Origin of the sequence: Knoellia remsis (assembly GCF_003002895.1) — a bacterium.
GTDB lineage: Bacteria > Actinomycetota > Actinomycetes > Actinomycetales > Dermatophilaceae > Knoellia > Knoellia remsis.
On record NZ_PVTI01000005.1, the window covers coordinates 114,274 to 164,595 of the forward strand.

The window sequence follows — 50,322 nt, forward strand, 5'->3', positions numbered from 1 at the left end:
AGCGCAAGTCCGCCTGACGGCATACCGCAACGAGGTCGGTATGCCGCAGCCGACCGGCATACCGACCTCGCACGGGCTCGAGCGAGCCATCGATTTCCGACCGATGCACCCATGCGTGGCTCGCTCGAGCATCGATGCATCGGTCGCCGTGGCCCTGGGCCTCAGTCTTCGCCGAGGTAGGCCTTACGGACGTCGTCGCTCTCGAGCAGCTCACGCCCCGAGCCGGACAGGACGATCTGCCCGACCTCGAGGACGTAGCCCTTCGTTGCCCGCTTGAGCGCGGCCTGGGCGTTCTGCTCGACGAGCAGGATCGTCGTGCCCTGCTCCTGCAGCGTCGTCACCGTCGACATGACCGTCTTCATCATGAGCGGCGACAGGCCCATCGACGGCTCGTCGAGCATGAGCAGCTTCGGGCGGCTCATCATGGCGCGGCCCATCGCGAGCATCTGCTGCTCACCACCGGAGAACGTGCCGGCCGCCTGCGACTTGCGCTCCCCGAGGATCGGGAAGAGGTCGTAGGCCGCCTGCAGGTCCGTGCGGACGTCGTTGTCCCGGCGCGCGAACGCGCCGAGGAGCAGGTTCTGCTCGACGGTGAGGCGCGGGAAGATCCGTCGACCCTCGGGGGAGTGCGCCAGCCCGAGGGTGACGATCTCGTGCGCGGCGACCGAGTCGATCCGCTTGCCCTGGAAGCGGATCGAACCGCTCGTCGGGCGCAGCAGGCCGGAGATCGTCCGCAGCGTCGTGGTCTTGCCCGCACCGTTCGTGCCGATGAGGCTGACGACCTCGCCCTCGTCGACGCTGAAGCTGATGCCCTTGACGGCCTTGATCTTGCCGTAGGACACGACGAGGTCCCGGACCTCGAGCATGGGGCTCACGGCTGCTCCTCCGTGGTCATGGGGGCGTTCGGTATGCCGTCCGCTCCCGTCGTCGGGTCGTCGTCGCGCGGCGGCGCGTCGTCGTCATCGTCGCCGCCACCGATGTAGGCCTCGATGACGCGCGGGTCGGACTGCACCTCCCCGGGGGTGCCCTCGACGAGGACCTCACCGCGGACGAGGCAGAGCACGCGGTCGCAGAGGTTGAAGATGAACCTCATGTCGTGCTCGATGACGACGACCGCGAGGCCGCTGTCCCGGATCCGGAAGATCAGGTCACTGGCCTGGCGGGTCTCCTGGGGGTTCATGCCGGCCGTGGGCTCGTCGAGCAGGATGAGCTTCGGGTCGGTCGCGAGGGCCCGCGCGATCTCGAGGCGGCGCTGGTCGCCATAGGGCATGTTGCGGGCCAGGTGCTCGGCCGAGCCGCCGAGACCGACGAAGTCGAGGAGCTCCTGGGCGCGCGCCCGGGTCGCCTCCTCCTCCCGCCGGAACTTCGGTCCGCGCAGGATCGAGGTGAGCGCCATGGACGAGGTGCGGCAGTAACGCCCCACCATGACGTTCTCGAGGGCCGTCATGTTGCCGAAGAGCCGGATGTTCTGGAACGTCCGGGCCATGCCGGCGACGACGACCGCTCGCGGCTTCGGCGGCAGCACCTCGCCGTTGAGCGTCACCTGCCCCTCGGTGGGCTTGTAGAGACCGGTGAGGCAGTTGAAGAACGTCGTCTTGCCGGCACCGTTCGGGCCGATGAGCCCGACGATCTCGCCCTCGTTCACGGTCATGTCGACGTCCTTGACGGCCGTGAGGCCGCCGAAGCGCATCGTCACACCGCGAGCCTCGAGGACCGGGGCGCCGCCGGGGACGGCGGGGGTGGGGGAGCCCGGGGTGGGCTGGGCAGGAGTCTCGTCGGTGACGGTCATGCCTTGGCCTCCTCTTCCTCGAGATGGACCTCTTCGATGCGTTCGGCCAGGTCCTCGTCGTCCTCGTGGAACTCGAGCTTGCGCCGCTGGCTCGCGACGAGGCCCTCCGGACGGAACCGCATCATGAGCACGAGCACGAGCCCGAAGATCATGAGCCGGTAGTCGTTGATGAACCGCAGCTTCTCCGGGAGGAGCTTGAGGATCGTCGCGCCGATGAGGACGCCGGCGACCGTGCCCATACCGCCGAGCACGACCGCGGCGAGCAGGAACGCCGACTCGAGGAAGATGTACTGGTCCGGCGACACCGAGACGTCGTGGTGAGCCTTGACGGTGCCGGCCATGCCAGCAAGGAACGCGCCGCCGGCGAACGCGAACAGCTTGAGCCCGAAGACGTTGACGCCCATGGCCTCGGCCGCCTTCTCGTCCTCACGGATGGCGACCCAGCCGCGTCCGATCCGGCTGTTGTTGAGCCGGGTGAAGACGAGGATGATGATCGCCGCGATGACGAGCAGCAGGAAGTAGTAGTTCGCGAACCGGCCGATGGTGATGCCGAGGATCTCGTGCGGTTGCCCGAAGTCGAACCCGAAGAAGTTGAGCTCCGGGATGGCCGGGATGCCGTTGGGGCCGTTGGTGAGGTCCGGCCCGTTGGTGCCGTCGAGGTTGCCCATCGTGAACCGGAAGATCTCACCGAACGCCAGCGTGACGATGGCGAGGTAGTCACCGGACACGCGCAGGGTCGGCGAGCCGATGATGAGGCCGAGCACCGCCGAGAAGCACGCGCCGATGAGGACGACCACGAGGAACGGGGGCTTCCACCCGATCGTCGCGAACGCCGAGTTCGACATCGTCGCGCCGACGTAGGCGCCCGCGCCGAGGAAGGCGATGTAGCCGAGGTCGAGCAGGCCGGCGAGGCCGACGACGATGTTGAGGCCGAGCGCGGTCGCCGCGAAGATCAGCACCTGGGTCGCGATGGACATGTTCTCGTCCGACCCGCCCTGGGTGAACGGGAAGAGGAACGCCACCGCGAACGCACCGAGCATGAGGACCTGACGGTTCTTCTGCGCGATGAGCCCGACCCACGTGAAGAAGCCGGCCTTGGCCAGCCCCCACGCCAGGGCGAACGCGAACACGAGGAAGAGCGAGAAGGCCCCACCCGTGCTCGTCCCGAGCGCGTACGTCGCACCGAAGAGCACCGCCGCGAGCAGCACGACGATGGTGATGATCTCGACCCACGACGAGGTCTGCGCGAAGAGCGGGTCCTTGCTCTGGTGCGAGACGAGCATGAGCCCCGAGAGCGCGATGAGCAGCGCGCCCACCGTCGAGACCCAGCCGCCGGGGTTGACGTTGATGAGACCGCCGGAGCGGACCGCGATGATCCCGAGCGTGATGACCATGTAGGCCAGCGCGCCGAGACCGAGGATCCGGACCGCGGCAGCGGTGTCGAGCCAGTCGCCGAGCCGGTGCAGCGGCCCCTGGTGCGCGAGCAGCATGACGAGCGCCACGAGCCCGAGGATGATCATGCAGATCTGCACGCCGTTGGGGTAGAAGTCGACGGACAGGTCGCCGAGGACGTTGCTCGTGTAGCTCCACGAGAGGAACGTGCCGCCGACGAGCAAGGCCACACCGAGGAGCCCGAGGGGCCAGGCCGCGGCGCTGCCGCGTCCGGGGAAGCGTTCGAGCAGCGGGGTGCGCTCGTGGTCGTCGTCGTATGCCGGCCGGTCCGTCTCGCGGACCGGTGCGGGCGCGTCGACGCCGGGAAGGTCGTTCGTGGGGGTGAGGTCGTCGTGGGTGCTCATGCCCGGTCCACCACCCTCGCGCCGAGGAGGCCCTGCGGTCGGAAGACGAGGACGAGGATGAGGAGCGCGAAGGCCCACACGTCCTTCCACGCCGAGCCGCCGAACTGGCCGGGGATGAACTGCGTCGCCATCGACTCGGCGATGCCGAGGGTGAGGCCGCCGACGACCGCGCCCTGGATGTTGCCGATGCCACCGAGGACGGCCGCGGTGAAGGCCTTGAGGCCGGCGAGGAAGCCCATCCGGAAGTCGATGTTGCTGTTGAGCAGGCCCTGCGCGACTCCGGCGACGGCGGCGAGCGCGGCACCGAGGGCGAAGGCGATGACGATGATCCGGTTGACGTTGATGCCCATGAGCTGGGCCGTGTCCGGGTCCTGCGAGACGGCCTGCATGCCCTGGCCGAGGCGGGTGCGGTTGACGAAGAACCACAGCAGGGCCGCGGAGAGCGCGAGGGCGCCGATGGTGAAGAGCGCGGCCCGCTGGACCGTCACGCCGCCGACCTGGATGGCGGAGCCGGTGACGACGTCGATCTCGGGGAAGGTCAGCTTGCTCTTCGCGCCGGGGTAGAACAGCCGCACGGCCTCCTGGAGGAAGACCGAGATGCCGATGGCGGTGATGAGGGGAGCGAGGCGCGGGGCCCCGCGCAGTGGCCGGTACGCGATGCGCTCCATGATCACCGCGGTCAGCACCGAGACGATCACCGCGCCGAGGATCATGATCGGGAGGACCCAGAGGCCGGTCTGCCCCTTGAAGAGGACGGTCCATGTGGCCAGCGCGCCGAACGCGCCGATCATGAAGACCTCACCGTGGGCGAAGTTGATGAGCTGGACGATGCCGTAGACCACGGTGTAGCCGACCGCGATCAACGCATACAGCGACCCGAGGGTCAGCCCGTCCATGATGGCTTGCAGGAACGCGGTCATCGTCGGCGCGAGTCCTTTCGGGAGTGGGTGGCGGACACCGGAGCAGGGGCGGACTCTCGCCCGCCCCTGCCCGGTTGCACGACGTCTGAACTACGACGTCAGAGCTGAAGCTCGAGACAGGTCACTCGACGCTGCCGGACTTCACGGAGACCCACTTGCCACCCTCGACCTTGTAGCCGGTGATGACCTTGACGGAGGTGTCGCCGAACTCGTCGAAGCTCACCTTGCCGGTGACGCCGTCGAACGAGACCTTGCCGACCGCGTCGACCGTGGCCTGACGCGCGTCCTTGGCGCTGTCCGCGTCCTTGAGCGAGACCTTGAGGGCCTCGATGATCGCGTTCGCCGCGTCGTACGAGTAGCCGCCGTAGGCCGCCGAGGGCTCGGGGTAGTTCTGCGCCTTGTAGTCGGCGAGGAACTTCTTGCCGGCCTCGGTGTTCTCGGTCGGCTCACCGACGGACGTGGCGAGGTCACCGTTGGACGTCGACCCGGCGAGCTCGATGAACTTCGGGTCGTAGATGCCGTCACCGCCCATGAGCGGGACGTTGAGGCCGGCGGCCTTCATCTGCTTGGACAGCGGACCGGCCTGCGGGTACTCACCGCCGTAGTAGACCGCGCCCGGCTTCTTCGGGGCGACCGCGGAGACGACGGGGGCGTAGTTCGACTCGTCCGGGTTGATCGTCTCGGCCGCGACGACCTGCCCACCGAGCTTCTTGTACGCCTCGGTGAAGTACTGGACGAGACCTTGGCCGTACGTCTTCTTGTCGTGGATCGTCGCGACGGTCTTGATGCCCTGGTCGATGAGGAACTGGGCCGCGAAGCCACCCTGCGCGATGTCAGTGGTGCAGGTGCGGAAGTACGTCTTGTACGGCCGGGTGTTGCCGTCGGCGCCACGGGTCAGCGACGGGCCGGTGTTCGCCGGCGAGATCTGGGTGATGTTCGCGGCCGCGAAGACCGGCTGGGTCTGCTGCGACACGCTCGAGTTGAGGTTGCCGACGACACCGACGACCTCGTCGTCACCGGCGAGCTTGGTCGCGCCGTTCTTGCCGACCTCGGCCTTGCCCTCGTCGTCCACCGGCTCGACCTCGAGCTTCCAGCCGGGGATGGCGTCGGAGTCGTTGGCCTGCTTGACGGCGAGCTCGACGGAGTGCTGGATGCCGAGGCCGAGGGCGGACAGGTCACCAGAGAGCGGGGCGATGACGCCGATCTTGGCGACCTTGTCGCCGCCACCACCTTCGCCGCCGGAGCCGCCGCTGTCACCGGACTCACCGCGGGAGCCACATCCGGCGAGGGCGAGCGAGGCCACCAACAGGGAAGCGCCGACGGTCTTGACGGAACGCTGAGCCACGTTTCCTCCTGAAGTTCTTCTCCCGCGGCACCATCGCCGAGGAGCTCGCAACGGGTGAGCGAGCATCCGAACAATAGCCACGGGAACGCCGCTCGCTCAGCGTCTTGGCGCATTTCTGTGCCGAGTCGTTACACACGCTGACCGCACACAACGCTCTGCGAAAGTCCACAGGCGCGCCTCAGCGCGCGACGGCATACTGACCGCCATGGACACCTCAACCCCTGCCACCGAGTCCCCCTCGACCGACCAGACGGCGGCAACCTGCTGCGGCCGTCGAGAGGCACTGCGCGCCGCGGGTGTCGTCGCCGTCGCGGGCGCCGGCCTCACCGCCTGCGGAACCGACGCCGAGCAGGCGGCGAACGACGCGGCCTCCAAGGCCGGGGATGCCGCCTCCGATGCCGCATCGAGCGCTGCCGGCGCGGCCAAGGACCTCGTCAAGCAGGCCGACATCCCCGTCGGCGGCGGCCAGGTCATCGACTCCGCCAAGGTCGTCATCACCCAGCCGACCGAAGGAGACTTCAAGGCCTTCTCCGCGGTCTGCACCCACCAGGGCTGCACCGTCTCGGGTGTCAAGGACAACACGATCAGCTGCGCGTGCCACGGCAGCGAGTTCGACGCCGCCACCGGCGAGGTGAAGAAGGGCCCGGCCACGAAGCCGCTCCCCACGAAGACCGTGTCCGTCGGCGCCGACGGCATCAGCGTGAGCTGACCGCGCTGGGTCCGGCGACTGCGCACGCAGGCGCGCGGCCGGCATACGCGCGCTTTCTCGTATGCCGTCCGCGCACCGTCGTGGGCGGCGCACCCGGGCGTCGGTGCCACGAAATAGGGTTGGGGGGTGGCTGACCCGTCGACCTACCGCCCGCGGCCGGGGGAGATCCCGACCGACCCGGGGGTCTACCGGTTCCGCGACAAGGACGGCCGCGTCATCTACGTCGGCAAGGCCAAGTCGCTCCGGTCGCGGCTGTCGTCGTACTTCCAGGACGTCGGCGCGCTGCACCCGCGCACCGCGACGATGGTGCGCACCGGCGCGAGCGTCGAGTGGACCGTCGTCACGACCGAGGTCGAGGCGCTGCAGCTCGAGTACTCGTGGATCAAGGAGTTCGACCCGCGGTTCAACGTCAAGTACCGCGACGACAAGTCCTACCCCTACCTCGCGGTGACGATGGGGGAGGAGTTCCCGCGCGCGCAGGTCATGCGCGGCGCCAAGCGCAAGGGGACCCGCTACTTCGGGCCGTACGCCCATGCGTGGGCCATCCGCGAGACCCTCGACCAGGCCCTGCGGGTCTTCCCGATGCGGACCTGCTCGGCCGGAGTCTTCAAGCGGGCGTCGCAGGTGGGCCGGCCCTGCCTGCTCGGGTACATCGACAAGTGCTCGGCGCCGTGCGTCGGCCGGGTCGACGCGCAGACGCACCGGCAGATCGCGGAGGACTTCTGCGACTTCATGGCCGGGCAGAGCTCACGGTTCGTCAAGGACCTCGAGCGTCGGATGCTCGCGGCCTCGGACGAGCTCGACTTCGAGCAGGCGGCCCGGCTGCGTGACGACATCGGGGCGCTCCAGCGGGTCCTCGAGAAGTCCGCCGTCGTCTTCCACGACGCGACCGACGCCGACGTGTTCGCGCTCGCCGACGACGAGCTCGAGGTCGCGGTGCAGGTGTTCCACGTCCGGGGCGGGCGCATCCGGGGACAGCGCGGCTGGGTCGCCGAGAAGGAGTCCGAGTCGGTCCCCGAGGTGGTCGGGCACCTGCTCCAGCAGCTCTATGGGGGCGGCGACGGAGAGGACGTGCCGCGCGAGGTCCTCGTGCCGGTCCTGCCCGACGACGTCGACACCCTGCGCCAGTGGCTCAGCGGGCGGCGGGGGAGTCGCGTCGACCTGCGGGTGCCACAGCGCGGGGACAAGCGGACCCTCATGGAGACCGTCGAGCGCAACGCCACCCAGAGCCTGGCCCGGCACAAGGTCGCCCGCGCCGGCGACCTCACCGCGCGCTCGCGCGCACTGCAGGAGCTGCAGGAGGCGCTCGAGCTCGACGAGTCGCCCCTGCGGATCGAGTGCTACGACATCAGCCATGTCCAGGGGACGCAGGTCGTCGGGTCGATGGTCGTCTTCGAGGACGGGCTGCCGCGCAAGGGCGAGTACCGCCGGTTCATCGTCCGTGGTGACCGGGATGGCGCAGAGGACGGCACCGGCGACGGTGCGGTCCCGGCGACGATCGACGACACGGCCGCGATGCACGAGGTGCTGACTCGGCGCTTCCGCCGCTACCTCAAGGACCGCGACGAGCCGCGCGGCGTCGACGAGGAGACGGGGCGGCCGACTCGGTTCGCGTACCCGCCGCAGCTCGTCGTCGTCGACGGTGGCCTGCCACAGGTCAACGCCGCGGCCCGCGCCATCGAGGACCTCGGCATCGTCGACGTCGCCGTGGTCGGTCTCGCCAAGCGGCTCGAGGAGGTGTGGCTGCCGGGGCAGGACTTCCCGGTCGTCCTTCCGCGCACGAGCGAGGGCCTCTACCTGCTGCAGCGGCTGCGCGACGAGGCGCACCGGTTCGCCATCACCTTCCACCGCCAGCGTCGCAGCAAGGCGATGACGAACTCCGCTCTGGACGGCATACCCGGCCTCGGGGAGGCAAAGCGCAAGGCGCTGCTCAAGCACTTCGGGTCCGTGAAGCGGATCCGCGCCGCGAGCGCGGCCGAGCTCACCGAGGTGCGCGGCATCGGGACGGTGCTCGCCGAGACGATCGAGCGCGAGCTGTCGGGAGCTTCGAGCGAACCCGCCGTGAACCTCATGACGGGTGAGATCGTGGAGGAGAGCGCCCCTGCCACCGACGAGGAGAGTCATGACTGACGCGGCCGGACACCCCGGCGAGGCCACTGTGTCCGAGGACCAGGTCGAGGCGGCCGAACCCGCCGAGCCGGTGGCGCCGGACTTCGTCATCGTCACCGGCATGAGCGGCGCAGGTCGCTCGACGACGGCGAACGTCATGGAGGACCAGGGCTGGTACGTCGTCGACAACCTGCCGCCGCAGCTGCTCGACGACATGGCCGAGCTCGGCAAGCAGGCCCGCTCCGAGGGGCGCGAGCTGCGCATCGCCGCCGTCGTCGACGTGCGCAGCCAGCACTTCTTCGACCAGTTCGACGAGGCGGTGCAGCACCTGCGCGCCATCGGGTGGACGCCCCAGCTCGTCTTCCTCGACGCGACCGACGAGGCGCTGGTGCGGCGGTTCGAGTCCGTCCGGCGGCCGCACCCGCTGCAGGGCGACGGCCGGCTGCTCGACGGCATCCAGCGGGAGCGCGAGGTCCTGCGCGACCTGCGCTCGCGCGCGCAGATCGTCGTCGACACCTCCGGGCTGAACGTCCACCAGCTGGCCCGCAAGGTCGCGCCGCTCTTCGGCACCGATCGCGGCCCGGCGCTGCGGCTCGCGTTGCTGTCCTTCGGGTTCAAGTACGGCGTGCCGCTCGACGCCGACTTCGTCTTCGACATGCGCTTCCTGCCGAACCCGTTCTGGGTGCCGGAGCTGCGCCCCCTCGACGGACGGGACCCGGAGGTCTCGGCCCACGTCCTCGGCCAGCCCGATGCGAGTGCCTTCCTCGACCGCGTCGCCGCCCTGATGGAGCCGGTGACGCACGGATACCTCGCCGAGGGGCGGCGCTACGCGACGATCGCCGTCGGCTGCACGGGCGGCAAGCACCGCTCCGTCGCGATGGCCGAGGCGCTCGCCGGACGGCTGCGCACCGAGGGCATCGACACCTTCCTCGTCCACCGCGACCTGGGGCGCGAGTGAGCGGCCCGGTCGTCGCGGCTCTCGGTGGCGGGCACGGTCTCGCCGCGTCCCTCGCCGCGCTGCGCTTCGTCACCGACGAGATCTCCGCCATCGTCACCGTCGCCGACAACGGCGGGTCGTCCGGTCGGCTGCGCGACGAGTTCGGGGTGCTCCCACCGGGGGACCTCCGGATGGCGCTCGCGGCGCTCTGCGAGGAGACCGAGTGGGGGCACACCTGGCGCGACGTCCTCCAGCACCGCTTCGCCGGTGACGGACCCCTCGGCGGTCACGCCCTCGGCAACCTCCTCATCGTCGCGCTCTGGGAGCTGCACGACGACCCCGTCGCCGGGCTCGAGCTCGTCGGCCGGCTCCTCAACGCTCGCGGCCGCGTCCTGCCCATGGCCGCGGTGCCGCTCGACATCGAGGCCGACGTCGTCGACCCGCAGCGACCCGGGGAGATCGAGCTCGTCCGCGGTCAGGCCCAGGTCGCCAAGGCGAGGGGGGACGTGCGCGAGGTGCGGCTCGTGCCCGCCGACCCACCGGCATACCCCGAGTCCGTCGCGGCGATCCGCGCGGCGGACTGGGTGCTGCTCGGCCCCGGGTCGTGGTTCACCTCCGTCATGCCGCACCTGCTCGTCCCCGACATCGCCGAGGCCTTGGCGGTGACGCGGGCGCGGCGGCTGCTCGTGCTCAACCTCGAGATGGTGACGACCGAGACGGCCGGCTTCACGGCCACCGACTACCTGCAGTCCTTCGCCGAGTGCGCGCCCGGGACGCGACTTGACGCGGTCCTTGCCGACCCGTCCGTCGTCGACGACGAGGCGGCTCTCGTCGAGGCCTGCCGGGACCTCGGCGCCGAGCTGCACGTGCACCGGGTCGCCCGCGTCGGCCAGCCCGGCCAGCACGACCGGCTCCGGCTCGCAGCCGCACTGCAGGACGTCCTGGGCTCGGAGCGCCGCCCCTGATGGCGCGTGGCAGGATGGCCGACATGGCTATGACGGCGAAGGTGAAGGACGAGCTCAGCCGCCACGTCGTGACCAAGCCCTGCTGCCGCAAGTCGGAGGTCGCCGCCACGCTGCGCTTCGCCGGGGGGCTGCACATCATCGGTGGGCGGATCGTCGTCGAGGCCGAGCTCGACACGGCGAACGCGGCGCGACGGCTGCGTCGTGAGATCAACGAGCTCTACGGTCAGACGCCGGAGGTGCTCGTCCTGGCGGCCGGCGGGTTGCGCAAGGGCAGCCGCTACGTCGTGCGCGTCGTCCAGGACGGCGAGGCGCTGGCCCGCCAGACCGGCCTCATCGACGGTCGCGGCCGGCCGGTGCGCGGCCTGCCGCCCAAGGTCGTGTCCGGCTCGATCTGTGACGCCGAGGCCGCGTGGCGTGGGGCGTTCCTCGCCCACGGTTCGCTCACCGAGCCCGGCCGGTCGTCGGCGCTCGAGCTGACCTGTCCCGGACCGGAGGCGGCGCTGGCCCTCGTCGGTGCGGCCCGCCGGCTCGGCATCCAGGCCAAGGCGCGCGAGGTGCGCGGGGTCGACCGGGTCGTCATCCGCGACGGCGACGCCATCGGGGCCATGCTCACCCGTCTCGGCGCCCACGACGCCGTGCTCGCGTGGGAGGAGCGCCGGATGCGCCGCGAGGTGCGGGCGACGGCCAACCGGCTCGCGAACTTCGACGACGCCAACCTGCGCCGGTCCGCCCGGGCGGCCGTGGCGGCCGGCTCACGGGTGGGCAGGGCGCTCGAGATCCTCGGCGACGACATCCCCGACCACCTGCGCGAGGCCGGCCAGCTGCGGCTCGAGCACAAGCAGGCGTCTCTCGAGGAGCTCGGCCAGCTCGCGCAGCCGGCGATGACCAAGGACGCGGTGGCCGGACGGATCCGGCGGCTGCTCGCGATGGCCGACAAGCGCGCCGAGGAGCTGGGCATCCCCGGCACCGACGCCAACCTCACCCCGGACATGCTCGAGGGCTGACCGGCGGGACGGCGCCCACTCGCGCCCCGCCTCTCCTGTCCCGTGGGCCCCAGCATTATCGGGTCACCCGATACGGTCCCGCTCGACGTGACCAGCCTTCTCGGGTCGAGCGAGAGGTTCCATTCGCACACCCCCAGTGCGGCGGCCACCCCGAGCCCACGGGACGGGCCCCGCGGCGTTCTCGGCTGCTTCAGTGCTGAAGCGTTGTCCACAGGGGCCGCGGGTTCGCGTCGTCGTCCACAGGCGCCCCAGCCGGTCGTGGCAATCTCCGCCTCGAACAGTTCACGCTCGGGCCATGGACGAACTACTTCCCTTGGGACAGAGCGAGTTTCAGCTCTTCACCACGTCCGAGGCCAGAGCGATGGGCCTCGGACGCAATGACCTCACCCGCCTGCGGGCCCGCGGTGACATTGATTCCGTATGCCGTGGTGTCTGGGCGCGCGGTCACCGTGAGGTATCCGAGGAGCGCAGGCACCGGCGACTCACCGTGGCGGGTCGGCTGCTGTACCCGGACGCCGTCGCCAGCCATGCCTCGGCGTTGGCCCTGCGGGACATCCCGGTCTGGCCCGAGCTTCCGTCACGCGTCGACCTGATGCTCCCGAGCCTGGACAAGGAGGTGCTGACCCAGTCCTTCCGGATGCGGCCCCTGAGGGGGACAGTCACGACGGTGCAGGACCTCAGATCGTGCGATGTCGCGAGCAGCCTCGTGCACTTCACCCTCGATGCCGGAGCCCCGGCCGGGACGCACAGCAGTCGTTGCCGCACCATGAACGCGATGGTGGACGGACGCCGTGAGTCGGTCGGAGAGACGCGCGTCGGCATCCTTGCGTTCACGGCCGGCATACGCCTCGTTCCACAGGTGACCATCCTCGACGAGCACGGGGACTTCGTCGCGCGGGTGGACTTCGTCGTCGAGGGGACCAAGGTCATCGTCGAGTTCGACGGCAAGGGCAAGTATGCCGAGGGCGGGGCGGACGTGCTGTTCGCCGAGAAGCGTCGTGAGGATCGGCTGCGTCGACTGGGCTGGACGGTGGTTCGGGTGACCTGGGCCGACCTCTACCGGCCCGAGAAGGTCGTCGCGTGGATTCGCGCCGCCGTGGCAGCGGCCTGAGCCTGTCTGCGACGTGGCAGGAGAGGGAGCTCTCGCTCCACCCGACAAGCCTGCTCGGGTGGAGCGGGACCGTATCGGGTCACCCGATAATGCTGAGGTGAGGGCTGCGAAAACGGTTACCCGACCGTACGGCGGACCTCGGGCTGGACGGTGTGACGCGCCGCACTAGGGTTGTGGCACGTACCGCGACGCCGCCTGCCGAGCCCTCGCCCGGCATACGGCCTTCGCACTCTCCACAGACGGAAGGCATTCGCTCGTGACTGTCCGCGTAGGCATCAATGGCTTTGGCCGCATCGGCCGCAACTTCTACCGCGCCGCCGTCGCTTCCGGCGCCGACATCGAGATCGTCGCCGTCAACGACCTCACCGACAACGCCACGCTGGCCCACCTGCTCAAGTACGACTCGATCCTCGGCCGCTTCCCCGGCGAGGTCACCTCGACCGACGAGGACATCACCGCCGACGGCAAGACCTTCAAGGCCTTCGCCGAGCGCGACCCGAACAACCTCAAGTGGGGCGACCTCGGCGTCGACGTCGTCGTGGAGTCCACCGGCATCTTCACCGACGCCGAGAAGGCCAAGGTCCACATCGACAACGGCGCCAAGAAGGTCATCATCTCCGCGCCCGCGAAGAACGAGGACATCACCATCGTCATGGGCGTCAACGACGGCGACTACGACGGTGCGAAGCACACGATCATCTCCAACGCGTCGTGCACGACGAACTGCCTCGGCCCGATGGCCAAGGTGCTCAACGACGAGTTCGGCATCGTCAAGGGCCTCATGACGACCATCCACGCCTACACCCAGGACCAGAACCTCCAGGACGGCCCGCACAAGGACCTGCGCCGCGCCCGCGCCGCGGCCCTCAACATCGTGCCGACCTCGACCGGCGCCGCCAAGGCGATCGGCCTCGTCCTGCCCGAGCTCAAGGGCAAGCTCGACGGCTACGCCCTGCGCGTCCCGACCCCGACCGGCTCGGCCACCGACCTCACGGTCGAGGTCGGCCGCGACACGACGGTCGAGGAGGTCAACGCGGCGATGAAGAAGGCGGCCGAGGGCCCGCTCAAGGGCATCCTCGTCTACACCGAGGACGACATCGTCTCCAAGGACATCGAGACCGACCCGGCCTCGTGCATCTTCGACGCCGGCCTCACCAAGGTCATCGGCAACCAGGTCAAGGTCGTCGGCTGGTACGACAACGAGTGGGGCTACTCCAACCGCCTCGTCGACCTCACCGCCCGCGTCGGCGAGTCCCTCTGAGCCGCCGCAGCATGAAGTCGATCTCCGACCTCGGCGACCTGCGCGGCAAGCGGGTCCTCGTTCGGTCCGACCTCAACGTGCCGCTCGAGTACGCCGAGGACGGCACCGCGACGATCACCGACGACGGCCGCATCCGCGCGTCCGTCCCGACGATCAAGGCCCTGTCCGAGGCGGGCGCTCGCGTCATCGTGAGCGCCCACCTCGGGCGGCCCAAGGGCTCGCCGGAAGCGAAGTACTCGCTCGCGCCCGTCGCGACGCGGCTCGGCGAGCTGCTCGGCACGGACGTCACCTTCGCCACCGACACGGTGGGGGAGAGCGCCCGGGCTGCCGTCGACGCCGCGCAGGACGGCGACGTCGTCCTTCTCGAGAACCTCCGGTTCAACGCCGGCGAGACGGCGAAGTCCGCCGATGAGCGCGCCGAGTTCGCGGAGGCTCTCGCCGGCCTCGCCGACGTCTTCGTCTCCGACGGGTTCGGCGTCGTGCACCGCGAGCAGGCATCGGTCTTCGACGTGGCCCGGCTGCTGCCGGCCGCCGTCGGCGGTCTCGTCGAGACCGAGGTCGGCGTCCTGCGTCGGCTCACCGAGAACCCCGAGCGTCCGTATGCCGTGGTCCTCGGGGGTGCGAAGGTCTCCGACAAGCTCGCGGTGATCGACAACCTCATCCAGACGGCCGACCGGCTCCTCATCGGTGGCGGCATGGTCTTCACCTTCCTCGCCGCCCAGGGCTTCGAGGTCGGGAAGTCACTGCTCGAGAAGGACCAGATCGACACGGTCCGCGGCTACCTCGACCAAGCGAAGGATCGCGGCGTCGAGATCGTCCTGCCCGTCGACGTCGTCGCGGCCACCGAGTTCTCGGCCGACGCCGACCACGAGGTCGTGCCCGCCGGCGCGATCCCCGCAGACCGGATGGGTCTCGACATCGGCCCCGACTCCGCGAAGCTCTTCGCGGACAAGCTCGCCGACTGCCGCACCGTCTTCTGGAACGGGCCCATGGGTGCGTTCGAGATGGAGCCGTATGCCGCGGGCACCGCTGCCGTGGCCAAGGCCCTCGTGGAGCTCACCGAGCGAGGCGCCCTCACCGTCGTCGGTGGCGGTGACTCGGCTGCGGCCGTCCGCCAGCTCGGCTTCGCGGATGACCAGTTCGGTCACATCTCGACCGGTGGTGGCGCGAGCCTCGAGTACCTCGAGGGCAAGGCCCTGCCCGGCCTGACGGTGCTCGACGAGACGAGCTGAACCACGTATGCCGGTGGGTCGGGTCACGGACCCGGCCCACCGGCATACTCGGCCGGGGAACCGGCAACCTCACGCAGAGCCGCTGCACGACACATACCGGCTGACCGGCATACGACAAGGACTGACATGGCGACCACGACGACCGGCCGCACGCCGCTCATGGCGGGCAACTGGAAGATGAACCTCGACCACCTGCAGGCAACCCACCTCGTGCAGAAGCTCGACTGGACCCTCCAGGACGGCAAGCACGACTTCAGCGCCGTCGAGGTCGCGGTGCTGCCGCCGTTCACCGACCTGCGCAGCGTGCAGACTCTCGTCGACGGGGACCGGCTCCAGCTGCGGTACGGCGCGCAGGACCTGAGCCAGCACAAGAGCGGCGCCTACACCGGCGACATCAGCGGTGCGTTCCTCGCCAAGCTGGGCTGCACGTACGTCGTCGTCGGCCACAGCGAGCGGCGCGAGTACCACCACGAAACCGACGAGATCGTGCGCGCCAAGGTCGCGGCGGCCTACGAGTTCGGCCTCACCCCGATCCTCTGTGTCGGCGAGGGGCTGGACGTCCGTCAGGCCGGCGGGCAGGTCGAGCACGTCCTGACCCAGGTCCGCGCCGCGCTCGAGGGGCTGCCGGCCGACAAGGCGAGCAGCATCGTCATCGCCTACGAACCGGTGTGGGCCATCGGCACCGGCGAGGTCGCGACGCCCGAGGACGCGCAGGAGGTGTGCGGCGCCATCCGCACCGCCCTCGCCGAGCTCTACTCGGGCGACCTCGCCGACGGGGTGCGGGTCCTCTACGGCGGCTCGGTGAAGTCCGGCAACGTCGCGGCGATCATGGCCCAGGACGACGTCGACGGAGCCCTCGTCGGCGGCGCGTCGATCGACCCGGCCGAGTTCGCGGCGATCTGCCGCTACCGCGACCACCTCACGACCAGTTGACGCGCGCGGGTATCCTGTAGCCGCACGTCCGGGCCCCCGGGCCTGCCGTCACACCCTCAGCCACCACACGCGAAGGAGCACCGTGGACGCGGTACGCATCGGCCTCCAGGTCCTCCTGGTCCTGGGCGGGCTCTTCCTGACCCTGCTCATCCTGCTGCACAAGGGCAAGGGCGGTGGCCTGTCCGACATGTTCGGTGGCGGCATGTCCACCTCGCTCGGTGGCTCCTCGGTCGCCGAGCGCAACCTCGACCGCATCACGATCGCCGTCGCGCTCGTGTGGTTCACCTGCGTCGTGGGCCTCGGCGTCCTCGACCGCTTCGCGAGCTGATCGGAGAACCCCATGTCGATGTCCGGTGGTAGTGCGATCCGCGGGAGTCGAGTGGGTGCTGGCCCGATGGGGGAGGCCGAGCGTGGTGAGGCCGCGCCGCGCACCGTCGTGTCCTTCTGGTGTTCCAACGGGCACGAGACGCAGCCCAGTTTCGCGCAGGAAAGCGACGTCGAGATCCCGGACACGTGGGACTGCCCGCGCTGTGGGTTCCCCGCCGGACAGGACCGCGACAACCCGCCGGCCCCGCCGAAGGCCGAGCCGTACAAGACCCACCTCGCCTACGTGAAGGAGCGGCGCTCCGACACCGACGGAGCCGCCATCCTCGACGAGGCGCTGGGCGCACTGCGCGACCGCGGCCTCATCCGCTGAGGTCGATCAGCGCGGCTCGAGCTGGCTGGCGGCGTCGGCGTCGACCAGCCAGAGGGTGCGCTCCTCGCCCTTGACCTGGGCCGCGGAGTTGAGGTCGGCCGGCGCCCCGTTGACGCCGCGTGCCACCGCCTCGGCCTTGTCCGCGCCGGCGACGATGAACCACACCTCGCGCGAGTGCCGCAGCGCGTCGAACGTCAGGCTCACCCGGTCCGGCGGCGGCTTGGGTGAGTCGTGCACCGCCACCGCGACCGCGTCGTCGGTGAGCTGGGCCGGGTGACCGGGGAAGAGCGACGCGACGTGCCCGTCCGGCCCCACCCCGAGGATCATGACGTCGAAGGCGTCGGTGTCGCTCGCGCGAACCGCGTCGCCGTATGCCGTCGCGCTCGCCTCCGCGCTGTCACTCTCGTCCGGGCCCGCAACCCGGTGCACCTTCGCGGGGTCGAGGGGGAGGGAGTCGAGCCCGGCGGCGAAGTTCTGGACGTCGTTGCGGTCCGTGTCACCGGCCGGCAGGTAGCGCTCGTCGCCCCACCACAGCTCGACCCGGGACCAGTCGACGGCCTCGCGCGCCGGCAGCGCCGCGACGCTCGCCCACAGGTCGGACCCGAGGGAGCCGCCGGTGAGGGAGAGGTGCACGACGTCGCGCTCGGCCTGGGCGTCGAGGATCGCGGTGACGAGGCGGGCCGCGATGGAGTCGCTCAGGGCCTGCTTGTCGGGGTGGACGACGACGTCGACGGAGTGGACGTCGGTGAGGTCGTTGACTCCGGTCATGAGACTTCCTCCCGCTTCTCGATCTTCCTGGCGAGCTTGCGCCGGGCGGCCTTCTTGACCTGGGTCGGGTCGTCCACCTTCTCCGGCATCGGGGCCTCGACCATGGCCGACGCCGCGCCGACCTTGGCCTCCCGCTTGAGCCGGGCGGCGTCCTCGCGGGACTCGGCGACGGACGGCGCGATCCCGGCCCGCTGCGCCTCGGTGGAGGTGCGCCGGCTGTGCGAGATCTTGTCGAGCGCGCCGAGGGCGTCCTGGTAGACCTCGTCGGGGTCCAGGCGCCGCAGCTCGTCGGCGAGGCACTCCGCGTCGCTGCGCGGCGGGAGGGCGATCGACCGGTCGGGACGGCCGGCCTGGGTGAGGACGGCCGAGGTCCCGTCCTGCGGGCGGACGAGGTCGAGGGGACCGCTCGGTCGCTCGAGGCGGACGCTGATGATGCCGCTGCCCTTGCGCGACGGCACGAGGGTGACCGGGCAGCGCAGGCGCTTGGCCAGCCAGCCGGCGAGGAGCTGCGCCGACGGCGAGTCGGAGGCGCCGGTCACGACGACCTCGGTCACCGGCTCGAACGGTGCCTGGTCGAGGGCCGCGGTGAGCAGCGCGCGCCAGAGGGTGATGCGCGACCAGGAGAGGTCGGTGTCGCCGGGGCTGTATGCCGCGGCGAGCTTGCCGAGGACCGCGCGCGGCGTGCCCTTGGCGTGCGAGACGTCGGTGACTCGTCGCTGGGCGATGGCGCCGATCGGGTCCTCGTGGGGGTTCTTGGGCGGCTCGCCCGGCCACCACGCGACGATGGGCGCGTCCGCGAGGAGCAGCGGCGTGACGACGGCACGGCCGTGCGCGGCGAGCGGACCGAAGAGCCGCAGGACGACGACCTCGCTCGCGCCGGCGTCGCCGCCGATGCGGATCTGCGCGTCGAGCCGGGCCGCGCCGCGACGGTTCGCCGTGACGACGACGATGATGCGGCACGGGTGCTGGCGGCTGGCGTCGTTGGCGACCTCGATGGCCTCGTCCGCGCCGGACTCGTCGACGACCACGACGAGGGTGAGGACCCGGGTCAGTGCCATCGACCCGGTGTCGGAGCGCAGCCGGACGAGCTTCTTCGAGACGTCGGCCGTCGTGGTGCTGGGCAGGTCGACGATCATGGGAGCCTCCATTCGCGTCCGTCGCGTTCCATGAGCTCGTCGGCGCTGGCCGGACCCCACGAGCCGGACGTGTACTGGTCGATGCGGCCGGGCTGTCGCGCCCAGAACTGCTCGATCGGGTCGAGGATCTCCCAGGACAGCTCGACCTCCTCGTGGCGCGGGAAGAGCGGCGGCTCGCCGAGGAGCACGTCGAGGATGAGGCGCTCGTACGCCTCCGGGGAGCTCTCGGTGAAGGCGCGCCCGTAGCCGAAGTCCATCGTCACGTCGCGCACCTCCATCTGGGCGCCGGGGACCTTGGCGCCGAAACGCATCGTCACGCCCTCGTCCGGCTGGACCCGGATGACGACGGCGTTCTGGCCGAGCTCCTCGGTCGCGGTGTCGGTGAACGGCAGGTGCGGGGCCTTCTTGAAGACGACGGCGATCTCGGTGACCCGCTTGCCGAGGCGCTTGCCGGTGCGCAGGTAGAACGGGACGCCCGCCCAGCGGCGCGTGTCGATCTCGAGCTTGACCGCGGCATACGTCTCGGTCGTCGACTTCGTGGCGACGCCGTCCTCGGCGAGGTAGCCGATGACCTCTTCGCCGCCCTGCCAGCCCTTGGCGTACTGGCCGCGGGCGGTGCCCTTGGCGAGGTCCTTGGGGAGGCGCACGGCGGAGAGCACCTTCTCCTTCTCGCTGCGCAGGTGGTCGGCGTCGAAGGAGACCGGCTCCTCCATCGCGGTGAGTGCGAGCAGCTGGAGCAGGTGGTTCTGGATGACGTCGCGGGCGGCGCCGATGCCGTCGTAGTAGCCGGCCCGGCCACCGATGCCGATGTCCTCGGCCATGGTGATCTGGACGTGGTCGACGTAGTGGCTGTTCCACACCGGCTCGAACATCTGGTTGGCGAACCGCAGGGCGAGGAGGTTCTGGACGGTCTCCTTGCCGAGGTAGTGGTCGATCCGGAAGACGGCGTCGGGCGGGAAGACCTCGGCGACGATCTCGTTGAGCTCGCGCGCACTCTTGAGGTCGTGGCCGAACGGCTTCTCGATGACGACGCGGCGCCACGACCCGGGCGGGGCCGTCGACAGGCCGGAGCGCTTGAGCTGCTCGCAGACCTGGGCGAAGAACGACGGCGGGATCGAGAGGTAGAACGCGATGTTCCCGCCCGTACCGCGCTGCTCGTCGAGCTCGCGCGCCGTCTCGGCGAGCAGGTCGAACGCCTTCGGGTCGTCGAACGTGCCGGGCACGAACCGGAAGCCCTCGCTCAGCGACTTCCACACGTCCTCGCGGAACGGCGTGCGGGAGCGCTGCTTGACGGCCTCGTAGACGATCTTGCCGAAGTCCTGGTCGGCCCAGTCACGTCGCGCGAAGCCGATGAGCGAGAAGCCCGGCGGCAGCAGACCTCGGTTGGCGAGGTCGTAGATCGCCGGCATGAGCTTCTTCGTCGCGAGGTCGCCGGTGACACCGAAGAGGACGAGGCTGCATGGCCCGGCGATCCGGGGAAGGCGCTTGTCCCGGGGGTCGCGGAGCGGGTTGTGGGTGGCGGTGACACGCGCCGGGCTCATCAGGCTCCTGCCGTCGAGAGGGCGGAGCGCACCTGGCTCAGCCCGCGGTCGTGGGTGGTGAGGTGCAGCCGGAGGACCGGACGCCCGTGCTCGGCGAGCACCTGCGCGTCGCCGCCCGCCTGGGCCGCGATGAACTCACCGAAGGTGAAGTCGCGACCCGGGACCTCGAGGTCCTCACTCGGCTCGGCCGTCACCTGGATGAAGACGCCGTTCGGGGAGCCGCCCTTGTGGTACTGACCGGTCGAGTGCAGGAACCGCGGACCCCAGCCGAAGGTCACCGGACGCCCGGTGCGGTCGAAGAGGGCGCGGGCGACCTGCTCGAGGTCGGCGTCGGACTCACGGTCGAGGTAGGCCATGACCGCGACGTACCCGTGGTCCTCGTCGAGCTGCGACAGGACGGCGGACACGGCGGCGGGGAGGGTCGCCGCGTCACCGAGCCAGTCGCCGCCGAGGGCGCGGACCTCGACCGAGCCGTCGGTGAACGCCGGCTCCCCGGCCGCACCTCCGGACCCCTCGAGCAGACCGCGGGCGGCGGCCTTGGCGCTCTCGACGTCGGGCTGGTCGAACGGGTTGATGCCGAGCAGGCGGCCGGCGACGGCCGTCGCGACCTCCCACAGCAGGAACTGGGCCCCGAGCGAGCCGGCGACCTCGATGACCGAGCCGCTGTCGCCGAGGTCGTCCTCGCCGTCATCGGCGCCGTCGGCCGGGCCGGGCTGCTCGGCGGCGATCGAGTCCGGGTGGCGCGGTGTGCCGTCGGGGTTGAGCCGCGGGTCGTCGCTCGGGCTCTCCTCGAGGTCCGCGTCGCCCACGGCGACGAGGCGCACGAGGTTCGCATCGGCATACGTGTGCTTCGGCGCCTCACCGTCCGCGACGACGGGAAGGATGCCGGTGCCGTCCTTGCCGGTGGACTCGGCGATGAGCTGTTCGGCCCACGCGCCGAAGCCGACGTTCTCGGTGCCGGCGTCGACGAGGACGAGCTTGTCCCGCAGCGGCTTCGTGCCGCCCATGGCCGCGCCGAGGCGCAGCGCGGGGTTGCCCTCGTCGTCCTCGGCGAGGAGGTCGGCCACCGACTCGGCGTCGTCGAGCAGGGCACCGATGTCGGCGCCGGCGAGACCGGACGGCACGAGGCCGAACGCGGTCAGCGCGGAGTAGCGGCCGCCCACGTCGGGGTCGGCGTTGACGACGCGGTAACCGGCCCCACGCGCCTCCTGGTCGAGCGGGCTGCCCGGGTCGGTGACGACGACGATGCGCTTCGTCGCGTCGATGCCGGCGTCGGCGAACGCCTTCTCGAACGCCCGGCGCTGCGAGTCGGTCTCGACCGTCGAGCCGGACTTCGACGAGACGACGACAGCCGTCTTCTTGAGGTCGGTCTCGACGGCGCGCCGCACGACGTCGGGAGCCGAGGAGTCGAGGACGACGAGGTCGACGCCGGCCGTCGCGCAGATGACCTCGGGCGCGAGCGAGGACCCGCCCATGCCGCAGAGGACGATCCGCGAGACGCCGTCACCACGCAGCTCTTCCCGCAGCGCGGCGATCTCACCGAGCAGCGGGCGCGACGAGCGCGCGAGACCGACCCAGGACAGGCGCTTGCCCGCCTCGGACTCCGCGGCCTTGCCCCAGAGCGTCGCGTCCTGCGCGAAGATCCTGCTCGCGACCCGGTCGGCGACGAGCTGGGGGACGTGTGCCTCGATGGCGTCCGCGGCGGCGCCGCGTGCGGTGACCTCGAGGCTGCTCACTTGGCGGCCTTGTCGAGCTCTGCCTGCACACCGTCGAGGAGCTCACCCCACGACTTCTCGAACTTCTCGATGCCCTCCTTCTCGAGCTGGGCGGTGACGTCGGAGTAGGAGATGCCGAGCCGCTCGAGCGCGTCGAGCACCTCGGTGGCCTCCTCGTAGTTGCCGGTGATGGTGTCGCCGGTGATCTCGCCGTGGTCGGCGACCGCGTCGAGCGTTTTCTGCGGCATCGTGTTGACGACCCCGGGAGCCACGAGCTCGGTGACGTACATCGTGTCGGGGTATGCCGGGTCCTTGACGCCCGTGGACGCCCACAGCGGGCGCTGCGGCTTGGCGCCGTCGGCCTCGAGGTTCTTCCAGCGCGGGGTCGAGAAGACCTCCTCGTAGGCCTGGTAGGCCAGGCGCGCGTTGGCGATGCCGGCCTTGCCCTTGAGCTTCTTCGCCGCCTCGGCGTCCTTGCCCGTGATGGCGTCGAGGCGCTTGTCGATCTCGGTGTCCACCCGGGAGACGAAGAACGACGCGACCGACTCGATCTGGGAGAGGTCCTTGCCGGCCTCGCGGGCCTGCTCGAGGCCGGTGAGGTAGGCGTTCATGACGGCCCGGTAGCGGTCGAGGCTGAAGATCAGCGTGACGTTGACCGAGATGCCGTCGGCGATGGTGCGGCTGATCGCGGGCAGGCCCTCGACGGTCGCGGGGATCTTGACGAGCGCGTTCGGGCGGTCGACGCCGTCACGCAGCTGCTTGGCCTGGGCGACGGTGCCTTCGGTGTCCTTGGCCAGGCGCGGGTCGACCTCGATGGAGACCCGGCCGTCGGTGCGGTCGGTCGCCTCGAAGACGGGCATGAGCACGTCACACGCGTTGCGGACGTCCTCGGTCGTCATGGCGAAGACGGCCTCGTCGAGCGTGGCGCGGTCGGCGGCGAGCTTCGAGACCTGCTCGTTGTAGCTCTCGCCGTCGGAGAGGGCGACCTGGAAGATCGACGGGTTCGTCGTCACACCGACGACCCCGCCGTTCTTGACGGCATCCTGGAGGCGGCCGCTCGTGAGGGCCTCCCGGCTGAGGTCGTCGAGCCAGATGGAGACGCCGGCGTCGGAGAGGGCCTTGAGGTTGGCGTTGTCGGTCATGGGGTGCTCACTTCCCCGCCCGCGCCGCGCTCTTGCGGGCAGGCGTGCTCTTGATGGAGACATCGGTACCGGTGTCCTTGCGGCTGCGCGGCGCGGTTTCGACCGCGGCAGCGACCTTGGCTCCGGCCTTGGCTGCCTTGATGGACTCCTTGGCCGCCTTGACGACGGCCTCGGGGGTGAACCCGAACTCACGGAAGAGGGTCTTCGCGTCGGCGGAGGCGCCGAAGTGCTCGATGCTGATCGAGCGCCCGGCGTCACCGACGATCTCCCGCCAGCCCTGGGCGACACCGGCCTCGACGCTGACGCGCGCGCGGGTCGCCGGCGGCAGCACCTTGTCGCGGTACGCCTTGGGCTGCTTGTCGAACCACTCACGGCACGGCATCGAGACGACGCGCGTGCGGATGCCGGCCTTCTCGAGCTTCAGCCGGCCCTCGAGGGCGACTGACACCTCCGAGCCGGAGGCCACGATGATGACCTCGGGCTTCTCCTTGCCGGACTCGCCGCCGTCGATGAGGACGTAGCCACCCTTGGCGACGCCGTCCGCCTTGGCGTGCGTCTTCCGGTCGATGACCGGAAGGGCCTGCCGGCTGAGGGCGAGCGCGGCCGTGACGCCGTTGTGCAGGATCGCGCCCCAGGCCGCCGAGGTCTCGTTGGCGTCCGCCGGGCGGACGACGTCGAGACCGGGCATGGCGCGCAGGGCGGCGAGGTGCTCGATCGGCTGGTGCGTCGGGCCGTCCTCACCGAGACCGATGGAGTCGTGCGTCCACACATAGGTCACGGGGAGCTGCTGGATGGACGCGAGCCGGACGGCCGGCCGCATGTAGTCCGAGAACACGAGGAAGGTGCCTCCGTAGGGACGGGTCAACCCTTCCAACGCAATGCCGTTGAGGATCATGCCCATCGCGTTCTCGCGGATGCCGAAGTGCAGCGTCCGGCCGTAGGGGCCGCCCTTCCACGCGTCGGTCTGCTTCGACTTCGGGATGAAGGACGGCTCGCCCTCCATCGTCGTGTTGTTCGACTCGGCGAGGTCGGCCGAGCCGCCCCACAGCTCCGGCATGACGGGGGCGAGGGCGGTGAGGACCTTGCCGGACGCGGCGCGGGTCGCCATCCCCTTCTCGTCGGCGGGGAAAGTCGGCAGCGCCTTGTCGAGACCGGCGGGGAGCTTGCCGTCGAGGAGCCGGTCGAGCAGCGCGGCGCCCTCCTTGTTGGCGCGCCGCCACGCGGCATACGTCTTGTTCCACTCCTTGTGGGCGGCCTTGCCGCGGGCCTTGACCTTGCGCGCGTGCGCGAGGACGGCGCGGTCGACCTCGAAGGTCTTCTTCGGGTCGAAGCCGAGGAGCTCCTTGAGTCCGGCGATCTCCTCCTCACCGAGGGCCGAGCCGTGCGACTTGCCGGTGCCCTGCTTCGTCGGCGACGGCCAGGCGATGACGGTGTGCAGCTGGATGAGCGTGGGCTTCTTGGACGTGCGGCTCTTCTCGAGCGCGGCGAGGAGCGCGTCGACGTCCTCGACGTAGTTCGGGCCACCCTTGGGGCCCTCGCCGGTGCGCCAGTCGACGTCGATGACCTCCCAGCCGTAGGCCTCGTACCGGCCGGGGACGTCTTCGGAGAAGGAGATGTCCGTGTCGTCCTCGATGGAGATCTGGTTGGCGTCGTAGATGACGGTGAGGTTGCCGAGCTCCTGGTGGCCGGCGAGCGAGCTGGCCTCTCCCGACACGCCCTCCATGAGGTCGCCGTCGGAGGCGATGACCCAGATGTGGTGGTCGAAGGGGCTCTTGCCGGGCTTGGCGTCCGGGTCGAGCAGGCCACGCTGGCGGCGCTGCGCCATCGCCATCCCGACGGCGGAGGCCAGGCCCGAGCCGAGCGGGCCGGTGGTGATCTCGACGCCGGTCGTGTGGTGGACCTCGGGGTGGCCGGGCGTCTTCGAGCCCCAGGTGCGCAGTGCCTTGAGGTCGTTCAGCTCCAGGCCGTAGTCGGACAGGTAGAGCTGGATGTACTGGGTCAGGCTCGAGTGGCCCGCCGACAGGACGAACCGGTCACGCCCCAGCCACGCCGGGTCCGAGGGGTCGTGGCGCATCACGTTCTGGAAGAGCAGGTATGCCGCGGGCGCGAGGCTCATCGCGGTGCCGGGGTGGCCGTTGCCGACCTTCTGCACCGCGTCGGCGGCGAGGGTGCGGACGGTGTCGACGGCCCGGATGTCGAGGTCGGTCCACTTGGCCTTGCGAGCCTTCGGCAGGGCCAGCTCGCTGGAGCGGCCGGCGATGGGGGACTGGCTGCGGCTCTTCGACGTGGTCTTCGTCGAGCGGCGGGCCTTCGTCGGGGTGGTGGTCACGTGGGAGCCCTCTCTCAAAGTCGAGTGGAATGTGATGCGCGTCAAACGTTCGTTTCCCACCCTAGACCGCACCCAACCGGTGGAAGTGCGCACGTCCCAGCCGTTAGACTCGGCGTGAACCCACTCCTCCCGCGCATCCCGAAGGACACCGTGGCCACCGCCCCCATCACGACCGCCCCGTCGGCGCGCCCTGCGCCCACCTGGCGTCGGACGGTCGGCAGCTACGTTGCGCTGACGAAACCGCGCATCATCGAACTGCTGCTCGTGACAACGGTTCCCGTGATGTTCCTGGCCCAGCGCGGTGTGCCCGACCTGTGGCTCGTCGTCGCCACGCTCATCGGCGGGACCCTCAGCGCGGGCGGCGCCAACACGTTCAACAGCGTCTACGACCGGGACATCGACGCGGTCATGGCACGGACCCGGAACCGGCCGATGGTCACCGGCGAGATCACGCCCCGTGCCGGGCTGCTCTTCGGAGCCGCGCTCACCGTCGTCTCGACGGTCTGGTTCCTCGTCTTCGTCAACGCGATGTCGGCGGTGCTGTCGCTCGCGGCGGTCGCGCTGTATGCCGTCCTCTACACGATGGTGCTCAAGCGCCGCACCCCGCAGAACATCGTCTGGGGCGGCGTCGCCGGCTGCATGCCGACCCTCATCGGCTGGTCCGCCGTGACCGGCACGGTGCAGTGGCCGGCGGTCATCCTCTTCCTCGTCATCTTCTTCTGGACGCCGCCGCACTACTGGCCGCTGTCGATGGCGTTCAAGGACGACTACGCGAGCGCCGAGGTGCCGATGCTCCCCGTCGAGCGAGGGGCTGTCGCCGTCGCGCGCCAGATCGTCGCCTACAGCTGGGTCATGGTCGCGGTCTCGCTCGCGCTGGTGCCGGTCGCGGACATGGGCTGGGTCTACCTCGTCGCGGCGGTCGTGAGCGGCGTCGTCTTCATCGGCGAGGCGCACCGGCTGCTGCGCCTCGCGAAGCAGGGCGCGGCGAGCACGGTGCTCAAGCCGATGCGGCTGTTCCACTTCTCCATCACCTATGTGACGTTGCTCTTCCTCGCGGTCGCCATCGACCCGCTGGTCCACATCTCCATCGGCTGAGCCGGCAGGTCCCGCCCGCTGCGGTACGGCCCGACGAAGACCGAGAGGCACGCGAGCGCGTTGAGCGCGCCCATGAGCAGGATCGTCTCGCGCACCCCGACGATCCCGCCGAGCGCGCCGGCGACGACACCGGCGAGCGGCATCGTCCCGAAGTTGAGGACGGCCATCGTCGACGAGGTCCGGCCCATGACCTCGGCCGGGGTGTAGCGCGCCCGGAACGCGGCCCGCACGACGTTGGCCCCGACGACGCCCGCGCCGACGAGGAACATCCCGAGCGGCACGAGCGCGATGCCGGCTCCGGGGAAGGCGAGGCCGATGAGCAGTGCCGGCGGGCCGCCGAGGACCTGCAGCCAGCGCAGGGCGCCCGCGTCGCCGAGCCACCGCGAGGTGCGCTGGGCCAGCGCCGCCCCGACGAGGCCGCCGCTGAAGCCCAGCCCCATGAGCAGTCCGACCTGGGAAGGCTCCATCGCGAGGTCGCGCACGAGGAAGAGGACGAGCAGCGCGGCATACCCGGTGATCGCGAAGTTGCCGAGCGCCCCCTGGAGCATGAAGAACCGCAGGAAGCGGTCGCGAGAGACGATGCGTATGCCGTCCGCGACCTCCGCGCGCAGTGCGCGCCTCTCCGGACGCTCGGGTGGGGCGAGCAGCTCCTCGGTGCGCATGCGGGCCAGGCACACCCACGACACGGCGAAGGTCAGCACGTCGAGCACGACGGCATACGCGGCACCGACGACCTGGACGAGGACGCCGCCGACGCCGGGCCCGGCCACCTGCATCGCCGACTCCGTGCCGTAGATGCGGGCGTTGGCCTGCTCGAGGTCGTCACGGCCGACGACGCGGGGGACGAACGTCGTGTAGCCGGTGCGGAAGAAGACGTTGGCGAAGCCGAGCAGCAGCGCGGAGGCGATGACGTGGGCGAGGGTCAGCACACCGAGGGCCCAGGCGACCGGGATGCTCGCGACGCCGACCGCCGAGACGACGTCGGCGCGCATCATGACGCGGCGCGGGTCCGCGCGGTCGACCCAGGCGCCGGCGACGAGGCCGATGAGCAGCCAGGGCAGCCAGATGGCGCCGGCAAGCAGGCCCATGGCGGTCGGTCCGGCGTGGAACTGGGTGACGGCGATGAGCGGGAAGACGATCGACGTGGTCGTCGAGCCCAGCACGCTCACGGCCTCTCCGGCCCAGAGCAGGCGGAAGTTGCGGTTGGCGCGGATCGGCGCGGGCGAGGGGATCGTCGTCATGGACGGGGTCGTCATGAGTCAGGGCTTGCTCGGGAAGCCACGGGAGAAGACGAGGACGGACTCGCGCTCGGCGCCGTCGTCGGGGATCTCGCGCGAGCCCCACCGCATGAGCACCTCGACGATCTCCTCGGAGAGCTCGCGCAGCTCGTCCTGGCTGAGCCGGAGCCAGTTCTGCGTCGCGAAGGCGGCGTCGTCCCAGGCCGGGTCCTCCTCGGAGCGGGCCATCCACTCGTGCACCCGCGCGATCTGCCGGTGCAGGGCGAGGGCCTCGGCGGCTTGGGCCGCGGCGACGGCAGCGGCGTCGTCGGCGAAGTCCGCCCGGGTCCACCGGGTCCCGGCGTTGGCGAGCCGCCACCAGCGCTCCCGGCGGTCCTTGGCGAGCTCGGGTGCCTCGACGACGAGGCCGCCTTCGGCGAGGACCTTGAGGTGGTGGCTGACGTTGCCGACGTTCTGCGCGATGCGGGTCGCGAGGGTGGACGCGGTCGAGGGGCCGTCGACCTTGAGGGCGTCCATGATCCGCGACCGCACGGGGTGGGCGAGGGCGGACAGGGCCTTGGCCTCGGTGAGGGTCCGGACGCCGCCGGGGTTCGTGGGTCCCGGTGGGGCTGACTCGGGAGTGCGTTCAGTGGGAGTCATGGTGAGGACCATAAACCCACAAGAACAGTTGTACAACTAGTCTTGTGTAACTGTCCTGATCTCGCGGAGCCGGACCATGCCGTGGGTGAGGGCGACGACGAGCGCAGCGGCCCCGAACATGTGGGTGAGCACAAGCACCGCGGGCAGCTTCGTGACGTACTGGACGTAGCCGACGAGACCCTGGGCCAGTGTCACGAGCAGGACGACCCGCCAGGCCGAGCTCACCGACGGCGGCGCGCTCGAGAGCCGGGTGGCCAGCCACACCGCGACGACCAGCCCGATGAAGAGCATGACGGCGTCGGCGTGCAGCCAGGAGATGGTCCGTGGGTCGAACCCGAAGCGCGCGGGTGCCTCGGCGTCGCCGGAGTGCGGGCCCGAGCCGGTGACGACGGTGCCGAGCGTCAGGACGACAGCGCCCACCGCGCAGGTGAGCCAGGCGATCCGTCGGACGAGGTCGGGGACGAGCGTTGTCGGCTCACCGGGGCCTTCGTCCCGGGCGAACCACAGGTATGCCGCGGTCGCGACGAGCGCTGCCGACACGAGGAAGTGCGTGGCCACCGTGACCGGGTGCAGCTCGGTGAGGACCGTGATCCCGCCGAGGACGGCTTGGAGCACGACGCCGAGGAGCACCGTGACGGCGGCGATCTTGAGCCGGCGCCACGGTGTCCAGCGCCAGACGGCGAAGACCGTGAGGATGGCGACCAGGCCGAGCAGCCCTGTGAGAGTGCGGTTCCCGAACTCGATGTACTTGTGGAACCCCTCGGCCTGCTCGCGAACCGGGACGTAGGAGCCGGGGACGCACTGGGGCCACGACGGGCAGCCGAGGCCGCTGCCGGTGAGCCGGACGAGGCCGCCGCTGACGATGATGCCGACCTGGCAGACGAGGTTGGCGAGCAGGATGGCCCGGTGGATCGGCGGAGTCGGCACGTTCACCCCCGCAGGGTATGGGAGGCTGCTGCAGTGCTCATGGGTGGGCACCGTAGGAGCGCCGTCGGCAGGGGAGGGCGCGGCAGGGGCAGGGGAGACCATGACGGCACGGTGGCGACGGCGCGACGTCGTCCTCCTCGGCGCGCTGGCCGTCGGTGGCTGCGCGGCACCCCGAACCGCGCCCGGCGCCTCCCGTGCATCCGCCGGCCCGCCGAGCGTGACGCCGACCCCATCGCCGTCACCGACCCCGACGCCGAGGACCTCGCCGTCGTCGAGGCGCTCTCCGACACCCGGGGCCGGACCGACGCGAGCCGACCTCGTCGCGGAGTTCGCGGGTCAAAGCCCGACGAGCTTCGGTCTCGAGGTGCCCGGGATCCGCACCCGCACCCGCGACGGCGAGGTCGCCCTCACCCTCGACGCCTGCGGGGGACCCGGTGGCGGCAGCGGGGTCGACCACGACCTCCTCGACCTGCTGCGACGTCACGAGGTGCCGGCAACACTCTTCCTCAACGTGCGCTGGATCGACGCGAATCCCGCTGTGGCACAGGAGCTCGCCGCCGACCCGCTCTTCGAGCTGGCGAACCACGGCAAGCGGCACTGTCCGCTCACGGTGAGGCCGCGGACGGCATACGGCATCCGCGGGACCGGGAGCGTCGGCGAGGTCGTCGACGAGGTTCGCGCCGCGGACGACTGGTTCCTCGAGCACGTGGGGGAGCGGCCGCGCTGGTTCCGGTCGGGCACCGCCCACGCCGACGACGTCGCCGCCCGGGTGGCCGAGCGGCTCGGTCAGCCGCTCGCCGGCTTCACGGTCAACGCCGACCTCGGCGCGACGGCCTCGGCGTCCCAGGTCGCTCGCACCCTGGGTGGGGTCGGCAGCGGCGACATCGTCATCGCGCACATGAACCGTCCCGGTGGCGCGACCGCCGAAGGCTTCGCCCGGGCCCTGCCGCGGCTTCTGCGGGCAAAGACGTCATTCGTCACGTTGACCAACTCTTGACCAGGCCTTGACGCCGTGACGCGCGAGCGGCGCGGGTCGGTTCGGCTTCGGCAAAGGTTCGGTCAGTTTCGTTGACCGGCCCGACGGCGCAGCGGTTGTCTCGTGACACGTCATCCCTCGTGGACAGGTCCTGTCCGGCGCCGGGGACGACGCCCATCGACCCGGACCCGCAGCACAGGAGAACTCATGTACCGCGCACCCCGAGGCACCCGGCTCCTCGCCCTCCCCGCCCTCGCCGCCCTGGTGGCCGCCACGGCGACGGCGGCACCGAGCTCGGCCCGCTCCCTCGAGTCGGGGAGCACGGCCGCGGGCCCGGACATCTCCGTGGCGAACGTGCAGGGCCACCTCACCCGGCTCCAGGCGATCGCCGACGCCAACGGCGGCAACCGTGGCACCGGACGTCCGGGCTACACCGCGTCACTCGACTACGTGAAGGGCAAGCTCGACGCGGCGGGCTACACGACGAGCGTCCAGTCCTTCAGCACCTGGTCCGGCACGAGCTACAACCTCATCGCCGAGTGGCCCGGGGGTGACCCGACGAACGTCGTCATGATGGGCGCCCACCTCGACAGCATCACCGGGGGTCCCGGCATCAACGACAACGGCTCCGGCACCGCCGCGGTCCTCGAGACCGCGCTGGCGTATGCCGCGAGCGGCCAGACGCCGAAGAACCGCCTGCGCGTGGGGTTCTGGGGCGCGGAGGAGCTCGGTCTCGTCGGTTCCAAGGCGTACGCCGCAAGCCTGTCGACGACCGAGAAGGACAAGATCCGGGTCTACCTCAACTACGACATGATCGGCTCGGTCAACCCGGGCTACTTCGTCTACAACGACAACCCGGCGGGCAACGGCGCCCGGGACGAGCTGACCGCGTACTACGACTCCCGCGGGATCCCGTGGGAGTACATCGACGTCCAGGGTCGCAGCGACCACGCCGCGTTCCGGTCCTACGGCATCCCGACGGCCGGCATCTTCAGCGGTGCGGAGGGCCTCAAGTCGAGCGCCCAGGCGCAGAAGTGGGGCGGCACCGCCGGTCGGGCCTTCGACCCGTGCTACCACCGGGCCTGCGACACGACTGCGAACATCGACCCCACCGCGCTCGACCGGGGCGCGGACGCGGTCGGCCACATGTGGTGGTTGTATGCCGCGAAGGACTACTCCGCGACGACGCCGACCCGCGGCAAGGGCAAGCCGGTGACGGTCCGCTATCTCTCCGGTGAGCGCACGGCGAACCCGACCTGGGTCGTCGACCGCTGATCCCCAACCTCACCCGTCTCAGGATTATCGGGTGACCCGATAATGTGCCGCTGCACCCGACAAGGCTTCTCGGGTACAGCGGGAGGTTCCACCCCGGACCTCGCGGTCAGTCGGACCAGCGAAACCAGCGGGCGGCGGCGAGCCCGCCGACGACGGCCCAGGCCATGAGGACGAGCCATGGGCCCAGTGGCCAGTCGCCGGCGACGAGCGCTGCGCGCATCCCGTCGCCGAGGGCGCCCGAGGGCAGGACGCGGGCCACGGCCGCGGCGGCTCCGGGCAGCCGGTCGGTCGGCACGAGGATGCCAAGCCCGAGGAGCAGGACCCAGGCGAGGTTGGCGAGGGCGAGCACCGCCTCGGCGCGCACGGTTCCCGCGAGCACCATGGCGAGCGAGAGGAACGCTGCGGCGCCGAGGACGACGGTGACGGCCCCGGGCAGCAACCCGGACAGGGGCGGGCGCCATCCCAGCAGGGCCGCGACCGCCCCGAGGACGAGGAGCTGCACGACGAGGACGATCCCCACGGCGCCGAGCTTGCCGAGCAGCAGTCCGCCCCGGCCGAGTGGCGTCGCCCCGAGCAGGCGCAGTACCCCATGTCGGCGGTCGAATCCCGTCGCGATGGCCTGGCCGGTGAACGCCGTCGACACGACCGCGAGCGCGAACACCCCTGCGGTCGCGAGGTCGACCCGGTCGCCCGGCCCGAGGTCGGGCACGTCGGTCCGGGCGAGGACGACGAGCGCGAGCGCGGGCAGGACGAGGGCGACGAGCAGCTGCTCGCCGTGACGCAGGATCGTCGCGGTCTCGAATCGGGTCTGCGCCAGCCAGCGCTGCAGCGGCTGCGCGGCGGCGGGCGGTCCGCCGGGTGAACCGGCAGAGCGTGCGGGTGGGGGCGCGGTGCTCACGAGCGGCTCCCCGAGGTCAGGGCGAAGTAGCGGTCCTCGAGCGAGCCACCCGCGCGGACCTCGTCGAGCGTCCCTCGGGCCACGACGCGGCCGCGCGCCATGATGACGACGGTGTCGGCGATCCGCTCGGCCTCCTCGAAGGAGTGGGTCGTCACGACGACGGCGGCGTCGCGGGCGCACTCGCGCACGAGGTCCCACACCTCGAGGCGGGCATGCGGGTCCAGCCCGGCGGTTGGTTCGTCGAGGAAGGCCACCTCGGGCCGTCCGACGAGGGCTGCCGCGAGGGCGACCCGCTGGCGCTCGCCACCGGAGAGCCTCCGGATCGACCGGTTCGCAACTCGGCCGAGGTCGAGGCGGGCGGTGAGCTCCGCGAGGTCGGCCGGGACGGCATACAACGACGCGAGGTGGCGCAGCAGCCGCTGCGGGGTCGTCGTCACCGGCAGCCCGCCGTCCTGGAGCATGACGCCGACGCGGGCGCGGTGGTCGGCTGACGCGCGCCACGGGTCGGTGCCGAGGACCCGGACGGACCCGGCGCTCACCGGCTGGAGCCCTTCGAGGCACTCTATGGTCGTCGTCTTGCCGGCGCCGTTCGGGCCGAGGACGGTCGTCACCTCGCCGCGCGCGGCGCTCCAGCTGGCGTCGTCGACGGCGCGCACGCCGCCGATGTCGCGGCGCAGACCGACGACCTCGACTCCTGGCACGGCCGACATCCTAGATGCCGCCCTTCCGGGTCCCGGCCGCTGCGCCCAGCGGCACCTCCTAGGCTGTGACGCAGTCGACCGAAGGAGTCCCATGGTCCGCATCGACCGCGAGGCGGTGCCCGCCACCGTTGTGGCCGCCGTCCCCGCCCTCGCCGCGGCCGTCACCGGTCGCCGCCGCCTGGGTGCGGTCCTCGGTCTCCTGCCAGTCGGGGTCGCACTGTTCTTCCGCGACCCCGAGCGCGGCCCGGACCGGGGGGCGGTCGACGAGGACACGGTGCTCTCTCCCGCGGACGGCAAGGTCATGTATGCCGGCCCCGGTCAGGAGGGCGTCGCGCCCGAGGGGGAGTGGCAGCAGGTGAGCATCTTCCTGTCCGCCTTCGACGTGCACATCAACCGCGCCCCCTACGGTGGCCGGCTGCGCGAGGTGACCTACCGCCCCGGACGGTGGCTCGCGGCATACAAGCACGAAAGCGCGCACCTCAACGAGCGCACCGACCTCGTCATCGAGCGCGAGGTGCGCGGCGAGCAGCGGGTCGTGCACTTCCGGCAGATCGTCGGGCTCATGGCGCGACGCGTCGTGACGACGGTCGAGAGCGGCGAGGAGCTCACGACCGGCCAGCGGATCGGGCTGATGAAGTTCGGCTCGCGCATGGACGTCTTCGTGCCGCCGTCGGCGAACCTCCTCGTGAGCGCCGGCGACCGGGTCGTCGCGGGCGAGACCGTCATCGCCCGGTGGCCGTCCCCGGGTGGCGTTGCATGAGCGAACCGGGGGCGCCCGCTCGACGGTGGTCGCGCGACCGGCGTCCCTTCGACCGTTGGCGGCTCGTCTCGCCCACGGGTGCCGAGGTCGTCTCGCTACGCCAGCTGAGCAAGCGCGAGCGACTCCGCGTCACGGCACCGACGATCTTCACCACCCTCAACATGATGAGCGGGCTGTCGTCGGTGCTGCTGGCCTTCCGGGGGCAGTTCACCCTCGCCGCGATCCTCATCGCCGTCTCCATCGTCATGGACATCGCCGACGGGGGAGTGGCCCGGCTCGTCGGTGCGACGTCGCCGTTCGGGCTGCAGATGGACTCTCTTGCCGACCTCATCTCCTTCGGCCTGGCCCCCGCGGTCCTCGTGCACACCTGGGCTCTGTCTGGCTATCCCGTCCTGTCCTGGCTGGCCGCGTTCTTCTGGCTCGGCTGCGCGGCCTTCCGGCTCGCCCGGTTCAACGTCACCGTCGACCCGCTCGCGGACAAGCGCTACTTCGTCGGCCTCCCGAGCCCGGCCGCCGCGGCCGTCGTCATGGCCACGATCTTCGCCCTGTCGCAGCCCGAGGCGGGGGGCTACGACTCGCGGCTCATCGCGCCGCTGGTGCTGAGCTTCGTCCCGGCGGCGCTCATGGTCACCTCGATCCGGTTCCGGTCCTTCCGCACCCTGCTGTCACCGCGCGGCCGCGGGGCGTGGTTGGCCACCGGCGCCGTGGTGCTCGCCGTCGTCGTCGGGCTGGTCCTCGCACCCGGCCTCACCGGCATCGTGCTCGCCTACGGCTACGTCCTGCAGGCTCCCCTCGGGGTGCTCACCGCCCCGCTGCGCGAGCGCCTCCTCGGGCCCGACTCGGTCGCCCCCCGCCGCGAGCGAATGCCATCGGTCTTCCTGCCCGACCAGGAGTGCGCCGAGGAGCGGCAGGGTTAGGTTCACCTTCGTTTCCACGTCTGACGCATTTACGTAACATCGACGTTGTGAATATCCCGACCGCTGCTGCCGGCGCCCGTGAGGCGTCGCAGGGACTGGAGTCGCGCACGCGCGACCGGGTCCTGCAGGCGATCAGCGAACGGGGCCCCATCACGGCGACGGCCGTGGCCGACGAGCTCGGTCTCACGGTGCCCGCGGTCCGCCGCCACCTCGAGACGCTCACCGAGCGCGGCCTCATCGACGAGCGCGAGGCGCCGTCGCAGGGCCGCCGTCGCGGGCGCCCGGCGCGCAGCTACGTTCTCGCCGAGGGCGGGCACGGCGCGCTGGAGTCCGACTACGACCACCTCGCCGGTGACGCCCTGCGGTTCGTCGCCGCCGAGCTCGGTGACGACGCCGTGCGGCGGTTCGCGCAGGCCCGGGTCGGTGAGCTCGAGAGCCGGTATGCCGTGGAGCTCGCCTCCGCCGGAGAGTCACCGGAGGCGCGGGTCGACGCCCTCGTCGGCGCGCTCACCCGGGACGGCTTCGCCGCCTCGGCCCGCCCGGTCGGCGACGACGGGCACCCGAGCCGGCTCACCGGCATACAGCTGTGCCAGGGGCACTGCCCCGTCCAGCACGTCGCACGGGAATTTCCACAGTTCTGTGACGCTGAAACAGAGGCGTTCTCCCGTCTTCTCGGCGTCCACGTGCAGCGCCTCGCGACCCTCGCGCACGGCGACCACGTGTGCACGACGTTCGTCCCCACTCCCACCCTGCCCGACCGCGCAACAGAAAGGTCTTCACGATGAGCACCATCGAGGAGCTGAACCCGGGTCTGAAGGACCTCGGGCGCTACGAGTACGGCTGGGCCGACAGCGACACGGCCGGTGCCTCGGCCCGCCGCGGCCTCAGCGAGGACGTCGTCCTCGACATCTCGCGGCGCAAGAGCGAACCGCAGTGGATGACCGACCTGCGGATGAAGTCGCTCCGCCTGTTCGACAAGAAGCCCATGCCGACGTGGGGCAGCGACCTCACCGGCATCGACTTCCAGAACATCAAGTACTTCGTGAAGTCCACCGAGAAGCAGGCCACCTCGTGGGAGGACCTGCCCGAGGACATCAAGGCGACCTACGACAAGCTCGGCATCCCCGAGGCCGAGAAGCAGCGCCTCGTCGCCGGTGTCGCCGCGCAGTACGAGTCCGAGGTCGTCTACCACCAGATCCGCGAGGACCTGGAGGAGAAGGGTGTCATCTTCGTCGACACCGACACCGGTCTGCGCGAGCACGAGGACCTCTTCCGCGAGTACTTCGCCTCGGTGATCCCCGCCGGTGACAACAAGTTCGCCGCGCTCAACACGGCCGTCTGGTCCGGTGGGTCGTTCATCTACGTCCCGCCGGGTGTCCACGTCGACATCCCGCTGCAGGCCTACTTCCGGATCAACACCGAGAACATGGGCCAGTTCGAGCGGACGCTGATCATCGCCGACGAGGGCTCCTACGTGCACTACGTCGAGGGCTGCACCGCGCCGATCTACCAGTCGGACTCGCTGCACTCCGCCGTCGTCGAGATCGTCGTCAAGAAGAACGCCCGCGTGCGCTACACGACGATCCAGAACTGGTCGAACAACGTCTACAACCTCGTCACCAAGCGCGCGACCTGCGCCGAGGGCGCGACGATGGAGTGGATCGACGGCAACATCGGCTCCAAGGTGACGATGAAGTACCCCGCCGTCTTCCTCATGGGCGAGCACGCCAAGGGCGAGACGCTGTCCATCGCCTTCGCCGGCGAGGGCCAGCACCAGGACGCCGGCTCCAAGATGGTCCACGCCGCCCCGAACACCTCCTCGACGATCGTGTCGAAGTCGGTGGCGCGCGGCGGCGGTCGCACCTCCTACCGCGGTCTCGTCCAGGTCATGGAGGGCGCGCACGGCTCGAAGTCGTCGGTCGTCTGTGACGCGCTGCTCGTCGACACGATCAGCCGCTCCGACACCTACCCCTACGTCGACATCCGCGAGGACGACGTGACGATGGGCCACGAGGCCACCGTCTCCAAGGTGTCCGAGGACCAGATGTTCTACCTCATGTCCCGCGGCCTCTCCGAGGAGGAGGCCATGGCGATGATCGTGCGCGGCTTCGTCGAGCCCATCGCCAAGGAGCTCCCCATGGAGTACGCCCTCGAGCTGAACCGCCTCATCGAGCTGCAGATGGAAGGAGCAGTCGGCTGATGTCGCTGCTGACGCCCCAGCGCCCCAGTGCGGGTGCACACACCGACTCCGCCGCGGCCTTCGTGCCCGACCAGTCCCGCGCGGAGCGGACCACCTCGTATGCCGTGGCCGACTTCCCGGTCCCGACCGGCCGTGAGGAGGAGTGGCGGTTCACCCCCGTGGACCGGCTGCACAGCCTCATCGGCGCCGGCGCCGAGACCATCGGCGGATCCGAGATCGCCTGGGAGAGCGAGCTGCCCGCGGGCGTGACGCTCACCGAGATCACCACCGAACGGGCCCGCGAGCTCGGCGCTCCGGCTCCGGCCGACCGGGCCGCCGTCGTGGCGGTCGCGGGTGCCGGAGGAGCGATGCACCTCGACATCCCGGCTGAGGCCGAGCTCAGCGAGCCGGTGCGGATCACGGTGCGCGGGGGCGGTGCCCAGCCGGCATTCGGTCACCTCGTCGTCACCGCGGGGCGCTTCAGCAAGGCGACAGTCGTCGTCCAGCACACCGGGACGGCGCAGTTCTCCGAGGTCCTCTCGACGATCGTCGGCGACGGCGCGAACCTCACCGTCGTCCCCGTCCAGGAGTGGACCGACGACAGCCTGCACCTCGGCCAGCACGACGTCGTCGTCGGCCGCGACGCGACCGTCCGCCACATCGCGGTGACGCTGGGTGGCGGCATCGTGCGGCTCAACGCCAACGCGACGTATGCCGGTCCCGGCGGGTCGTTCGAGGGTCTCGGCGTCTACTTCGCGGACGCCGGCCAGCACCAGGAGCACCGGCTCTTCGTCGACCACGAGGCCCCGCACTGCCGCTCCAACGTCGAGTACAAGGGCGCCCTCCAGGGCGAGACCGCCCGCACCGTGTGGGTCGGCGACGTCCTCATCCGCGCCGCGGCCGAGGGCACCGACACCTACGAGCTCAACCGCAACCTCATCCTCACCGACGGTGCGCGCGCCGACTCCGTGCCGAACCTCGAGATCGAGACCGGAGAGATCGAGGGCGCCGGACACGCCTCTGCCACAGGGCGGTTCGACGACCAGCAGCTGTTCTACCTCCAGGCCCGCGGCATCGACGAGGACACCGCACGCCGACTCGTCGTGCGCGGCTTCTTCGCCTCGGTCGTCGGCCGGATCGGCGTCCCCGAGATCGAGGAGCACCTCATGGCGGCCATCGACCGCGAGCTCGAGGGCCAGCCCGTCGAGCCGCTCGAGGTGACCGCATGAGCGAGGTGAGCACCGACCGCGAGTTCGTCCGCGTCTGCGCACTCGACGAGCTCCCCACCGTCGGCGCGGCCGCGGCCGACATCCACGGTCGCATCGTCGCCATCGTGCGCACCGAGGACGGCGAGGTGCACGCCGTCGACGACACCTGCAGCCACGCCAACGTCTCGCTCTCCGAGGGCGAGCTCGACGGCTGCACCCTCGAGTGCTGGCTGCACGGCTCGCGCTTCGACATCCGCACCGGCGACCCGTCCGGCCCGCCGGCCACGGCGCCCATCGCCGTCCACACCGTCAAGGTCGAGGGTGACGACGTCTACGTCGCCCTCGCCGCCCCCGACCAGACCCAGCAGAACTGAGAGCAGCGCACATGAGCACCCCCGAGAAGCACGTCCTCGAGATCAAGGACCTCCACGTCACCGTCGAGACCGACCAGGGCACCAAGGAGATCCTGCGTGGTGTCACGCTCACCATCAACTCCGGTGAGACGCACGCGATCATGGGCCCCAACGGCTCGGGCAAGTCGACGCTGGCCTACTCCATCGCCGGGCACCCGAAGTACACCGTGACGAGCGGCTCGGTCACCCTCGACGGCGAGGACGTCCTCTCGATGAGCGTCGACGAGCGCGCCCGCGCCGGCCTCTTCCTCGCGATGCAGTACCCCGTCGAGGTCCCCGGCGTCACCGTGAGCAACTTCCTGCGCACCGCCAAGACCGCGGTCGACGGTGAGGCCCCCAAGCTGCGCACCTGGGTCAAGGACGTCAAGCAGGCCATGGGCGACCTCCGGATGGACGCCGCCTTCGCCGACCGCGGCGTCAACGAGGGCTTCTCCGGTGGCGAGAAGAAGCGCCACGAGATCCTCCAGATGGAGCTGCTCAAGCCGAAGATGGCGATCCTCGACGAGACCGACTCCGGCCTCGACGTCGACGCCCTGCGCGTCGTCTCCGAGGGCGTCAACCGCGCCAAGGAGGCCACCGACGCCGGCGTACTGCTCATCACCCACTACACGCGCATCCTGCGCTACATCAAGCCCGACTTCGTCCACGTGTTCGTCGACGGCAAGATCGCCGAGCAGGGCGGCCCCGAGCTCGCCGAGCGCCTCGAGGCCGAGGGCTACGACCGCTTCGCCACGCCAGCCACGACCAGCCCGACCGCCTGAGGTCCGTCCCCTCAGGACCGGACCGCCCCACCCGAGAGGTCGCACGAGCCATGACCGCACAGCCGTTCACCGCCGAGGAGGTCGCCCGCATCCGGGCCGACTTCCCGATCCTCACGCGTACCGTGCGTGACGGTGTGCCGCTGGTCTACCTCGACTCGGGCGCCACGTCGCACAAGCCCGTCCAGGTGCTCGACGCCGAGCGTGACTTCTACGAGCGCCTCAACTCCGCGCCGCACCGCGGGGCGCACGCGCTCTCCGAAGAGGCGACCGCGGCATACGAGGGTGCGCGCGAGCGCATCGCCGACTTCATCGGCGCCCGCCCGCAGGACGTCGTCTTCACCAAGAACGCCACCGAGGCGCTCAACCTCGTCGCCTACGCGTTCTCGAACAGCCCGCACCCGGACATCCCGGGCAGCGAGCGGTTCGCGCTCGGCCCGGGTGACGAGGTCGTCGTCACCGAGATGGAGCACCACGCCAACCTCGTGCCGTGGCAGGAGCTGGCCCGCCGCACCGGCGCGACGCTGCGGTGGATCCCCGTCTCCGACGAGGGCCGGCTCGACCTCACCACCCTCGACGAGCTCGTCACCGAGCGCACCAAGGTTGTCGCCGTGGTCCACGCGAGCAACGTCCTCGGCACGATCAACCCCATCGAGACGATCGCGAAGCGGGCCAAGGAAGTCGGCGCCCTCGTCGTCATCGACGCCTGCCAGTCGGTGCCGCACCTCGCAGTCGACGTGGCCGAGCTCGCGGACCACGGGATCGACTTCATCGCCTTCTCCGGACACAAGATGTTCGGCCCGAGCGGCATCGGCGTCCTCTGGGGTCGAGGCGAGCTGCTCGACGCGATGCCGCCCTTCCTCACCGGTGGCTCGATGATCGAGACGGTCCGCATGGAGGGCAGCACCTACGCGCCGCCGCCGCAGCGGTTCGAGGCCGGGGTGCCGATGACGGCGCAGGCCATCGGTCTCGCTGCCGCCGTCGACTGGATCAACGAGCTCGGCATCGACCGCATCCACGACCACGAGAAGGCCCTGACCCGGCGCCTGCTCGACGGCCTCGCGCAGCGCCCCTGGGTGCAGGTCGTCGGCCCGACCGACGAGACCGAGCGCGGTGGCACCGTGGCCTTCGTCGTCGACGGCGTCCACGCCCACGACGTCGGCCAGGTCCTCGACAACGCCGGCATCGCCGTGCGCGTCGGCCACCACTGCGCCTGGCCGCTGCACCGCCGCTTCAAGGTGGCGGCGACGACGCGAGCCAGCTTCGCGGCATACAACACCGAGGACGAGGTTGACGCGCTCCTGGCGGCGCTCGACCGCGTCCCCGAGATCTTCGGCGTCGACACCGCCGCGAAGGCGAGCTGAGATGGACCTCTACCAGGAGCTCATCCTCGAGCACTCCAAGCGCCCGCAGCACTCCGGCCTGCGTGAGCCCTTCGAGGCGGAGGTGCACCACGTCAACCCGACGTGCGGTGACGAGGTGACGATGCGCGTCCACATTGAAGACACAGCGGACAACGGCCCTGTGGTGCGCGACGTGTCCTATGACGCGCTCGGCTGCTCGATCTCGATGGCGTCGACGTCGATCCTCGCCGAGGAGACGATCGGGCATCCGCTGTCCGAGGCCCTCGAGACCTACGAGGCGATGAAGGCGATGCTCACGTCCAAGGGGGAGGACCCCGGCGACGAGGAGGTCATCGGCGACGGTGTCGCCTTGGCGGGCGTCGCGAAGTACCCCGCCCGCGTCAAGTGCGCCCTCCTCGGATGGATGGCGTTCACGGATGCGTTGAACCAGAGCGGCCGCGACACGAGCGTGGCCAGCCCGACCGAGAGCCACCCCGTGGGAGGACAGGCATGAGCGAGACCACCAGCACCCCGTCGAACGTCGCGGACGTCGAGGAGGCCCTGCGGGATGTCGTCGACCCCGAGCTCGGCATCAACGTCGTCGACCTCGGCCTCGTCTACGGCATCACCGTCGACGGCCAGAACCACGCCGTCATCGACATGACGCTCACGTCCGCGGCGTGCCCGCTCACCGACGTCATCGAGGACCAGACCGCGCAGTCCCTGGAGGGCCTCGTCAGCTCGCACCGGATCAACTGGGTGTGGATGCCGCCGTGGGGTCCGGACAAGATCACCGACGACGGCCGCGACCAGCTGCGCGCCCTCGGCTTCAACATCTGACGTGAGGTCGGACCGCGTCGGCCGCGTTGTCGACGTGGCGCCGGAGCGGTATGCCGCGTGGCGCGAGCGCTTCGATATCGCCAATCACGATGGGCCGCAACGGATCCTGTCGGTCGAGACGTTCGAGCCGCGTCACCTCGCGGTGGTGCTCGTGCGTCGCGGTGGGTATGCCGTCGCGCGCGTCGACGGGTCCACCCTCGTCGCGCACAAGGTGGGGACGCGGCACGTCCAGTCGCGCACGGCGGCCGGTGGCTGGTCCCAGCAGCGGTTCGCGCGGCGACGGGGGAACCAGGCGGACGAGCTCGTCCGGGCCGTCGCCGACCACGCCGCCCGGGTGTTGGGTCTTGACCCGTCCTCTGGAACAGCGGGGGCGAGCGCGCCTCGGCCGTTCCAGAGTACGGGTCAAGACCCGAGCACCCCGTGGGGGTTGGTCGTGGGTGGGGACAGGGCACTCGTGCGGGACGTCCTCACCGACCCACGGCTGCGGCGGCTCGAGGAGCTTCCCCGGCGCGAGTTCCACGACATCGGCGACCCCAAGCGCGCGGTGCTCGACGACGTCCTGCGACGGGCACGCGCCGTGCGGGTCACCATCGACGACGGCCCGGGGACATGATGGAGACGTGGCCTCCTACTCCGTGAACCGCAAGGGCGTCCGCCGCTGTCGGGACCTCATCGCCGAGGGCAAGGTCGTCCTCGACAGCGACTGGGGGCAGGTGCAGCCGGACGCCGACACCCAGAACGCCTTCCTCGAGGAACATGACTGGGAGGACTACGCCGCGTGGCACCTCGGCCTCACCCAGGGCGCCAACGACGGCACCAAGGCGCGCTACGCGTTCGTCTTCGGCGACTTCGAGAACGTGCACCGCAGCGCCCTCATCGCCTGCGTCTACCGCGCCTCGGAGTGGCGGCACAAGAAGGTCGAGCTCGCCGCGCACCGGCTCCTGCAGGAGCTCGACAAGGCCTACCCCGAGGCGCCGGCCGACTGACCGCCCGCGTGGTCGCTCAGGAGCTCAGCTGACCTGGTCGACCCCGAAGGTGTTGCACTGGTTGAGGTCGCTCGTCTTGTAGCCCTGGAGGAACCACCGCTGACGGGCGTCGGCGCTGCCGTGGGTCCACGACTCGGGGTTGACCTGGCCCTGCGTCTTGCTCTGGATGCGGTCGTCACCGACGGCTGCGGCGGCCGAGAGGGCGCTGCGGATGTCGTCCTCGGTCAGCGGCTTGAGGAACGGCTTGCCGCCGGGGCCGTTCGTCGTCGCGGCGTTCTTGGCCCACACGCCGGCGAGGCAGTCGGCCATGAGCTCGATGCGGACACCGCCACTGTTCGGTCCCTGCGGGTCCTGCTGGGCGCGGCCGAGGAGCCCGAGCTGGTCCTGGAGAGCATGGCCGTACTCGTGGGCGACGACGTACTCCTGGGCGAGCGCGCCACCGTCCGAGCCGAACTGCTGCTGGAGGATGTCGAAGAAGCTCGCGTCGAGGTAGATCCGCTGGTCGAGCGGGCAGTAGAACGGGCCGACCTGGTTGCTCGCCGTGCCGCACTGCGACTGGGTCGAGCCCTGGTAGATCACCGTCTTGGTCGGCTGCCACTCCTTCTGGTAGCGGGGCAGCTCCTGGGCCCAGTAGGCCTGCACCGAGTTCACCGTGCCGACGATGCGGCACTCGGCGTCGGCGTTGGCGTCCGCGCCCGTCTTGCAGCGGTCGAGCGCACCGGCGTCGCCGGTGGTCCCGTCGACCTGCTCCTGTGTCGAACCGGGGGAGGTGGACCCACCGCCGGTGGGGAGGCTGCTCGGGTCGATGCCGAAGATGAGCGCGATGATGAGCATGATGATGCCGCCGATGCCACCACCGACGGCAATGCCGCCCGGGCCACCGCCGCTGCCACCGGACTCGACCTGCGAGGTGTCGAGCTGGACATCGTCGTTGAAGCTCATCAATGGCCTCCGGGGTGCGCGGGCGAATCAGGTTTCCGTGCGGAGCACGGCGCAACCTAGACTAAACGCCGAACGGGCCCGGATGCGTGAGCGGAGTGCTCCATCCTGCACCGCCGGCCCGACCCTCCACCCACCCCGCCCCGAAGGACTGTCGTGCTCACTGCTGCTGGCATCGAGCTGCGCGCAGGTTCCCGGCTCCTCGTCGAGGACGCGACCTTCCGCATCGCAGCGGGTGACCGCATCGGGCTCGTCGGGCGCAACGGTGCCGGCAAGACGACCCTGACCAAGGTCCTCGCCGGCGTGGGGCAGCCGGCCGCGGGCACCGTGACGTCGACCGGTGAGGTCGGCTACCTGCCGCAGGACCCGCGCACCGGCGACCTCCACGTCACCGCGCGCGACCGCATCCTCTCCGCCCGCGGCCTCGACGCCATCGTCCGCGACCTGCGTGCCGCCGAGACGGCCATGGGCGCTGAGACGGGCGAGAAACAGGAGCGCGCCATGCGCCGTTACGCGCGCCTCGACGCCGAGTTCCAGGCTGCGGGCGGGTATGCCGCGGAGTCCGAGGCTGCGTCCATCGCCTCTGCGCTGGGTCTCGAGGAGCGTCACCTCGACCAGACTCTCGAGACCCTCTCGGGTGGTCAGCGCCGCCGGATCGAGCTCTCCCGCATCCTCTTCTCCGGCGCCGAGACCCTCCTCCTCGACGAGCCGACGAACCACCTCGACGCCGACTCCATCTCCTGGCTGCGCGACCACCTCAAGGGCTACCGAGGCGGCCTCATCGTCATCAGCCACGACGTCGACCTCCTCGGTGAAGTCGTCAACAAGGTCTTCCACCTCGACGCCAACCGGGCCGAGCTCGACGTCTACAACCTCGGCTGGACGGCATACCTCCAACAACGCGAGACCGACGAACGGAGACGCAAGCGCGAGCGCGTCAACGCCGAGAAGAAGGCCGCTGCACTCATGGCCCAGGCCGACAAGATGCGCGCCAAGGCCACGAAAACCGTTGCGGCACAGAACATGGCGCGCCGCGCCGAACGCCTGCTCTCCGGCGTCGAGGGCGAACGGGTCAGCGACAAGGTCGCCAAGCTGCGCTTCCCCGACCCAGCCCCGAGCGGCAAGACGCCGTTGCGCGCGAGCGGACTCTCCCGCTCATACGGCTCGCTCGAGATCTTCACCGACGTCGACCTCGCCATCGACCGTGGCTCGCGCGTCGTCGTCCTCGGCCTCAACGGCGCCGGCAAGACGACCCTGCTGCGGATGCTCGCCGGCGTCGACGCGCCCGACACGGGCCGGGTCGAGCCGGGGCACGGCCTCAAGATCGGCTACTACGCGCAGGAGCACGAGAACCTCGACGTCGACCGCAGCGTCCTCGACAACATGAAGTCCGCCGCCCCCGACCTCGGCGAGACCGAGGTGCGCAAGGTGCTCGGCTCGTTCCTCTTCAGCGGCGACGACGTCGAGAAGCCGGCGGGAGTGCTCTCCGGTGGGGAGAAGACCCGGCTCTCGCTCGCGCTGCTCGTCGTCTCGTCGGCGAACGTCCTGCTCCTCGACGAGCCGACGAACAACCTCGACCCGGCGTCGCGGGCGGAGATCCTCGGGGCCCTGCGCACCTACAAGGGTGCCGTCGTGCTCGTCACCCACGACGAGGGCGCGGTCGACGCGCTCGAACCGGAGCGAGTCCTGCTGCTGCCCGACGGCGTCGAGGACCTCTGGGGCCCGGACTACAAGGACCTCGTCACCTTGGCGTGAGTCGTCGACGGCGGGGCGGAGGCGTCGACGGGTGGCGCGGAATCCACCGCCCCGGCGTGGGGTTGACCTCAGGTGCACCTGAGGACTGACGATGCTCGCACGCCCCCGAGAGGAGAACCCGCATGAGCATGACCGGCTGGCAGGCGATGCAGAGCCTGAGCAAGGACTCGAGCGTCCGCTCTCGCGACCTCGCTCCCGGCACGGCTCGCCGAGTGCTGTCGTATGCCGGTCCGTACCGCGGTCTCATCGCGGGCTTCCTGGCGCTCGTCGTCGTGGACGCCGCGCTCGTCGTGGCCACGCCGCTGCTGCTGAAGAGGATCATCGACGACGGAATTCAGCCGCGGGACTCGGGCCTCGTCGTGCGGCTGTCGCTCGTCGTCGCGCTCATCGCGGTCGTGTCGGCCGTCGTGACCCTCGTGTCCCGGTGGCTGTCCGCACGGATCGGCGAGGGGCTCATCGTCGACCTGCGCACCCAGGTCTTCTCGCACGTGTTGCGCCAGCCCATCGCCTTCTTCACCCGCGCGCAGACGGGTGCGCTCGTGACCCGCCTCAACAGTGATGTCATCGGTGCCCAGCAGGCGTTCACGTCGGTGCTCTCCAGCGTCGTGAGCAACGCGGTCTCGCTCGTCCTCATCATCGGCGCGATGCTCGTGCTGTCGTGGCAGCTCACCCTCGGCGCCCTCCTGCTCGTGCCGCTCTTCCTCATCCCGGCCCGCGCCATGGGTGGCCGGCTCGCGGCACTGGCGCACGACCAGATGGGACTCAACGCCGACCTCGGCTCCCGCATGACGGAGCGGTTCAACGTCGCCGGCGCCCTGCTCGTGAAGATCTACGGCAACCCGGTGACCGAGGACGCCGAGTACGCCGTGCGGGCCCGACGGGTGCGAGACATCGGCGTGCGCATCGCGGTGAACCGGTCGGTGTTCTTCGTCGGGCTCACCCTCGTCGCGGCGCTGGCGACGGCCCTGGTCTACGGGGTCGGTGGTGTCATGGCCGTCGAGGGCGGGCTCACCATCGGGACCCTGCTCGCCCTCACGGCGCTGCTGGCCCGGCTCTACGGTCCGCTCACGACGATCTCGAACGCGCGGGTCGACGTCATGACGGCGCTCGTCTCGTTCGAGCGGGTCTTCGAGATCCTCGACCTCCCGCCGCTCGTGTCCGAGGCCGAGCACGCCGTGCCCGTGCCGGAGGGGCCGGTGGGGGTCGAGCTCGACGGGGTGGGGTTCGCCTACCCGGCGGCGTCCGAGGTGTCCCTCAGCTCCCTCGAGGCCACAGCCAGCGGCGACCGGACGGCCGGTGAGGTCGTCCTCCGGGACGTCGACGTCGACATCGAGCCCGGCCAGATGGTTGCTCTCGTCGGTCCGAGCGGCGCCGGCAAGACGACGCTCACCTCCCTCGTGTCGCGCCTCTACGACCCGACGTCAGGCGTGGTGCGGCTGGGCGGGGTGGACCTGCGCGACGTCTCCTTCGACTCGCTGCGGGAGACGGTTGGCGTGGTCAGCCAGGAGGCGCACCTCTTCCACGACACCATCCGCGCGAACCTGCTGTATGCCGCCCCCGCGGCCACGGAGGCCGAGCTCGAGGCGGCGCTGCGCGCCGCCCGGATCTGGGACCTCGTGCAGCGGCTGCCGGCCGGGCTCGACACCGTCGTCGGGGACCGCGGCCACCGGCTCAGCGGGGGAGAGAAGCAGCGGATCGCGATCGCGCGCCTGCTGCTCAAGGGCCCGCGCCTCGTCGTGCTCGACGAGGCGACGGCGCACCTCGACTCCGAGAGCGAGGTCGCGGTGCAGCGCGCGCTGGACGCGGCCCTGGAGGGCCGCACGTCGATCGTCATCGCCCACCGGCTGTCGACCGTGCGCGACGCCGACCTCATCCTCGTGCTGGACCGGGGTCGGGTCGTCGAGCGCGGGTCGCACCTCGAGCTGCTGGCCCGCGGCGGCCTGTATGCCGACCTCTACCGCACCCAGTTCGCCTCGCCCTCCGGGGAGCGTGTGACGGATGTGATGGCCGAACCCGTCCCGAGCGGGACCGACGGAGGATGACCGCATAGTTCTTTGTGGTGGTTTGTCCCTGAACTGCCCAGTCACCTCGACGGTGTGCGCTTGAGTCGATGTTCGGTGCCCGAATCCGGGCACCCCATGGGGAATCAGGGAGGAACACCATGAACCGACTGCACACTCGTCGCGCTGCCCGGGGGGCACTCGCACTCGCGCTCGTCGGGGGCTCGAGCATCGCTCTCGCGTCTGCCGCGCAGGCCGACCCGAACGCCAACATCACGTACTGCCACGCGACCGGCAACCCGGACAAGTGGGTCATCGTCACGTCCGACGGTGCCTCGATCCTCCAGGAGGGGCACGACACCCACCAGGGCGACCGGGACGTCATCCCGCCGTTCGAGTACGTCGCGGAGAACGGTGGTGAGGTCAAGAGCTTCCCCGGCCAGAACTGGGAGAACAACTGGCCCACCAACGGTGAGGCCACCCCTCCGCTGGACAAGAAGGACACGTCCGTGTGTGGCGGCGACGACGAGACGGAGACGCCGAAGCCGAGCCCGACCAGCCCCAAGCCGAGCCCGTCCAGCCCGAAGCCGACGCCGTCCACCCCGGGTGGCGGTGGCACCGAGACGCCGAAGCCAACCACCCCCGGCGGGGGCGGCGGTGACCACGGCGGCTCCGGCGGCAACCCGAGCGGACCGGTGCTCGAGACCGACATCGTCGAGCACGACAACGGCCCGAGCATGCTGCCGGTCCTCGGGGGCGGGCTCGCGCTCGTCCTCGGTGGTGGCGCGGCCGCGGCTGCCGTCGCCCGCCGCCGCGGTGACCACGCCTGAGCCTGAAGGCTCAGCACGCGCCTGCCCGCCGGTGCTCGTCCCCTGACGAGCGCCGGCGGGCAGCGCGCATGTCCGGGCACTGATTGCTGTTTCCGTGCGCCATGCCCCGACTGATTGCGCACAGTTCGCATCGGCCATGCGAACTGTGCGCAATCAGTCTGCGAGCTGAGCACGACGCGAAGGTGAGTGGTCGGCGCCGGGTGCGCTACGGCATACGGGATCGCCGGGTGCGCAACGGCATACGGGATCCACGACGAGACGAGCCGGACGCCAGGTGAGCGAGGCAGCACAGCCCGGGCTCAGTAGTCCTCTTCGTCCCAGATGCGGGTCTTCTTCGGCTTCACGGGACGGTTCGGGTCCTCGGCACGCAGCTCGCGACGGATGCCGAAGAAGATGAGCAGCAGCCCCACGGGCATGCTCGTCCACCACTGGAAGGCATAGGCCTGGTTGGGGCCGAGGCTGCGGTCGGGGTACTCCAGCGGCTGGGGTCGTGGTGGCGTTGTGCCGTCGGCGGTGCGCTCGTTCTCGAGGACGACGTAGCCGTCGAGGACGTTCGTGTCCCAGGCGGCCTCGACGTCGGGCTTCGCGATCGAGGCGACCTGCCCGTCGGGGAGCTTCTTGTCCTGGGTGTTCTCCAGCGGACGAACCCAGCCGGTGACGTCGACCGTGCCTCCGGGTGCGGGCGGGACTTCGGGGAGGACGTTCGCGCCACGGGCGGAGTTCTCCACCCATCCGCGGTCGACGACGACGGTCCGTCCGTCCGACAGGCGCAGGGGTGCGATGACCTCGTAGCCGTAGACACTGTTGTTGGCCCGGTTGCGGACATAGACCTGCTCACCGGCATACGTGCCGGACATCGAGACGCGCGTCCAGTCCTCGGTGGCCCGGTCGACCGGCTCGTCGGAGAGGACGTCGGTGACGGGGACGGGCGTCGCACGGTAGTGCGCGTCGATGAGGGCGTTGCGCTGCACCTTGTACTCGTGCCGGCCGTACTGCCAGTGGCCGAGGTGGTAGCACGCGACGGCCCAGATGACCGCCAGCACCAAGGCGCCCAGCCACTTCGGGGTGAGGAGACGGCGCAACACGGGCGTCACCGTATCCGCCTAGGCTGGAGACATGTCTGCCGCCCCTCCCGCCCGGCTCGTCGACCGCCAGGGTCGCATCGCCCGGGACCTGCGCGTCTCGGTGACGGACCGGTGCAACCTGCGCTGCCGCTACTGCATGCCGGCCGAGGGGCTGCCGTGGCTGGCGAAGCCGGAGATGCTCACCGACGACGAGCTCGTCCGGCTCGTCGGGATCTTCGTCGGGCTCGGGGTGCGCCAGGTCCGGCTCACCGGCGGCGAGCCCATGCTCCGCCGGTCGCTCACCGACGTCGTGGCACGCATCGCCGCGCTCACGCCTCGTCCGGGCATCGCCATGACGACGAACGGCATCGGGCTCGACCGGCTCGCCGCGCCCCTGGCGGCGGCGGGCCTGGACCGCGTCAACGTCAGCCTCGACACCGTCGACCGTGAGGAGTTCGCCGACCTCACCCGTCGTGACCGGCTGCACGACGTCGAAGCCGGGCTGCGAGCCGCGTCCGAGGCCGGGCTCACGCCGGTCAAGGTCAACGCGGTCGCGATGCGCGGCGTCAACGACGAGTCCGTCGCCGACCTCCTCGCGTGGTGTCTCGAGCGCGGCTACGAGCTGCGGTTCATCGAGCAGATGCCGCTCGACGCCGAGCACGGCTGGGATGCGTCCCAGATGGTGCCGTCCGAGGAGATCCGCGCCCGGATCGAGGAACGGTTCTCGCTGACTCCGCTGCCGGCAGCAGACCGCGGCAGCGCACCGGCGGAGCGGTTCCTCGTCGACGGCGGCCCGGCGACCGTGGGCATCGTCGCGAGCGTGACCGCTCCGTTCTGTGGTGCCTGCGACCGCACCCGGCTCACGGCCGACGGCCAGGTCCGCAACTGCCTGTTCTCCCGCCGCGAGACCGACCTGCGGGGGCCGATGCGCGACGGTGCCGACGACGCTGAGCTTGCCGCCCTCATCACGGGCGAGATGTGGCGCAAGGCGCCGGGGCACGGCATCGGGACGCCGGAGTTCGTCCAGCCCGACCGGCCGATGAGCGCCATCGGCGGCTGACGCGCGCCGTCACGGTTCGTCCCCATGCCGATCCGTCCAATTGGGTGAGTTCGGGACGCGAGGGTGAGCGGGCGGCATACGG

The 50,322-nt window shown here is 70.7% G+C and carries 49 protein-coding genes (1 of these 49 only partly in view); 31 read left to right on the forward strand and 18 right to left on the reverse strand.

What is annotated here, in order from left to right; translation table 11 throughout:
- Positions 1 to 17, forward strand: the final stretch of a protein-coding gene (uvrA, locus tag BCF74_RS04750) for an excinuclease ABC subunit UvrA (RefSeq protein ID WP_106296806.1). It extends 3,226 nt beyond the left edge of the window; the window shows 17 of its 3,243 coding nt (coding positions 3,227–3,243); its start codon lies beyond the left edge, outside the window; the stop codon is at positions 15 to 17.
- A 144-nt stretch (positions 18 to 161) separates the two neighbouring features.
- Here the strand turns inward: uvrA and BCF74_RS04755 are convergent, their stop codons facing one another.
- From BCF74_RS04755 to BCF74_RS04775, 5 genes are all read right to left on the reverse strand, one after another.
- Entirely contained in the window at positions 162 to 866 is a 705-nt protein-coding gene (locus tag BCF74_RS04755; RefSeq protein ID WP_245889220.1) for an ABC transporter ATP-binding protein, read from the reverse strand.
- A 5-nt stretch (positions 867 to 871) separates the two neighbouring features.
- Positions 872 to 1,789 carry an ABC transporter ATP-binding protein gene (locus BCF74_RS04760; protein WP_245889213.1) on the reverse strand — a complete coding sequence of 306 codons (918 nt, stop codon included), beginning with the start codon at positions 1,787 to 1,789 and terminating at the stop codon, positions 872 to 874.
- Entirely contained in the window at positions 1,786 to 3,585 is a 1,800-nt protein-coding gene (locus BCF74_RS04765) for a branched-chain amino acid ABC transporter permease (RefSeq protein WP_106296808.1), read from the reverse strand. The genes BCF74_RS04760 and BCF74_RS04765 overlap by 4 nt, the downstream gene beginning before the upstream one ends.
- Positions 3,582 to 4,505, reverse strand: coding sequence for a branched-chain amino acid ABC transporter permease (locus BCF74_RS04770; RefSeq protein ID WP_106296809.1), 924 nt, complete (start codon positions 4,503 to 4,505; stop codon positions 3,582 to 3,584). The genes BCF74_RS04765 and BCF74_RS04770 overlap by 4 nt, the downstream gene beginning before the upstream one ends.
- Positions 4,506 to 4,626: 121 nt before the next feature.
- Entirely contained in the window at positions 4,627 to 5,850 is a 1,224-nt protein-coding gene (locus BCF74_RS04775) for a branched-chain amino acid ABC transporter substrate-binding protein (protein WP_245889214.1), read from the reverse strand.
- Positions 5,851 to 6,055: 205 nt separating this feature from the next.
- On the opposite strand from BCF74_RS04775, the gene BCF74_RS04780 reads away from it, so the two are divergent.
- The 11 genes from BCF74_RS04780 (at position 6,056) to BCF74_RS04830 (ending at position 16,808) form a co-directional block, all read left to right on the forward strand.
- A complete protein-coding gene (locus BCF74_RS04780) occupies positions 6,056 to 6,559 on the forward strand; it encodes a Rieske (2Fe-2S) protein (protein ID WP_106296811.1) in 504 nt (167 codons plus the stop codon).
- 126 nt (positions 6,560 to 6,685) lie between these two features.
- On the forward strand, positions 6,686 to 8,689 hold the full coding sequence (gene uvrC / locus BCF74_RS04785; RefSeq protein WP_106296812.1) for an excinuclease ABC subunit UvrC: 2,004 nt from the start codon (positions 6,686 to 6,688) through the stop codon (positions 8,687 to 8,689).
- Positions 8,682 to 9,626, forward strand: a complete 945-nt coding sequence (rapZ, locus tag BCF74_RS04790; protein WP_106296813.1) for an RNase adapter RapZ — start codon at positions 8,682 to 8,684, stop codon at positions 9,624 to 9,626. The genes uvrC and rapZ overlap by 8 nt, the downstream gene beginning before the upstream one ends.
- Entirely contained in the window at positions 9,623 to 10,570 is a 948-nt protein-coding gene (locus BCF74_RS04795) for a gluconeogenesis factor YvcK family protein (RefSeq protein WP_106296814.1), read from the forward strand. The genes rapZ and BCF74_RS04795 overlap by 4 nt, the downstream gene beginning before the upstream one ends.
- Before the next feature lie 23 nt (positions 10,571 to 10,593).
- Positions 10,594 to 11,574 carry a DNA-binding protein WhiA gene (gene whiA / locus BCF74_RS04800; RefSeq protein ID WP_106296815.1) on the forward strand — a complete coding sequence of 327 codons (981 nt, stop codon included), beginning with the start codon at positions 10,594 to 10,596 and terminating at the stop codon, positions 11,572 to 11,574.
- Between the two features lie 295 nt (positions 11,575 to 11,869).
- Complete coding sequence (locus BCF74_RS04805) at positions 11,870 to 12,685, forward strand: type IV toxin-antitoxin system AbiEi family antitoxin domain-containing protein (protein ID WP_106296816.1); 816 nt, start codon at positions 11,870 to 11,872, stop codon at positions 12,683 to 12,685.
- A gap of 256 nt (positions 12,686 to 12,941) precedes the next feature.
- Complete coding sequence (gap, locus tag BCF74_RS04810) at positions 12,942 to 13,946, forward strand: type I glyceraldehyde-3-phosphate dehydrogenase (RefSeq protein ID WP_106296817.1); 1,005 nt, start codon at positions 12,942 to 12,944, stop codon at positions 13,944 to 13,946.
- Positions 13,947 to 13,957: 11 nt separating this feature from the next.
- Positions 13,958 to 15,178: a phosphoglycerate kinase gene (locus BCF74_RS04815; protein ID WP_106296818.1), complete on the forward strand. Its 1,221-nt coding sequence runs from the start codon at positions 13,958 to 13,960 to the stop codon at positions 15,176 to 15,178.
- 126 nt (positions 15,179 to 15,304) lie between these two features.
- Entirely contained in the window at positions 15,305 to 16,111 is an 807-nt protein-coding gene (tpiA, locus tag BCF74_RS04820) for a triose-phosphate isomerase (protein ID WP_106296819.1), read from the forward strand.
- Positions 16,112 to 16,193: 82 nt separating this feature from the next.
- A complete protein-coding gene (gene secG / locus BCF74_RS04825; protein WP_106296820.1) occupies positions 16,194 to 16,439 on the forward strand; it encodes a preprotein translocase subunit SecG in 246 nt (81 codons plus the stop codon).
- A gap of 18 nt (positions 16,440 to 16,457) precedes the next feature.
- Complete coding sequence (locus BCF74_RS04830; RefSeq protein ID WP_106296864.1) at positions 16,458 to 16,808, forward strand: RNA polymerase-binding protein RbpA; 351 nt, start codon at positions 16,458 to 16,460, stop codon at positions 16,806 to 16,808.
- A gap of 6 nt (positions 16,809 to 16,814) precedes the next feature.
- On the opposite strand, the gene pgl is transcribed toward BCF74_RS04830, so the two are convergent.
- From pgl to tkt, 6 genes are read right to left on the reverse strand one after another with little or no spacing between them, the layout of a single operon-like run.
- Complete coding sequence (gene pgl, locus BCF74_RS04835; RefSeq protein ID WP_106296821.1) at positions 16,815 to 17,576, reverse strand: 6-phosphogluconolactonase; 762 nt, start codon at positions 17,574 to 17,576, stop codon at positions 16,815 to 16,817.
- Positions 17,573 to 18,712 carry a glucose-6-phosphate dehydrogenase assembly protein OpcA gene (locus BCF74_RS04840; RefSeq protein ID WP_106296822.1) on the reverse strand — a complete coding sequence of 380 codons (1,140 nt, stop codon included), beginning with the start codon at positions 18,710 to 18,712 and terminating at the stop codon, positions 17,573 to 17,575. The genes pgl and BCF74_RS04840 overlap by 4 nt, the downstream gene beginning before the upstream one ends.
- Positions 18,709 to 20,253 carry a glucose-6-phosphate dehydrogenase gene (gene zwf / locus BCF74_RS04845; protein ID WP_106296823.1) on the reverse strand — a complete coding sequence of 515 codons (1,545 nt, stop codon included), beginning with the start codon at positions 20,251 to 20,253 and terminating at the stop codon, positions 18,709 to 18,711. Before zwf ends, BCF74_RS04840 begins: the two co-directional genes overlap by 4 nt.
- Entirely contained in the window at positions 20,253 to 21,989 is a 1,737-nt protein-coding gene (locus BCF74_RS04850; RefSeq protein WP_106296824.1) for a glucose-6-phosphate isomerase, read from the reverse strand. Before BCF74_RS04850 ends, zwf begins: the two co-directional genes overlap by 1 nt.
- The gene (gene tal, locus BCF74_RS04855) at positions 21,986 to 23,110 is read right to left on the reverse strand and encodes a transaldolase (protein ID WP_106296825.1); all 1,125 of its coding nucleotides are present in this window, start codon (positions 23,108 to 23,110) and stop codon (positions 21,986 to 21,988) included. Before tal ends, BCF74_RS04850 begins: the two co-directional genes overlap by 4 nt.
- A gap of 7 nt (positions 23,111 to 23,117) precedes the next feature.
- The gene (gene tkt, locus BCF74_RS04860) at positions 23,118 to 25,439 is read right to left on the reverse strand and encodes a transketolase (RefSeq protein WP_106296826.1); all 2,322 of its coding nucleotides are present in this window, start codon (positions 25,437 to 25,439) and stop codon (positions 23,118 to 23,120) included.
- A gap of 114 nt (positions 25,440 to 25,553) precedes the next feature.
- Between tkt and BCF74_RS04865 the strand changes: the two genes are divergently transcribed.
- A complete protein-coding gene (locus BCF74_RS04865; RefSeq protein ID WP_425432801.1) occupies positions 25,554 to 26,534 on the forward strand; it encodes a heme o synthase in 981 nt (326 codons plus the stop codon).
- Here the strand turns inward: BCF74_RS04865 and BCF74_RS04870 are convergent.
- From BCF74_RS04870 to BCF74_RS04880, 3 genes are read right to left on the reverse strand one after another with little or no spacing between them, the layout of a single operon-like run.
- Complete coding sequence (locus BCF74_RS04870) at positions 26,471 to 27,775, reverse strand: MFS transporter (RefSeq protein WP_170070133.1); 1,305 nt, start codon at positions 27,773 to 27,775, stop codon at positions 26,471 to 26,473. The genes BCF74_RS04865 and BCF74_RS04870 overlap by 64 nt on opposite strands.
- Positions 27,776 to 27,793: 18 nt before the next feature.
- Positions 27,794 to 28,411, reverse strand: coding sequence for an ArsR/SmtB family transcription factor (locus tag BCF74_RS04875; protein ID WP_106296866.1), 618 nt, complete (start codon positions 28,409 to 28,411; stop codon positions 27,794 to 27,796).
- A 36-nt stretch (positions 28,412 to 28,447) separates the two neighbouring features.
- The gene (locus BCF74_RS04880) at positions 28,448 to 29,344 is read right to left on the reverse strand and encodes a COX15/CtaA family protein (RefSeq protein WP_245889215.1); all 897 of its coding nucleotides are present in this window, start codon (positions 29,342 to 29,344) and stop codon (positions 28,448 to 28,450) included.
- Between the two features lie 94 nt (positions 29,345 to 29,438).
- Here BCF74_RS04880 and BCF74_RS04885 point away from each other — a divergent pair, with 94 nt between their 5' ends.
- The gene (locus tag BCF74_RS04885; RefSeq protein ID WP_170070134.1) at positions 29,439 to 30,335 is read left to right on the forward strand and encodes a polysaccharide deacetylase family protein; all 897 of its coding nucleotides are present in this window, start codon (positions 29,439 to 29,441) and stop codon (positions 30,333 to 30,335) included.
- A gap of 186 nt (positions 30,336 to 30,521) precedes the next feature.
- Positions 30,522 to 31,589, forward strand: a complete 1,068-nt coding sequence (locus BCF74_RS04890) for a M28 family metallopeptidase (RefSeq protein ID WP_106296830.1) — start codon at positions 30,522 to 30,524, stop codon at positions 31,587 to 31,589.
- Between the two features lie 106 nt (positions 31,590 to 31,695).
- Here the strand turns inward: BCF74_RS04890 and BCF74_RS04895 are convergent, their stop codons facing one another.
- On the reverse strand, positions 31,696 to 32,487 hold the full coding sequence (locus tag BCF74_RS04895; protein WP_106296831.1) for an ABC transporter permease: 792 nt from the start codon (positions 32,485 to 32,487) through the stop codon (positions 31,696 to 31,698).
- A complete protein-coding gene (locus tag BCF74_RS04900; protein ID WP_106296832.1) occupies positions 32,484 to 33,197 on the reverse strand; it encodes an ABC transporter ATP-binding protein in 714 nt (237 codons plus the stop codon). The genes BCF74_RS04895 and BCF74_RS04900 overlap by 4 nt, the downstream gene beginning before the upstream one ends.
- Positions 33,198 to 33,279: 82 nt before the next feature.
- On the opposite strand from BCF74_RS04900, the gene BCF74_RS04905 reads away from it, so the two are divergent.
- The 12 genes from BCF74_RS04905 to BCF74_RS04960 are packed head-to-tail and all read left to right on the forward strand — an operon-like array spanning position 33,280 to position 42,592.
- Positions 33,280 to 33,948 (forward strand): phosphatidylserine decarboxylase, encoded by a 669-nt coding sequence (locus BCF74_RS04905; RefSeq protein ID WP_106296833.1) that lies wholly within the window; start codon positions 33,280 to 33,282, stop codon positions 33,946 to 33,948.
- Positions 33,945 to 34,865, forward strand: coding sequence for a CDP-diacylglycerol--serine O-phosphatidyltransferase (gene pssA, locus BCF74_RS04910; RefSeq protein ID WP_106296834.1), 921 nt, complete (start codon positions 33,945 to 33,947; stop codon positions 34,863 to 34,865). The genes BCF74_RS04905 and pssA overlap by 4 nt, the downstream gene beginning before the upstream one ends.
- Positions 34,866 to 34,912: 47 nt before the next feature.
- Positions 34,913 to 35,650 (forward strand): helix-turn-helix transcriptional regulator, encoded by a 738-nt coding sequence (locus BCF74_RS04915; RefSeq protein WP_245889216.1) that lies wholly within the window; start codon positions 34,913 to 34,915, stop codon positions 35,648 to 35,650.
- Positions 35,647 to 37,065, forward strand: coding sequence for a Fe-S cluster assembly protein SufB (sufB, locus tag BCF74_RS04920; RefSeq protein ID WP_106296835.1), 1,419 nt, complete (start codon positions 35,647 to 35,649; stop codon positions 37,063 to 37,065). Before BCF74_RS04915 ends, sufB begins: the two co-directional genes overlap by 4 nt.
- Positions 37,065 to 38,273 carry a Fe-S cluster assembly protein SufD gene (gene sufD / locus BCF74_RS04925; RefSeq protein WP_106296836.1) on the forward strand — a complete coding sequence of 403 codons (1,209 nt, stop codon included), beginning with the start codon at positions 37,065 to 37,067 and terminating at the stop codon, positions 38,271 to 38,273. Before sufB ends, sufD begins: the two co-directional genes overlap by 1 nt.
- Positions 38,270 to 38,626, forward strand: a complete 357-nt coding sequence (locus BCF74_RS04930; RefSeq protein WP_106296837.1) for a non-heme iron oxygenase ferredoxin subunit — start codon at positions 38,270 to 38,272, stop codon at positions 38,624 to 38,626. Before sufD ends, BCF74_RS04930 begins: the two co-directional genes overlap by 4 nt.
- 11 nt (positions 38,627 to 38,637) lie before the next feature.
- Positions 38,638 to 39,426: a Fe-S cluster assembly ATPase SufC gene (gene sufC / locus BCF74_RS04935; RefSeq protein WP_106296838.1), complete on the forward strand. Its 789-nt coding sequence runs from the start codon at positions 38,638 to 38,640 to the stop codon at positions 39,424 to 39,426.
- Positions 39,427 to 39,476: 50 nt separating this feature from the next.
- Positions 39,477 to 40,787, forward strand: a complete 1,311-nt coding sequence (locus tag BCF74_RS04940; RefSeq protein ID WP_106296839.1) for a cysteine desulfurase — start codon at positions 39,477 to 39,479, stop codon at positions 40,785 to 40,787.
- Position 40,788: 1 nt separating this feature from the next.
- Positions 40,789 to 41,280, forward strand: coding sequence for a Fe-S cluster assembly sulfur transfer protein SufU (gene sufU / locus BCF74_RS04945; RefSeq protein ID WP_106296840.1), 492 nt, complete (start codon positions 40,789 to 40,791; stop codon positions 41,278 to 41,280).
- Positions 41,277 to 41,606 (forward strand): metal-sulfur cluster assembly factor, encoded by a 330-nt coding sequence (locus BCF74_RS04950; RefSeq protein ID WP_106296841.1) that lies wholly within the window; start codon positions 41,277 to 41,279, stop codon positions 41,604 to 41,606. The genes sufU and BCF74_RS04950 overlap by 4 nt, the downstream gene beginning before the upstream one ends.
- A 1-nt stretch (position 41,607) precedes the next feature.
- Positions 41,608 to 42,219 (forward strand): Vms1/Ankzf1 family peptidyl-tRNA hydrolase, encoded by a 612-nt coding sequence (locus tag BCF74_RS04955; protein ID WP_106296842.1) that lies wholly within the window; start codon positions 41,608 to 41,610, stop codon positions 42,217 to 42,219.
- A gap of 7 nt (positions 42,220 to 42,226) precedes the next feature.
- Positions 42,227 to 42,592 (forward strand): hypothetical protein, encoded by a 366-nt coding sequence (locus BCF74_RS04960; protein WP_106296843.1) that lies wholly within the window; start codon positions 42,227 to 42,229, stop codon positions 42,590 to 42,592.
- Positions 42,593 to 42,616: 24 nt separating this feature from the next.
- Here the strand turns inward: BCF74_RS04960 and ypfJ are convergent, their stop codons facing one another.
- Complete coding sequence (ypfJ, locus tag BCF74_RS04965; RefSeq protein ID WP_106296844.1) at positions 42,617 to 43,534, reverse strand: KPN_02809 family neutral zinc metallopeptidase; 918 nt, start codon at positions 43,532 to 43,534, stop codon at positions 42,617 to 42,619.
- A 153-nt stretch (positions 43,535 to 43,687) separates the two neighbouring features.
- Between ypfJ and BCF74_RS04970 the strand changes: the two genes are divergently transcribed.
- The 3 genes from BCF74_RS04970 (at position 43,688) to BCF74_RS04980 (ending at position 48,116) form a co-directional block, all read left to right on the forward strand.
- Positions 43,688 to 45,286 (forward strand): ABC-F family ATP-binding cassette domain-containing protein, encoded by a 1,599-nt coding sequence (locus BCF74_RS04970; RefSeq protein ID WP_106296845.1) that lies wholly within the window; start codon positions 43,688 to 43,690, stop codon positions 45,284 to 45,286.
- A 122-nt stretch (positions 45,287 to 45,408) separates the two neighbouring features.
- Positions 45,409 to 47,328 carry an ABC transporter ATP-binding protein gene (locus tag BCF74_RS04975; RefSeq protein WP_106296846.1) on the forward strand — a complete coding sequence of 640 codons (1,920 nt, stop codon included), beginning with the start codon at positions 45,409 to 45,411 and terminating at the stop codon, positions 47,326 to 47,328.
- A 119-nt stretch (positions 47,329 to 47,447) separates the two neighbouring features.
- Positions 47,448 to 48,116, forward strand: a complete 669-nt coding sequence (locus BCF74_RS04980) for a hypothetical protein (RefSeq protein ID WP_106296847.1) — start codon at positions 47,448 to 47,450, stop codon at positions 48,114 to 48,116.
- Positions 48,117 to 48,415: 299 nt separating this feature from the next.
- Here the strand turns inward: BCF74_RS04980 and BCF74_RS04985 are convergent, their stop codons facing one another.
- Entirely contained in the window at positions 48,416 to 49,201 is a 786-nt protein-coding gene (locus tag BCF74_RS04985) for an SURF1 family cytochrome oxidase biogenesis protein (protein ID WP_245889217.1), read from the reverse strand.
- Positions 49,202 to 49,232: 31 nt separating this feature from the next.
- Here BCF74_RS04985 and moaA point away from each other — a divergent pair, with 31 nt between their 5' ends.
- A complete protein-coding gene (moaA, locus tag BCF74_RS04990) occupies positions 49,233 to 50,240 on the forward strand; it encodes a GTP 3',8-cyclase MoaA (RefSeq protein WP_106296848.1) in 1,008 nt (335 codons plus the stop codon).
- The last annotated feature ends 82 nt before the right edge of the window (positions 50,241 to 50,322 follow it).

Coding starts and splice junctions, on each gene's coding strand:
- pssA (WP_106296834.1), top strand. CDS start 33,945: ATGAGCGAACCGGGGGCGCCCGCTCGACGGTGGTCGCGCGACCGGCGT.
- BCF74_RS04815 (WP_106296818.1), top strand. CDS start 13,958: ATGAAGTCGATCTCCGACCTCGGCGACCTGCGCGGCAAGCGGGTCCTC.
- rapZ (WP_106296813.1), top strand. CDS start 8,682: ATGACTGACGCGGCCGGACACCCCGGCGAGGCCACTGTGTCCGAGGAC.
- tal (WP_106296825.1), bottom strand. CDS start 23,110: ATGACCGACAACGCCAACCTCAAGGCCCTCTCCGACGCCGGCGTCTCC.
- BCF74_RS04840 (WP_106296822.1), bottom strand. CDS start 18,712: ATGATCGTCGACCTGCCCAGCACCACGACGGCCGACGTCTCGAAGAAG.
- BCF74_RS04780 (WP_106296811.1), top strand. CDS start 6,056: ATGGACACCTCAACCCCTGCCACCGAGTCCCCCTCGACCGACCAGACG.
- sufD (WP_106296836.1), top strand. CDS start 37,065: ATGTCGCTGCTGACGCCCCAGCGCCCCAGTGCGGGTGCACACACCGAC.
- BCF74_RS04830 (WP_106296864.1), top strand. CDS start 16,458: ATGTCCGGTGGTAGTGCGATCCGCGGGAGTCGAGTGGGTGCTGGCCCG.
- sufU (WP_106296840.1), top strand. CDS start 40,789: ATGGACCTCTACCAGGAGCTCATCCTCGAGCACTCCAAGCGCCCGCAG.
- BCF74_RS04980 (WP_106296847.1), top strand. CDS start 47,448: ATGAACCGACTGCACACTCGTCGCGCTGCCCGGGGGGCACTCGCACTC.
- BCF74_RS04905 (WP_106296833.1), top strand. CDS start 33,280: ATGGTCCGCATCGACCGCGAGGCGGTGCCCGCCACCGTTGTGGCCGCC.
- BCF74_RS04890 (WP_106296830.1), top strand. CDS start 30,522: ATGTACCGCGCACCCCGAGGCACCCGGCTCCTCGCCCTCCCCGCCCTC.
- ypfJ (WP_106296844.1), bottom strand. CDS start 43,534: ATGAGCTTCAACGACGATGTCCAGCTCGACACCTCGCAGGTCGAGTCC.
- BCF74_RS04900 (WP_106296832.1), bottom strand. CDS start 33,197: ATGTCGGCCGTGCCAGGAGTCGAGGTCGTCGGTCTGCGCCGCGACATC.
- pgl (WP_106296821.1), bottom strand. CDS start 17,576: ATGACCGGAGTCAACGACCTCACCGACGTCCACTCCGTCGACGTCGTC.
- BCF74_RS04885 (WP_170070134.1), top strand. CDS start 29,439: ATGACGGCACGGTGGCGACGGCGCGACGTCGTCCTCCTCGGCGCGCTG.
- BCF74_RS04930 (WP_106296837.1), top strand. CDS start 38,270: ATGAGCGAGGTGAGCACCGACCGCGAGTTCGTCCGCGTCTGCGCACTC.
- sufC (WP_106296838.1), top strand. CDS start 38,638: ATGAGCACCCCCGAGAAGCACGTCCTCGAGATCAAGGACCTCCACGTC.
- moaA (WP_106296848.1), top strand. CDS start 49,233: ATGTCTGCCGCCCCTCCCGCCCGGCTCGTCGACCGCCAGGGTCGCATC.
- BCF74_RS04875 (WP_106296866.1), bottom strand. CDS start 28,411: ATGACTCCCACTGAACGCACTCCCGAGTCAGCCCCACCGGGACCCACG.
- BCF74_RS04770 (WP_106296809.1), bottom strand. CDS start 4,505: ATGACCGCGTTCCTGCAAGCCATCATGGACGGGCTGACCCTCGGGTCG.
- BCF74_RS04805 (WP_106296816.1), top strand. CDS start 11,870: ATGGACGAACTACTTCCCTTGGGACAGAGCGAGTTTCAGCTCTTCACC.
- tpiA (WP_106296819.1), top strand. CDS start 15,305: ATGGCGACCACGACGACCGGCCGCACGCCGCTCATGGCGGGCAACTGG.
- BCF74_RS04870 (WP_170070133.1), bottom strand. CDS start 27,775: ATGACGACGATCCCCTCGCCCGCGCCGATCCGCGCCAACCGCAACTTC.
- whiA (WP_106296815.1), top strand. CDS start 10,594: ATGGCTATGACGGCGAAGGTGAAGGACGAGCTCAGCCGCCACGTCGTG.
- BCF74_RS04755 (WP_245889220.1), bottom strand. CDS start 866: ATGCTCGAGGTCCGGGACCTCGTCGTGTCCTACGGCAAGATCAAGGCC.
- BCF74_RS04950 (WP_106296841.1), top strand. CDS start 41,277: ATGAGCGAGACCACCAGCACCCCGTCGAACGTCGCGGACGTCGAGGAG.
- BCF74_RS04760 (WP_245889213.1), bottom strand. CDS start 1,789: ATGACCGTCACCGACGAGACTCCTGCCCAGCCCACCCCGGGCTCCCCC.
- BCF74_RS04765 (WP_106296808.1), bottom strand. CDS start 3,585: ATGAGCACCCACGACGACCTCACCCCCACGAACGACCTTCCCGGCGTC.
- BCF74_RS04940 (WP_106296839.1), top strand. CDS start 39,477: ATGACCGCACAGCCGTTCACCGCCGAGGAGGTCGCCCGCATCCGGGCC.
- BCF74_RS04975 (WP_106296846.1), top strand. CDS start 45,409: ATGAGCATGACCGGCTGGCAGGCGATGCAGAGCCTGAGCAAGGACTCG.
- zwf (WP_106296823.1), bottom strand. CDS start 20,253: ATGAGCCCGGCGCGTGTCACCGCCACCCACAACCCGCTCCGCGACCCC.
- sufB (WP_106296835.1), top strand. CDS start 35,647: ATGAGCACCATCGAGGAGCTGAACCCGGGTCTGAAGGACCTCGGGCGC.